This is a genomic window from Acinetobacter sp. ANC_7504, from assembly GCF_056779995.1.
Window position 1 is genome coordinate 1 of the sequence record NZ_JBWYIZ010000015.1, and the last position, 57671, is coordinate 57671.

The 57671-nt window shown below is 38.2% G+C and carries 58 protein-coding genes and 1 rRNA gene (1 of these 59 running past the window's edge); 26 read left to right on the forward strand and 33 right to left on the reverse strand.

Annotated elements, in window-relative coordinates:
• Together rrf and AC1M9F_RS13060 are read left to right on the forward strand one after the other, a co-directional pair.
• Positions 1-75: ribosomal RNA gene (gene rrf / locus AC1M9F_RS13055) — 5S ribosomal RNA — on the forward strand; the annotation flags it as partial.
• A 552-nt stretch (positions 76-627) separates the two neighbouring features.
• Entirely contained in the window at positions 628-1980 is a 1353-nt protein-coding gene (locus tag AC1M9F_RS13060; protein WP_481597979.1) for an MFS transporter, read from the forward strand.
• 25 nt (positions 1981-2005) lie between these two features.
• On the opposite strand, the gene AC1M9F_RS13065 is transcribed toward AC1M9F_RS13060, so the two are convergent.
• Complete coding sequence (locus AC1M9F_RS13065) at positions 2006-2491, reverse strand: lytic transglycosylase domain-containing protein (RefSeq protein ID WP_481597980.1); 486 nt, start codon at positions 2489-2491, stop codon at positions 2006-2008.
• Positions 2492-2761: 270 nt separating this feature from the next.
• Here AC1M9F_RS13065 and ybaK point away from each other — a divergent pair, with 270 nt between their 5' ends.
• Positions 2762-3232, forward strand: coding sequence for a Cys-tRNA(Pro) deacylase (gene ybaK, locus AC1M9F_RS13070; RefSeq protein ID WP_481598007.1), 471 nt, complete (start codon positions 2762-2764; stop codon positions 3230-3232).
• Between the two features lie 10 nt (positions 3233-3242).
• On the opposite strand, the gene ppk1 is transcribed toward ybaK, so the two are convergent.
• The 6 genes from ppk1 to AC1M9F_RS13100 all read right to left on the reverse strand — a co-directional run bounded on the left by ppk1 (position 3243) and on the right by AC1M9F_RS13100 (position 9584).
• Positions 3243-5309 carry a polyphosphate kinase 1 gene (gene ppk1, locus AC1M9F_RS13075; protein ID WP_481597981.1) on the reverse strand — a complete coding sequence of 689 codons (2067 nt, stop codon included), beginning with the start codon at positions 5307-5309 and terminating at the stop codon, positions 3243-3245.
• 181 nt (positions 5310-5490) lie between these two features.
• A complete protein-coding gene (locus tag AC1M9F_RS13080; RefSeq protein ID WP_481597982.1) occupies positions 5491-6603 on the reverse strand; it encodes a porin in 1113 nt (370 codons plus the stop codon).
• Between the two features lie 218 nt (positions 6604-6821).
• Positions 6822-7235, reverse strand: a complete 414-nt coding sequence (locus AC1M9F_RS13085) for an HIT family protein (protein WP_092768455.1) — start codon at positions 7233-7235, stop codon at positions 6822-6824.
• A gap of 29 nt (positions 7236-7264) precedes the next feature.
• A complete protein-coding gene (locus tag AC1M9F_RS13090; protein ID WP_035266544.1) occupies positions 7265-7531 on the reverse strand; it encodes a YARHG domain-containing protein in 267 nt (88 codons plus the stop codon).
• Between the two features lie 83 nt (positions 7532-7614).
• Positions 7615-8484, reverse strand: a complete 870-nt coding sequence (locus AC1M9F_RS13095) for an NAD(P)-dependent oxidoreductase (protein WP_481597983.1) — start codon at positions 8482-8484, stop codon at positions 7615-7617.
• 5 nt (positions 8485-8489) lie between these two features.
• Positions 8490-9584 (reverse strand): alpha/beta fold hydrolase, encoded by a 1095-nt coding sequence (locus AC1M9F_RS13100; protein ID WP_092768451.1) that lies wholly within the window; start codon positions 9582-9584, stop codon positions 8490-8492.
• A gap of 141 nt (positions 9585-9725) precedes the next feature.
• On the opposite strand from AC1M9F_RS13100, the gene AC1M9F_RS13105 reads away from it, so the two are divergent.
• The 9 genes from AC1M9F_RS13105 (at position 9726) to trpB (ending at position 17390) form a co-directional block, all read left to right on the forward strand.
• Positions 9726-10913, forward strand: a complete 1188-nt coding sequence (locus AC1M9F_RS13105) for an O-succinylhomoserine sulfhydrylase (protein ID WP_481597984.1) — start codon at positions 9726-9728, stop codon at positions 10911-10913.
• A 24-nt stretch (positions 10914-10937) separates the two neighbouring features.
• On the forward strand, positions 10938-11267 hold the full coding sequence (locus tag AC1M9F_RS13110) for a YbaB/EbfC family nucleoid-associated protein (protein WP_035266548.1): 330 nt from the start codon (positions 10938-10940) through the stop codon (positions 11265-11267).
• 12 nt (positions 11268-11279) lie between these two features.
• On the forward strand, positions 11280-11876 hold the full coding sequence (recR, locus tag AC1M9F_RS13115; RefSeq protein WP_481597985.1) for a recombination mediator RecR: 597 nt from the start codon (positions 11280-11282) through the stop codon (positions 11874-11876).
• A gap of 209 nt (positions 11877-12085) precedes the next feature.
• Positions 12086-13228 carry a ribonuclease D gene (locus tag AC1M9F_RS13120; RefSeq protein WP_481598008.1) on the forward strand — a complete coding sequence of 381 codons (1143 nt, stop codon included), beginning with the start codon at positions 12086-12088 and terminating at the stop codon, positions 13226-13228.
• Between the two features lie 129 nt (positions 13229-13357).
• Positions 13358-13663: a YcgL domain-containing protein gene (locus AC1M9F_RS13125; RefSeq protein WP_035266558.1), complete on the forward strand. Its 306-nt coding sequence runs from the start codon at positions 13358-13360 to the stop codon at positions 13661-13663.
• A 34-nt stretch (positions 13664-13697) separates the two neighbouring features.
• The gene (locus AC1M9F_RS13130; RefSeq protein ID WP_092768473.1) at positions 13698-14069 is read left to right on the forward strand and encodes a hypothetical protein; all 372 of its coding nucleotides are present in this window, start codon (positions 13698-13700) and stop codon (positions 14067-14069) included.
• Positions 14070-14098: 29 nt separating this feature from the next.
• Positions 14099-14950 carry an AAA family ATPase gene (locus tag AC1M9F_RS13135; protein WP_092768445.1) on the forward strand — a complete coding sequence of 284 codons (852 nt, stop codon included), beginning with the start codon at positions 14099-14101 and terminating at the stop codon, positions 14948-14950.
• Between the two features lie 8 nt (positions 14951-14958).
• Positions 14959-16146 (forward strand): vWA domain-containing protein, encoded by a 1188-nt coding sequence (locus AC1M9F_RS13140; protein ID WP_481597986.1) that lies wholly within the window; start codon positions 14959-14961, stop codon positions 16144-16146.
• 35 nt (positions 16147-16181) lie between these two features.
• Positions 16182-17390: a tryptophan synthase subunit beta gene (gene trpB, locus AC1M9F_RS13145; protein WP_481597987.1), complete on the forward strand. Its 1209-nt coding sequence runs from the start codon at positions 16182-16184 to the stop codon at positions 17388-17390.
• Between the two features lie 35 nt (positions 17391-17425).
• On the opposite strand, the gene AC1M9F_RS13150 is transcribed toward trpB, so the two are convergent.
• The 4 genes from AC1M9F_RS13150 to AC1M9F_RS13165 all read right to left on the reverse strand — a co-directional run bounded on the left by AC1M9F_RS13150 (position 17426) and on the right by AC1M9F_RS13165 (position 19768).
• Positions 17426-18316 carry a hypothetical protein gene (locus tag AC1M9F_RS13150; RefSeq protein ID WP_481597988.1) on the reverse strand — a complete coding sequence of 297 codons (891 nt, stop codon included), beginning with the start codon at positions 18314-18316 and terminating at the stop codon, positions 17426-17428.
• 175 nt (positions 18317-18491) lie between these two features.
• The gene (locus AC1M9F_RS13155; RefSeq protein WP_035266567.1) at positions 18492-18923 is read right to left on the reverse strand and encodes a CBS domain-containing protein; all 432 of its coding nucleotides are present in this window, start codon (positions 18921-18923) and stop codon (positions 18492-18494) included.
• An 87-nt stretch (positions 18924-19010) separates the two neighbouring features.
• Positions 19011-19394: a DUF2750 domain-containing protein gene (locus AC1M9F_RS13160; protein ID WP_481597989.1), complete on the reverse strand. Its 384-nt coding sequence runs from the start codon at positions 19392-19394 to the stop codon at positions 19011-19013.
• 140 nt (positions 19395-19534) lie between these two features.
• Positions 19535-19768 (reverse strand): SEL1-like repeat protein, encoded by a 234-nt coding sequence (locus AC1M9F_RS13165; RefSeq protein ID WP_035266572.1) that lies wholly within the window; start codon positions 19766-19768, stop codon positions 19535-19537.
• Between the two features lie 225 nt (positions 19769-19993).
• Here AC1M9F_RS13165 and AC1M9F_RS13170 point away from each other — a divergent pair, with 225 nt between their 5' ends.
• Together AC1M9F_RS13170 and AC1M9F_RS13175 are read left to right on the forward strand one after the other, a co-directional pair.
• Positions 19994-20353: a hypothetical protein gene (locus AC1M9F_RS13170; RefSeq protein WP_481587962.1), complete on the forward strand. Its 360-nt coding sequence runs from the start codon at positions 19994-19996 to the stop codon at positions 20351-20353.
• Between the two features lie 106 nt (positions 20354-20459).
• Positions 20460-20780, forward strand: a complete 321-nt coding sequence (locus AC1M9F_RS13175) for a hypothetical protein (protein WP_481593956.1) — start codon at positions 20460-20462, stop codon at positions 20778-20780.
• Here the strand turns inward: AC1M9F_RS13175 and AC1M9F_RS13180 are convergent.
• Both AC1M9F_RS13180 and AC1M9F_RS13185 read right to left on the reverse strand, forming a co-directional pair.
• Entirely contained in the window at positions 20777-22288 is a 1512-nt protein-coding gene (locus AC1M9F_RS13180) for a M16 family metallopeptidase (protein WP_481597990.1), read from the reverse strand. The two genes, AC1M9F_RS13175 and AC1M9F_RS13180, sit on opposite strands and share 4 nt — an antisense overlap.
• Positions 22289-22295: 7 nt before the next feature.
• The gene (locus tag AC1M9F_RS13185) at positions 22296-23603 is read right to left on the reverse strand and encodes a M16 family metallopeptidase (RefSeq protein ID WP_481598009.1); all 1308 of its coding nucleotides are present in this window, start codon (positions 23601-23603) and stop codon (positions 22296-22298) included.
• 252 nt (positions 23604-23855) lie between these two features.
• On the opposite strand from AC1M9F_RS13185, the gene ftsY reads away from it, so the two are divergent.
• The 3 genes from ftsY (at position 23856) to AC1M9F_RS13200 (ending at position 26515) form a co-directional block, all read left to right on the forward strand.
• Positions 23856-24935: a signal recognition particle-docking protein FtsY gene (gene ftsY / locus AC1M9F_RS13190; RefSeq protein ID WP_035266635.1), complete on the forward strand. Its 1080-nt coding sequence runs from the start codon at positions 23856-23858 to the stop codon at positions 24933-24935.
• A 237-nt stretch (positions 24936-25172) separates the two neighbouring features.
• A complete protein-coding gene (locus AC1M9F_RS13195) occupies positions 25173-25766 on the forward strand; it encodes a nitroreductase family protein (protein WP_481592290.1) in 594 nt (197 codons plus the stop codon).
• 113 nt (positions 25767-25879) lie between these two features.
• Positions 25880-26515 carry a DUF2057 family protein gene (locus tag AC1M9F_RS13200; RefSeq protein ID WP_481597991.1) on the forward strand — a complete coding sequence of 212 codons (636 nt, stop codon included), beginning with the start codon at positions 25880-25882 and terminating at the stop codon, positions 26513-26515.
• Positions 26516-26573: 58 nt separating this feature from the next.
• Here the strand turns inward: AC1M9F_RS13200 and AC1M9F_RS13205 are convergent, their stop codons facing one another.
• The 8 genes from AC1M9F_RS13205 to AC1M9F_RS13240 form a co-directional block, all read right to left on the reverse strand.
• On the reverse strand, positions 26574-26870 hold the full coding sequence (locus tag AC1M9F_RS13205; protein ID WP_481589510.1) for a cyd operon YbgE family protein: 297 nt from the start codon (positions 26868-26870) through the stop codon (positions 26574-26576).
• Position 26871: 1 nt separating this feature from the next.
• Positions 26872-26973: a cytochrome bd-I oxidase subunit CydX gene (gene cydX / locus AC1M9F_RS13210; RefSeq protein ID WP_035266590.1), complete on the reverse strand. Its 102-nt coding sequence runs from the start codon at positions 26971-26973 to the stop codon at positions 26872-26874.
• 26 nt (positions 26974-26999) lie between these two features.
• On the reverse strand, positions 27000-28145 hold the full coding sequence (cydB, locus tag AC1M9F_RS13215) for a cytochrome d ubiquinol oxidase subunit II (protein ID WP_481597992.1): 1146 nt from the start codon (positions 28143-28145) through the stop codon (positions 27000-27002).
• A 1-nt stretch (position 28146) separates the two neighbouring features.
• Positions 28147-29727 carry a cytochrome ubiquinol oxidase subunit I gene (locus AC1M9F_RS13220; RefSeq protein WP_035266593.1) on the reverse strand — a complete coding sequence of 527 codons (1581 nt, stop codon included), beginning with the start codon at positions 29725-29727 and terminating at the stop codon, positions 28147-28149.
• Positions 29727-29918 carry a cytochrome oxidase putative small subunit CydP gene (cydP, locus tag AC1M9F_RS13225; RefSeq protein ID WP_481597993.1) on the reverse strand — a complete coding sequence of 64 codons (192 nt, stop codon included), beginning with the start codon at positions 29916-29918 and terminating at the stop codon, positions 29727-29729. Before cydP ends, AC1M9F_RS13220 begins: the two co-directional genes overlap by 1 nt.
• 411 nt (positions 29919-30329) lie before the next feature.
• Complete coding sequence (locus AC1M9F_RS13230; RefSeq protein WP_035266601.1) at positions 30330-30944, reverse strand: OB-fold-containig protein; 615 nt, start codon at positions 30942-30944, stop codon at positions 30330-30332.
• A gap of 17 nt (positions 30945-30961) precedes the next feature.
• Positions 30962-31270 carry a Rieske (2Fe-2S) protein gene (locus AC1M9F_RS13235; protein ID WP_171076765.1) on the reverse strand — a complete coding sequence of 103 codons (309 nt, stop codon included), beginning with the start codon at positions 31268-31270 and terminating at the stop codon, positions 30962-30964.
• Between the two features lie 16 nt (positions 31271-31286).
• Positions 31287-32291, reverse strand: coding sequence for an adenosine kinase (locus AC1M9F_RS13240; protein ID WP_481593950.1), 1005 nt, complete (start codon positions 32289-32291; stop codon positions 31287-31289).
• A gap of 258 nt (positions 32292-32549) precedes the next feature.
• Between AC1M9F_RS13240 and AC1M9F_RS13245 the strand changes: the two genes are divergently transcribed.
• Positions 32550-35489: an insulinase family protein gene (locus tag AC1M9F_RS13245; RefSeq protein WP_481597994.1), complete on the forward strand. Its 2940-nt coding sequence runs from the start codon at positions 32550-32552 to the stop codon at positions 35487-35489.
• 73 nt (positions 35490-35562) lie between these two features.
• On the forward strand, positions 35563-36654 hold the full coding sequence (locus AC1M9F_RS13250) for a phospholipase A (protein WP_481597995.1): 1092 nt from the start codon (positions 35563-35565) through the stop codon (positions 36652-36654).
• 37 nt (positions 36655-36691) lie between these two features.
• On the opposite strand, the gene AC1M9F_RS13255 is transcribed toward AC1M9F_RS13250, so the two are convergent.
• The 7 genes from AC1M9F_RS13255 to AC1M9F_RS13285 form a co-directional block, all read right to left on the reverse strand.
• Positions 36692-37327 carry a CoA transferase subunit B gene (locus AC1M9F_RS13255; RefSeq protein WP_481597996.1) on the reverse strand — a complete coding sequence of 212 codons (636 nt, stop codon included), beginning with the start codon at positions 37325-37327 and terminating at the stop codon, positions 36692-36694.
• Positions 37328-37330: 3 nt separating this feature from the next.
• Positions 37331-38035 (reverse strand): CoA transferase subunit A, encoded by a 705-nt coding sequence (locus AC1M9F_RS13260; protein ID WP_092768413.1) that lies wholly within the window; start codon positions 38033-38035, stop codon positions 37331-37333.
• 78 nt (positions 38036-38113) lie between these two features.
• Complete coding sequence (locus tag AC1M9F_RS13265) at positions 38114-39046, reverse strand: hydroxymethylglutaryl-CoA lyase (RefSeq protein WP_481598010.1); 933 nt, start codon at positions 39044-39046, stop codon at positions 38114-38116.
• Complete coding sequence (locus AC1M9F_RS13270) at positions 39046-41040, reverse strand: acetyl/propionyl/methylcrotonyl-CoA carboxylase subunit alpha (protein ID WP_481597997.1); 1995 nt, start codon at positions 41038-41040, stop codon at positions 39046-39048. Before AC1M9F_RS13270 ends, AC1M9F_RS13265 begins: the two co-directional genes overlap by 1 nt.
• A 13-nt stretch (positions 41041-41053) precedes the next feature.
• Positions 41054-41854, reverse strand: coding sequence for an enoyl-CoA hydratase/isomerase family protein (locus AC1M9F_RS13275; protein ID WP_481597998.1), 801 nt, complete (start codon positions 41852-41854; stop codon positions 41054-41056).
• 12 nt (positions 41855-41866) lie between these two features.
• Positions 41867-43468, reverse strand: a complete 1602-nt coding sequence (locus AC1M9F_RS13280) for a carboxyl transferase domain-containing protein (protein WP_481597999.1) — start codon at positions 43466-43468, stop codon at positions 41867-41869.
• Positions 43469-43494: 26 nt separating this feature from the next.
• The gene (locus AC1M9F_RS13285; RefSeq protein WP_092768404.1) at positions 43495-44667 is read right to left on the reverse strand and encodes an isovaleryl-CoA dehydrogenase; all 1173 of its coding nucleotides are present in this window, start codon (positions 44665-44667) and stop codon (positions 43495-43497) included.
• 145 nt (positions 44668-44812) lie between these two features.
• On the opposite strand from AC1M9F_RS13285, the gene AC1M9F_RS13290 reads away from it, so the two are divergent.
• From AC1M9F_RS13290 to AC1M9F_RS13310, 5 genes are all read left to right on the forward strand, one after another.
• Positions 44813-45439 (forward strand): TetR/AcrR family transcriptional regulator, encoded by a 627-nt coding sequence (locus tag AC1M9F_RS13290; protein ID WP_092768402.1) that lies wholly within the window; start codon positions 44813-44815, stop codon positions 45437-45439.
• Positions 45440-45541: 102 nt separating this feature from the next.
• Positions 45542-47233, forward strand: coding sequence for an AMP-binding protein (locus AC1M9F_RS13295; protein WP_481598000.1), 1692 nt, complete (start codon positions 45542-45544; stop codon positions 47231-47233).
• A gap of 101 nt (positions 47234-47334) precedes the next feature.
• Positions 47335-48009, forward strand: a complete 675-nt coding sequence (locus AC1M9F_RS13300) for a class I SAM-dependent methyltransferase (RefSeq protein WP_481589518.1) — start codon at positions 47335-47337, stop codon at positions 48007-48009.
• 122 nt (positions 48010-48131) lie between these two features.
• The gene (gene cysK, locus AC1M9F_RS13305; protein WP_092768396.1) at positions 48132-49130 is read left to right on the forward strand and encodes a cysteine synthase A; all 999 of its coding nucleotides are present in this window, start codon (positions 48132-48134) and stop codon (positions 49128-49130) included.
• 182 nt (positions 49131-49312) lie between these two features.
• The gene (locus tag AC1M9F_RS13310) at positions 49313-50629 is read left to right on the forward strand and encodes a flavin monoamine oxidase family protein (RefSeq protein WP_481598001.1); all 1317 of its coding nucleotides are present in this window, start codon (positions 49313-49315) and stop codon (positions 50627-50629) included.
• A 60-nt stretch (positions 50630-50689) separates the two neighbouring features.
• Here the strand turns inward: AC1M9F_RS13310 and AC1M9F_RS13315 are convergent, their stop codons facing one another.
• On the reverse strand, positions 50690-52312 hold the full coding sequence (locus tag AC1M9F_RS13315) for a long-chain-fatty-acid--CoA ligase (RefSeq protein ID WP_481598002.1): 1623 nt from the start codon (positions 52310-52312) through the stop codon (positions 50690-50692).
• 113 nt (positions 52313-52425) lie between these two features.
• Complete coding sequence (locus tag AC1M9F_RS13320; protein ID WP_481598003.1) at positions 52426-53781, reverse strand: flavin-containing monooxygenase; 1356 nt, start codon at positions 53779-53781, stop codon at positions 52426-52428.
• A 104-nt stretch (positions 53782-53885) separates the two neighbouring features.
• Here AC1M9F_RS13320 and AC1M9F_RS13325 point away from each other — a divergent pair, with 104 nt between their 5' ends.
• Positions 53886-54503: a TetR/AcrR family transcriptional regulator gene (locus tag AC1M9F_RS13325; protein WP_035270045.1), complete on the forward strand. Its 618-nt coding sequence runs from the start codon at positions 53886-53888 to the stop codon at positions 54501-54503.
• 4 nt (positions 54504-54507) lie between these two features.
• On the opposite strand, the gene AC1M9F_RS13330 is transcribed toward AC1M9F_RS13325, so the two are convergent.
• Positions 54508-55380, reverse strand: coding sequence for an alpha/beta hydrolase (locus AC1M9F_RS13330; protein WP_481598004.1), 873 nt, complete (start codon positions 55378-55380; stop codon positions 54508-54510).
• Between the two features lie 242 nt (positions 55381-55622).
• On the opposite strand from AC1M9F_RS13330, the gene AC1M9F_RS13335 reads away from it, so the two are divergent.
• Positions 55623-56201 (forward strand): phosphatase PAP2 family protein, encoded by a 579-nt coding sequence (locus AC1M9F_RS13335; RefSeq protein WP_481598005.1) that lies wholly within the window; start codon positions 55623-55625, stop codon positions 56199-56201.
• 4 nt (positions 56202-56205) lie between these two features.
• Here the strand turns inward: AC1M9F_RS13335 and AC1M9F_RS13340 are convergent, their stop codons facing one another.
• Together AC1M9F_RS13340 and AC1M9F_RS13345 are read right to left on the reverse strand one after the other, a co-directional pair.
• The gene (locus AC1M9F_RS13340) at positions 56206-57519 is read right to left on the reverse strand and encodes an ATP-binding protein (RefSeq protein ID WP_092768383.1); all 1314 of its coding nucleotides are present in this window, start codon (positions 57517-57519) and stop codon (positions 56206-56208) included.
• Between the two features lie 15 nt (positions 57520-57534).
• A protein-coding gene (locus AC1M9F_RS13345; protein ID WP_092768381.1) for a response regulator transcription factor crosses the window boundary here: on the reverse strand, positions 57535-57671 show its final stretch. The gene runs 544 nt beyond the window's last position; 137 of the gene's 681 nt are visible here — the last part of the coding sequence; its start codon lies beyond the right edge, outside the window — the gene reads right to left on this strand; its stop codon occupies positions 57535-57537.

Consider the following 57671-nt stretch of genomic DNA (forward strand, 5'->3'; position numbering starts at 1 on the left):
CGAACTCAGAAGTGAAACCTCTTAGCGCTGATGGTAGTGTGGGGTTACCCATGTGAGAGTAAGTCATCGCCAGCTCATTATTCTAAACACCCCCTTCATTCGAAGGGGGTGTTTTTTTATATATATAAAATTGAATTTCAAAATAATTAAATCCTTGTAATTAAATAAGAAGCTCCATTCAGTTAATTTATGCTAAACAATAAATGCCTTAGTGATAAGGCTAATATCATAAAAACAACCCAACTAATTAGTTGAAAAGCTAAATAATAAACAATAATGAATGGTTCAAAAAATGAATGATTTACAATGAAATTTTTATTTACAAATAGCATCAAAGTTGACTATTAAATAAAATGCCAATCCTAATTTGCAGATTGAGTATTGAAAATCAAGATTTCAGTCGAAAGGTTATATAAGAATTTATTCTTAGTAACTAAGAATAAATATAAAACTCTTAAAACTTGAATTTTCATGATTTTTTATGCCAATTGAATTATTAATCAATCTATTAAATGAATAGTCCACTAGAAAGTTGTATAGACAAAAATCCTAATTTATTGCATTTATATAAAATATGAATCTAGGTTCATTATTTTAAAAATACTCACAATTGGAGGTGAGATAAAAATGACAGCGCAGACAATGAATGTGAATGCTGTAATTGATAATGCAAAATTTAAACCCTTTCATTTATCAATCGTATTATGGTGTTTATTTATCGTAATTTTTGACGGTTATGATTTAGCAATTAATGGTGTAACGTTGCCACTTCTTATGCAAGAGTGGGGGATGACTTCTGTCCAAGCTGGGTTATTAGCGAGCACAGCGCTAGCGGGGATGATGTTTGGTGCGATGCTTTTTGGCATGTTGGCAGATAAAATTGGTCGAAAAAAAGTTATTTTAATTTGTGTAACCTTGTTCAGTGGTTTTACTTTTTTAGGAGGATTCGCAACTAATCCAACAGAATTTGGAGTTTTAAGATTTATTGCTGGACTTGGTATCGGCGGTGTTTTGCCAAATTTAGTAACTTTAACTTCTGAATATGCACCACAAAAATTGAGAAGTACCTTAGTTACGATTATGTTTAGTGGCTATGCAGTTGGCGGAATTATGGCGGCTTTATTGGGTGTAAAATTTACACCTGAATTTGGTTGGCAGATTATGTTCTTTATTGCAGGAATTCCATTATTAGTATTACCGTTTATATGGAAGTATATGCCTGAATCACTAACATTTTTAGTGAAACAAAAAAATTATGAACCTGCCTCAGAAATTATTAATAAGATTAATGCAGATTTAAATGTTAATTCTTCAACTCATTTGGTTCTAAACGAAATTAAACTACCTGATGCATCGGTTAAATCTCTTTTTACTGATAATAGAGCGACAACGACGTTGTTATTTTGGTGCTGCTTTTTTATGTGTCTTTTAATGACATACGCATTAGGAAGTTGGTTACCAAAGTTAATGATGGCTGCAGGTTATTCTTTAGGAAGTAGTTTAACGTTTTTACTTTCATTAAATATTGGCGCTGTCATCGGTACTATTGGTGGTGGAATTCTAGCAGACAAATTTCATCTCAAACCTGTAGTGATTTCGATGTTTGTAATTGGAGCTTTTGCTTTATTTGGATTAAGTTTCAATTCGCCGCCAATGGTTATTTATCTACTTGTGGCATTGGCTGGTGCAGCATCAATTGGTACAAGTATTTTAATATATAGCTATGTAGCGCAATCTTATCCAATTGCTGTACGTTCAACTGGGATTGGTTGGGCTTCAGCAGTAGGGCGTATAGGTGCAATTGTCGGCCCCATTGTCATTGGTATTCTTTTAGGAATGGAATTGCCGCACAAATGGAATTTCATTGCCGTTGCTATACCAGCAGTAATTGGTGCAATAGCCGTATTCTGTATTAAAAGGACAAAAGTGATTGAAACAGTTCCTGAAAAAATAAAAATCGCATCTTCAATTACACAGTAGAATAAAAGCCTCATAAGAGGCTTTTTTATAAATGTGATTTTAAATTTTTTTGATGCTCTTTTACCTGTTTGGCATAACGTTTACCTTGTTTTTTCATTTTTCGATTTGTGTTGTATCCAGTAGGTCCAACGTTGTAATAGGCCAGTGCTTTTTTCCAGCTACCAGCAGATTGATTATATTTTGATAGGATAAAAGTCCCACAATGTATATTAATATTTTCTTGAAAAAGGTCACCTGGACAAGATTGTTGCCAATATCTAGGGATAATTTGAGTAAGACCTACAGCACCTGCTGGTGATACTGCATAATTTCGATAACTCGATTCTTGTCGAATAAGAGCGGCCATTAACAGGGGGTCGACATCAAATTGTTGCGCACTTTGCACAATTAGTGGTGAAACTCTATTTGCGGTGTCTGGGTGTACAGAGTATGCCTTTTGAATACCTGTTGAAAGTTTTGCGGCGCGTTTTTGTACTGAACCACCACCTAAAGATGAGCAACCAACAAACACGATACACGATGATAGAACTAAACTATATTTAAGGAAAGTAAAGGATGGGGGAGGTGATTGTAAACGTTGTAAAAAAAGCAAAATAGTAACCGTGCAAATTCAATTTGCAAAAATCATAAGTAAGCTGGTGATTGGGGTCAAGCCCTAGATAAATTGGAGTGTTGTAGTTTTGCAATATATTGATGAGTAAGATAAATAGATCAGAAAAACTTTAAAATTGATTCAAAAATTTTCTTATAATAATGCCATTATTAAATGCCTGAAATCATCATGACGCCAGCTTGTAAATATTTGAAGAACAAAAAGATAGATTATTCTGTTCATGAATATGAGCATGATCCTAATGCTGAAAGTTTTGGTTTAGAAGCAGCTCAAAAATTGGGTTTATCTGTACATGAAGTTTTTAAGACTCTTCTAGTGACAGATGATGTCAATTATTTTGTGACAATTTTACCAGTGGACCATCAACTTAATTTAAAAAAGGCGGCGAATGCTTTCAGTTGTAAAAAACTTAAAATGGCTGATCCGAAAGTGGCTGAGCGTCTGACCGGTTACTTAGTGGGTGGGATTAGTCCAATTGCTCAAAAAAAGCGACTTAAGACAGTCATTCACCAATCGGCAAGTTCTCTTAAAAAGGTGTACGTGAGTGGTGGAAAACGAGGGCTAGATATCGGATTAGATCCTCAATCATTGGCCCAAGTATTAGATGCTCAATTTAAGGACATTGTGGATCACACTTAATGTTTGATCACTACATTTGACGTAGATTGGTTAGATATTCTTGAGCGATAAAAATTTCTTGATCATCAGTTGGGCATACCTTGTTCCATTGATGTTCTTGATCTAATTCCCAAGCACGTTGATTATCGTTCAGATAATTCAGTAGACCATCTTTAATAATCGTTTTCTTTAACTTTCTATCTTCAATCGGGAAACAAGTTTCTACTCTTGAAAATAAATTACGTCCCATCCAGTCTGCACTTGAACAATATAATTTTTCATTGCCCCGATCTAGAAAATAGTAGACCCGTGTGTGTTCTAAAAAACGTCCTACAATGGATCTGACGCGGATATTTTCTGATAACTGTGGTACTTGAGGTCTTAATGAACAGATGGAACGAATGATCAGATCGATTTGAACACCTGCATTTGACGCTTGATAAAGTGCCGCGATTAATTGTGGTTCAGTTAAAGCGTTAACTTTGATAATAATATGCGCTTTATGACCAGACTTAGCATGGTGGATTTCATTGGCAATGAGTTTTAAAAGCTGTTCATGCAAGGTAAAAGGTGCATGGAACAGCTTTTTAGGCTTTGCCATTTTTCCCATACCTGTCAATTCTTGAAAGATTTTATGGACATCTTCACAAATGTCATCATCAGTGGTCAGAAGACCGTAATCGGTATACATTTTTGCATTACCAGCATGATAATTGCCAGTTCCCAAATGAACATACCGTTTCAGATGATCTGCTTCTCTACGAACAACCAGAATCATTTTAGCGTGAGTTTTATAGCCCACGATGCCATACACAACAACAGCTCCAGCTTCTTGTAGGAGGTTGGCGACCAGGATATTGGATTCTTCATCGAATCTAGCACGTAATTCAATAATCGCAGTAACTTCTTTACCATTTCGTGCTGCTTCTGCTAAGACCTGAACGATCTCTGAATCTGGTCCGCTGCGATAAAGAGTTTGCTTAATTGCCAAGACATTAGGGTCTTTTGCAGCCTCTTTTAACAGGTTGATGACGGGTGAAAATGAGTCAAAAGGATGATGTAAAAGGACATCACGTTGTTTTAATACATCAAATATACTTTTTGATTGTCTCAATATCTTCGGTATCACGGGTTGATAGGGTTTAAACTTCAAATCTGGACAATCAAAATCTGAAAATAATCGAGCTAAATTTACAGGACCTTGAACACGATAGAGTTGTGAAGGTTCTAAAGAAAATTGTTCAAGTAGATATTGGTTAATCGTTTCTGGGCAATTGTGATCAATTTCAAGTCGAACTTCACGTCCAAATCTTCGCGAAGAAAGTTCATCTTTAAGAGCAACTGCAAGATCGTCTACATCGTCAGCTAAATTTAAGTCAGCGTTGCGTGTAACACGGAATTGGTAGCATCCTGTCGCCTTCATTCCTGGAAATAAGTCATTGATATGTTGTTGCAGAATAGCCGACAACAGGATGTAATGTTGCTTACCTTCGCATAAGTCATCAGGAATTTTGACCGCCCTTGGCAAAGTTCTCGGTGCAGGTACGATCGCGAGCTCAATCTGACGACCAAAAGCATCTTTACCTTCAAGTGTGACAATAAAATTAAGGCTCTTATTGACTAAACGGGGAAAAGGATGGGCAGGGTCTAAACTGATGGGCGTGATTACTGGTTGAATAAATTTACTGAAGTAGTTTTGAATCCATTCAGTATATTTATCTAAAATTCCATGATATTGAATAAATTCGATACCATAAGATTTAAGTTGAGGAATGAGCTCGTTATTAAGTATTTGATATTGTTCTTGAACCGCATGATGCGTTGTTTTAGATATTTGTTCTAAAATAATTTCATTGGGAATAGCATCAGGCGCAGTTGTTATCTGATTTAATTCGATCTGTTTTAAAAGTCCAGCAACGCGTATTTCAAAAAACTCATCTAAATTCCGAGAAAAGATGATTAAAAAATTTAGTCGCTCTAATAAGGGGTGGTGAGGGTCTTTAGCTTGAGCTAAAACACGTTTATGGAATTCTAATAATGAAAGTTCGCGATTTATGTAAGTATCTGAATTGTGTTGAAAGTTTTCAAAAGATTGCATAGTACCAATTATTGCTTTATAAGCCGTCAGGAAAGACCTTGCAGCGATGGTACGTTTGATGTGTGACAGTAATATTACATATTGTTGATGGGAATAAATAAACTTAAATAGATAGATTTGTTTAAGTTTTTAAAGAATAAAGCACACTGATGAGTGTGCTTTAAACATTGGATAAAAGATTTTAGAAGTCGTAACGCATGCCTACTGAGAGACCTAAAGCATCTTCACCTTGAAAAGCAGGTGCTTTGTTAGAGCGTCCTTCTGCCCAAGGATTAATGTTTGTATTTTTATCATTAAGTGCTGTTGCGATATTGCCATAAACACGTACAGCTTTATCTAGACGATGTTCAAGACCAAGTGCAATGAGTGTTGCATTTGCATCTGTCGTGTCTACATCACGATGCATAATTTGCCCACGGATATATGTTTTAGGAGCAAATTTATAATCGGCTGCAACACCAAAAACATGAGTATCTTGTTTAGAAATTACTTTATTAAGGTCAGAAATGCTAGCTTCTCCTGCAATAACTTCATCTGCAACTGCTGATACATATCCTGGGTTATCATAGGTCGTGTATTGGTAAAATGCACCAAGATTTAACTCAGGTGTGACTTTATAAGCACCTGCTAAACGGAAACCATCACGCTCACCACGACCAGCATCTTCTTGATAATGTTCATATGCAGCTGCGAAATCAATAGCACCTTCCTTAAAAGTTAAAGCAAGATCATAAGCTTTATCTTTGTTATCTTTTGCATCAGGTACTGTACCTTCGTGGAGAGAAAGTGCTGCTAATACATTGAAACCATTTCCAAGTTTTGGAGACTTATATTCAATTGTATTTGCATTACGTTCGTCAAAACGTTGATCAGCGACGCGAGTAACATTACGAATATCACCTAATTGATCGCCAAAGAAATTAACTGGGCCACGGGCAACTTTAAATGGACTATCAAAACGACCGACACGAGCTTGACCGAAATCGCCTTTTAAACCTACAAAAGTATCACGAGTAGCAAAATCAACACCGCTGCTATCAGATGAGCCACTTGCAAAGTTGATTTCTTGTTCAATTTGACCAAAAACGGTCATATCATTTTCTAGTTTTTGTTCAACTTTAAAGCCTAGACGAGATGAGTTAGATGATAGACCTACTTCATTATAATCTTTACCATCATCAAGGTAATCTAATGAAACATGTGCGCGACCATAAATTTTAACGTCAGCTGCCATTGCGATTGCTGGTGTAATAAGTGTTGCCCCAACTGCTAATGCGCAAAGTGTTTTTTTCATTTCTAGCTCCAGTAAAGACTGATTTTTTGTCCTAATAATCATGATCAGTAGTTTTTTTGTAACTACTGCTCTCTATTGGTGCTAAGTATTCATTACAAATAAGTCAGTAATATTAAGAATTTATTTCATTATCATTAAAATGGGTAGAAACAATTTATAGTAATCAAAAGGCATAAAACAAAAAAAAGGAGCCAAAGCTCCTTTTTTATGAGGATCTGTTATAAAGCAGCTTTAATCTTCTCAGCCAAAGCCTTGATACGCTCTTGATCACCCATTTGTGCTGCGTGTTTACCCAGTTCATGAATTGAACTTGGAATAAGATGGAAGTGAACGTGAGGCACGGTTTGCCCAGCTGCAGCACCAGATAACTGCATCAACACTATACCTTTTGCATCTAGTGCTGTTTCAATCGCTTTTGCAATTTTTTGAACGATTTGAATCGTGTACGCTGCAGTGTTTGGATCTAAGTCGAGTAAAGTTACGGCAGGTGATTTAGGGATGACTAAAGTATGACCATCTGCCTGAGGCATAATGTCCATAAATGCAAGAACTTGCTCATCCTCATACACTTTAATTGCAGGAAGTTCACCACGTAGAATTCTTGCAAAAATATTTTGATCATCGTAAGCCATAACTATTCCCAGAATGTAATTAGATTGAATTATTTACAGTTCAATTCTTTCTGACGTTGCTTAATGGAGTCAAGCTTTTGTTGCTCTTTTTCTGAGAACTTAGGTTTAGTTGTATTGCAATTTTCATTGCCGAACTTTGCCTTAGTATCTGGATCTTTAAAACAGAAGCCTTTTGATGCATAGATGATGTTGTAATCATCTTTAAGTTTTTCACACTCTTTTGTAGTATCGGCAAAAGCATTAACCCCAGCTGAAACAGATACAGCAGTAATTAAACCTAATAAAAACTTATTCATGAGTATCCTCATTTAGAAATGGACATTTGATATTGTCACATTTCAATTATATGGGCTTTATATGTGAATTCAATGGCGAAAATTTATTCTAAGGTAATTTTGCTCCATGATTCGTACATTTTAACTGCTGTCGAAAAATCACTATTAGGTTCAGCTATTGCATTAGCAGCACCAATTAGACTTTGAGTAAGCGTAATGACCGGTGCGGATAATTTTGCTTGATGAATGAGGTCTACTGCGATACCAGTGTCTTTGCTCAGTAACGGTAAGGCAAAAGTATTTGGAAAACTTCGATTTAATACCCGTTGAGGCAATACATTTTCAGTCACACCACTTTTACCACTTGAAGCATTGATGCACTCTAATGCTTCATTTAAATCCACACCATGTGCTTTAAGTGCAGTAAAACCTTCAGCAGCGGCACATAAGTGGACAGCCAAGAGCATGTTGTTCACTGCTTTCACAGCAAAACCAGATCCTGAGTCTCCTACATGCTTAATGAGTTTACCCATGGCTTGCATTGCTGGTAATGCTGCTTCAAAAGCAGCTTTTTCACCACCTACCATGAAGGTTAAAGTCGCATTTTCAGCACCGATAGTTTGTCCGCTAACCGGTGCGTCTAGAAAAAATACACCTTTTGATTTTAAAAAAGCTTGTTGTGCTTTAGCTGCATCAGGCACGCCACTGGTGCAGTCTACCCAAATTGATCCAGGTTTAATGTCGACTTGATGAATGATCTCATTGACTTGCTGACTCGTTGGTAAGCAACTAAAAATGATATCAGCGTGGGCAGCTTCTTGAAGTGATACAGCTTGTGTTTGATATTCAGTTGCATGTTGTTTGGCTTTCTCGAAATTTCGATTCCATACCAAAACTGATTCATAGTGTTTGGGTAAATGAGCTGCCATACGGTAACCCATTGCGCCTAATCCAATAAATGCAACTGTCGTCATTTTCTTTACTCTATTTGTGTTGAACGCTCTGCTAACCAGTGAGCAAGTTCAGGCCAAAATTGATCGGCACTTTTTTGACTCGACATTAAACCTAAATGCCCACCAGGAATAAGAGTAAACGTGACATCACGACTATTTGTCAATTCAGTCAATGGTCTAACAGCATCAGCTGTGACCATTTGATCGCTTGAACCCGCGCCAATCATAAGAGAGCAGTCTATATTTTTTAATTCGATTTTCTTATCTTGAAGTTCGATATAACCATTTTTTAGCGGATTTCTTAACCAGACATTGAATAACATATCTTGGTTTACCCCAGCAGGATAATCAATCATATGATTGAGGAAATAACCTAAAGTGGCATGTTCATGCAAAAGTTTTTTATCATCAAGATTCAGTAATAATTGTTTATGGCCTTCATACCAACCTTTTGGATCTAAAATTTTAAATCCAATTGCATTTAAAATACCTGGGGAGTGAATGAGGCGCTTAGGAATACGACCGTTATAAACTTTATGTTTGAGTAGACGAGTTCTTTCAAGATAGCGATTCATCTTAGCATATAGCTTTCCGATACTACCTGAAGCAAAGCTATCAATTGGACTACCTAAAACGATTAGATTTTTTACATGGTTCGGCTGTCTGAGCGCTGTGTACAACAGAACAAATATTCCCGCCATACTCCAGCCATGTAAAGAAATTTGATCAGATTTAGCGTGTGTGCGTATTTGATCGATACAATTCGGGATTGCATCATCAATAAAACCTAAAAAGTTGAGATCGCGATCTTTATAGCTAAAGTGTCCCCAATCCAATAAATACACATCAAAACCTTGCTCTGTATAATATTTGATAAGAGAACGGTATGGATAAAGATCATAAATATCCATCTTGATCGCTAAAGGCGCGACAAAGACCAATGGCTCAACATATTTTTTATTTTCAGATGCGTAATATCGAATTTTACTCGATTTATGAGTACCTATCACTTCATACGGCGTTGCTTGAGATAAAACCAAAGATTTACCGTAAAAAATGCGTGTCCCTAAATTTTTTAACTTGCTTTGTTTAGAACGCCAGTTAGTTTTTAAATGTTCCATGAAGGTTGAAGATCTCATAAGCATGTGATTTGAACGAAGTCTAAGCGATATTTATATATTTTACCTTGACCTTAAATGCTTTGGGCGCTCAAAATGTTGGCAATTATTCACAAAGGCAGTTTTTAGGACTGATTTAGAGCAATGAGCCAGCAAGACGACATTGAATACCAACTTGATACATTAGCACTTCGTACAGGTCATACGCGCAGTTTTGAAGGTGAGCATGCTGAACCGATGTTTCTAACTTCTTCATTTGTGTATGCAAATGCAGCAGAAGCAGCAGCTAAATTCTCTGGGAAAGAGCCCGGTAATATTTATTCTCGCTTTACAAACCCAACAGTCGCAATGTTTGAAAAAAGATTGGCTGCAATGGAAGGTGCTGAACGTGCAGTGGCAACAAGTACGGGTATGGCTGCGATCATGGCGGTGGCGATGTCATTCTTAAAGGCTGGTGATCATGTTGTATGTTCTCGAGCAGTATTTGGTTCAACCGTGGCCTTATTTGAAAAATACATTTCTAAGTTTGGTGTGACTGTCAATTTCGTTGATTTAACAGATTTAGATGCTTGGAAAGCTGCGATCAAACCAGAAACTAAACTACTATTTGTAGAATCTCCGTCAAATCCATTATCGGAAATTGCTGATATTAGCGCATTAGCAGATATCGCGCATGAAAATGATGCCTTACTCGCAATTGATAATAGTTTCTGTACGCCAGTGCTACAACAACCATTAAAACTGGGTGCGGATCTTGTCGTGTATTCAGCAACAAAATATTTAGATGGTCAAGGTCGTGCGTTGGGTGGTGCTGTCGTAGGTAGTCATCAATTACTTGAAGAAGTTTTTGGCTACGTTCGTACAACTGGGCCTTCTATGAGTCCGTTCAATGCTTGGGTTTTCCTAAAAGGTTTGGAAACGCTTCGTCTACGTATGAAGGCTCATTCTGAAAGTGCACAAAAGATTGCTGAGTGGCTTCATCAGCACGATAAAATCGAGAAAGTATTCTTTGCTGGCTTAGCGGATCATGTAGGTCATGATTTGGCTAAAAAGCAACAAAAAGGTTTTGGTGGTATAGTTTCATTCGTGGTAAAAGGTGGGCGAGAAGCTGCTTGGAAAGTAATTGATCACACTCAATTTATTTCTATTACTGGAAATCTTGGGGATGCAAAATCAACGATTACTCATCCTGCAACGACTACTCATGGTAAATTGTCTGATGAAGCGAAGGCTGCAGCTGGCATTGCAGAAGGTTTAATTCGTCTTTCAGTAGGTTTGGAAGACGTTGATGATATTATTGCAGACATTCAACGTGGTCTTGATTTAGTCTAATTTAAATTTGTTCGGAGTATACAAATGAACATTAACATGCTTATGCAACAAGCACAGCGCATGCAAAAGGAAGTAGAGTCCAACATCAAGAAAGCGAAAGAAGAGCTTGCACAGAAAGAAGTGCATGCTGAAGCTGGTGGTGGTTTGGTAAAAGTGACAATGACTTGCCGTAATGTGGTAAAACGCATTGAAATCAATCCAGAATTACTTCAAGACGATCCAGATATGATTGAGGATTTGATTGCAGCTGCTATGAATGACGCTGCACGCCAAGCCGAAGCGATTTCAGAAGAAACAATGAAGTCTGCAAATAGTGGTATGGGATTACCTCCTGGCTTGTCAGGTTTATTTTAAGGATATTGCCAAGTGTTCAGCGAACGGTTTGACCAACTCGTCCAAGCACTGCGAATTTTACCAAGCGTTGGGCCTAAGTCGGCTCAGCGCATGGCGTTGCATTTGATCATGAAGAATAAGCAAGGTGCTTTGGCATTATCTGAAGCACTTAGCGATGCCGCTGATCATATCCATGAATGTTCTATTTGCCACTCATTGACTGAGAATAAGGTGTGTGACATTTGTCTGTCGCAAGACCGAGATGATGCCTTGCTCTGTGTGGTTGAATCTCCTGCAGACGTGATGGCAATTGAGCAAAGTGGAAGTTTCAGAGGCAAATATCATGTATTGGGGGGGCATTTATCTCCTTTAGATGGTATAGGGCCTGAAGAGGTTGGCATACCTGCATTAGTTCAACGCTTAGCTGAAGGTCAGGTAGCAGAGGTTATTCTCGCTACCAATGCAACGGTTGAAGGACAGGCTACGGCACATTATTTGGTAGAAGCTACACGTCATTTGAATATCAAAATGACACGTATTGCTCAAGGTGTACCACAAGGGGGTGAGCTTGAGTATGTCGATAGTCACACCTTAAGCCAAGCAGTTCATAATCGTATGCAAATGAAATAAGCACAAATTGTGCTTATTTTTTTGATTAGAGAAATATCACTTTTCTGAATAGTTTTTTAGTCAAAAAAAATATTAAATTTTTCATGTTTTATAACTATTTACAGTGTATACATAGATTTGCTTGACGCTTTAATTGAAAATTTATATTTAAAATTGATAATTTAAGCTAAAATACATCTCGATACCAATCTAGCACATTGTTTTTTATGATGTTTCAATTTATCCAAGAGCAAAAAGAACTCGAGCATGTTTTGACACTAATGAGTCAACAAGATGTTTATGGTTTAGATACTGAATTTATCAAAGTTGATACACTATGGCCAAAATTGGGTGTCTTGCAAATCAATGTCGCAGATCAGGTGTTTTTATTAGACGGTACACGTCTAGATTTTTCGAGTTTCTGGCCTAAAGTTTTTGCTGCAAAGCAAAATATTTTCCATGCTTGTGGTGAAGATATTGATCTGATTTACCATTATTCAAAAGGCAATCATCTTAATAATGTATTTGATACTCAGGTGGCTTTGTCTTTTCTCGGACACGGATTACAGGTCAGTTATCAAAATGCGCTTAAAGAAATTTTAAATATAGAAATTGATAAAGATCAAACACGTTCAGATTGGCTGGCACGTCCTTTAACTGAAGAGCAAAAAGCATACGCAGCGAATGATGTCTTATATATTATGAATTTAGCCGATGCGCTAAAAAATGAATTAGAGAAAAAAGGGCATTATCAGTATGTACTAGAGGACTGTAAGAGCCTTACGCTTGAGATTGCGACAGAAACGCCGAAAGAGAAACTATACGAAGATGTCGGAAATTATAGACACTCTCGAAAGCAGTTAATGCAGCTACAATTGCTCAGTGTTTGGCGTGAAGAAATGGTGAAGGCTTTAAATCAGCCTCGAAGTTTTATTCTGAAAAATGCCACTATGATTGATTTGGTGGAAAAAAATCCAAAAAATACATTTCAATTATCCCAAGTTAAAAATATTCGTCCGAATGTGGTTCGTGAGCACGGTAAAACGATTTTGGATATTATTGCGTTGCTGCCCCCAATGGAAGAATGGCCATTACGAATTGCTCGACCAATTAAACATTCATCTAAAGATATTACACATGATGTTGATAACATGATTGGTAATCTTGCAGAAGAGTTGGTGATCCCCAAAGAAGTGTTAATGCGAAAAAAATGGCTCGGGGCTTTGTATCAGCATGTGGTTTTTCATGGCGATGAACAAGATTTACCTCAATATTTACTCGGTTGGCGTTATGATTTAATGACGAAGCCATTAATTGAGTTGCTTCATAAAGATGCACAATATTTGAGTATGCAAATGAAAGTCAATGAATGACTTCTCTCAAAATTTGATTAAAGAATTACCAGTCATCCTAAACTAGACTGATGCGTTAACAAACGCTAATGTTTCGCCGTTTTTTTTGATGTATGCTTTGCTTTGAGTTTAAAAGGTGTTGTTTGAATCATGTGGTGTGAAATCTACAAATCAAGTAAGAAAGACGAAATGTATATTTACGTTGCGCGTCCTGAACAAGCGGAAAACCAAGAAGCTGTTGATCCGTTATCAGTATTATCTGATGCAATGAAAAATGCATTTGGCCGAGCGACATTTGTGATGTCACTGGAATTACATGCAGAACGCAAATTGGCGCGTGCAAATGTTTTACATGTGATGGATTCAATTCAGACGAAAGGATTCTTTTTACAATTGCCGCCTGAAGGATTGATCAATCCTAATGCGGTAGAGCCAGAGGGACTACGCGGTGCGTGATAATCAAGTTGGAGGATGGGATCAGTTTGTTTCAATGTTGGATTCAATTCCAGAATATAACATTGCAATTACCGTCTATATTCTCGGAACTTTGATTATTCTGTGGTGTTGGTACGGCATAGCGAAACGCCTACCTTCACCTTTAGGTGGAGTGACTTGGATTTTTGTGTTTGCTATTTTGGCAACACCAACGATTTCTGAAGGTCCTAATTCCGCCTTAGCACCTGCAACTTTTGGTTTGATCTTTGGGGTATTAACAAAAGATTCACCTTTGATCTGGTCTAATTTCTCATTGATTGCCTTTGTTATTGCTTTAGGGTTATTGGCAGGTTATTTCTGGACTAAGTACGCTTCTAAACAAAAGAATCCGAGACACACATCGTCAGTGAAGACACCACCACTTTAATTATCCAAATAAAAAAATAAGGTTTCATTATGTCTGTTGATGCACATCAATTTACGGGTACAGATCAATATATCGCCACAGATAGTCTCAAGCTTGCTGTGAAGGCCGCTCGAGCGTTACAAAAGCCTCTTTTAGTGAAGGGTGAGCCAGGTACAGGTAAAACATTATTGGCTGAACAAGTTGCTGATAGCCTGGGTTTAAAACTGATTACTTGGCATATCAAATCAACGACGAAGGCTCAACAAGGTCTTTATGAATACGATGCCGTTTCAAGATTACGCGATAGTCAATTGGGTGATGAGCGTGTTTATGATATTAAAAACTATATTAAACCAGGTAAATTGTGGGAAGCATTTACCTCTGAAGAACGTTGCGTTTTATTAATTGATGAGATTGATAAAGCAGATATCGAGTTCCCAAATGATTTGCTTCATGAACTAGACAAAATGTCATTCTTTGTTTATGAAACTGGTGAAACAATTACTGCAACACAGCGTCCAATTGTGATCATCACTTCAAATAATGAAAAAGAACTTCCTGATGCTTTTTTACGCCGTTGTTTCTTTCATTATATTGAATTCCCAGATGAACAGACCATGCGTGAAATTATTGCAGTTCATTTTCCAAGAATTTCAACGACATTGGTCAGTGAGGCACTTCAGGTCTTCTTTAAGCTTCGCCAAATACCTGGTCTTAAGAAGCCACCTTCAACTTCTGAATTAATTGATTGGTTAAGCTTATTGATGGCTGATGATATGCCTGAAGATATTTTAAGAAACCATGATAAGTCAAAAGCAATTCCACCGCTGTATGGTGCGCTCATCAAAAATGAGCAAGATGTGCAGCTACTTGAGCGCCTCGCATTTATGACTCGTCGATAGGTGATACTATGTTCGTAAGACTGTTTTACACCTTGCGAAAATACGGAATCCCCGTAACGACGCGCGAGCTGATTGATTTAAATCAAGCAATTAGTCTAGGTTTGGTTTTTGCAGATCAAGATGATTTTTATCAGCTTGTGAAGACAGTCATGGTCAAGGATGAGCGTTACTTCGATAAGTATGATCGTGCTATGAAGGATTATTTTCAGGGCATTCAAACCTTTGATGTAGATGATTTACTCAGTAAAGTTAATCAACTTCCTAAAGAATGGTTTGATTTAGAACTCCTTGAAAAACACTTAACGCCAGAGCAACGTGAAGCACTACAAAGAGCAGGTTCTTTAGAAGAGCTCATGAAAATGCTGGAAGAGCGTTTGCGTGAGCAACATAAAAAACACCAAGGTGGTAATCGTATGATTGGCACAGGTGGCACTTCACCGTTTGGAGCTTTTGGTGATCACCCAGAGGGGGTGAGAATTGGAGGGCCGGGACGTAAAAAATCTGCGGTGAAAGTATGGGAACAACGTAAATACCAAAATCTTGATGATGATCAAATTTTGGGAACACGCCATATGCAAATGGCGTTGCGTCGTCTGAGAAAATTTGCGCGTCAAGGTGCTGAAGAAGAGCTTGATATAGATCAAACGATTCGCGAAACGGCTAAGCAGGGAATTCTTGATGTACAGATGGTGCCAGAGCGTCGTAATCGAATTAAAGTTTTGATGTTGTTCGATGTAGGCGGTTCTATGGATGCCTATATTGCACAATGTGAAAAACTGTTTAGTGCAGCCAAAACAGAATTTAAGACTTTAGAATATTTCTATTTCCATAACTGTCTTTATGATTACGTTTGGAAAGACAATCATCGCCGTACTTCGACAAAAATGAATACCTTAGATTTATTGAATACCTATGGTAAAGATTATCGAGTGATTGTTGTTGGTGATGCAAGTATGGCGCCATACGAATTAAAATCTGCTGGTGGTTCTGTCGAATACATGAATGAAGAGTCGGGTGAAATTTGGTTGCGTCGTTTGCGCCAGCATTATGAAAAGACGGCTTGGTTGAATCCTGAAACTGAGAATTACTGGCATTACACTCAAACGATAGGAATGATCAAAGAAATATTTGAAGATCATATGTATCCAATGACTTTAAAAGGCATTGAAGATATGACTAAATTCCTCTCGCGCTAACTTTTTTAAATTATATTCATCTAAAGGATCTTGATATGAGCTATCAAATCAATGGTGTGGCATTGCCAAATGAAGAAGGTTTTTTTGGTGAATATGGTGGTCAATTCATTCCACCTCATTTAAAAGCAGCAATGGATGAAATCAATGTTGCTTATGAAGAAATTAGTAAAACACCTGAATTTCAAAATGAGCTTTCAGAGCTGTTTGCGCATTATGTAGGTCGTCCAAGTCCTTTATTTCATGCCAAACGACTTTCAGAACAATTGGGCGGTGCTCAAATTTATCTGAAGCGTGAAGATTTGAACCATACAGGTGCACATAAAATTAACCATTGTTTGGGTGAAGCTTTACTTGCTAAATACATGGGCAAGAAAAAAGTCATTGCTGAAACTGGGGCAGGTCAACATGGTGTCGCATTAGCCACCGCTTGTGCCTTGGTTGGTATCCCATGTGAAATTCATATGGGTCAAGTTGATATTGAAAAAGAACATCCAAATGTCGTGAAAATGAAAATTTTGGGTGCGAATCTAATCTCAGTCACGCGTGGAACAGCAACATTAAAAGATGCTGTTGATAGTGCTTTCGAAGAGTATTTGAAAGACCCTGATAGCTTTATTTATGCCATCGGATCAGTCGTTGGTCCACATCCATTTCCTAAAATGGTGCGTGATTTCCAAGTAATTATCGGTGATGAAATTAAAGTTCAATCACAAGACAGATTTAACAAATATCCTGATTATATTGTTGCTTGTGTTGGCGGTGGCTCAAATGCAATGGGAGCATTCAGTGCATTCCTTAATGATGGTAGTGTGAAATTGATTGGTGTTGAACCAGCAGGACATGGTTTAGATACTGATCAACATTCGGCAACACTAACTTTAGGTAAACCAAGTCAACTTCATGGTATGGCGTGTTATGTACTGGAAGATGAAAATGGCGAGCCATTACCTGTGCATTCAATTGCTTCTGGATTAGATTATCCTGGTGTGGGGCCTCAACACAGTTTCTTAAAAGATATTGGTCGTGTTGAGTACTCAACAGCAACTGATGAAGAATGTCTGAATGCATTCATGACTCTATCTCGAGTTGAAGGGATTGTGCCTGCATTAGAAAGTTCACATGCTGTTGCTTGGGCGATACGCGAAGCTCCACAATTGTCCAAAGATACCATTGTTGTGGTGAATTTATCAGGTCGAGGTGATAAAGACTCGGACTATGTGGCAGAAAAATTAGGTTTAAATTAACACATAAAAAAACCAGCTTAGGCTGGTTTTTTTAATTACATTTCTGGTGGTTCTTCATTCAAAGGCGTAAGAATATTTTCAAAGGATGAAATTTCAATTGGAATGAGCGGAGTTTCAATTGAAAGATCTTGAGCAAGTGTTTCAGTCGCTTGTTGAGCTTGTTGAGCTTGTTGAGCTTGTTGAGCTTGTTGAGCTTGAACCATGGTTTTCATAATTTCATCAGCTGGTGCACTTAGTTCGTGTGCTTTTTTGCTGTCATATTTGGTGGCAAGTTCTTTTAAAATTGCGTAAGACAAATAACTCGTAAATGCTGGATTCTCAGATTTAACCTTGGATGGAAGTAGAGAAACGCAAGCGGCATGAAATAAACCATGTTGTACGTATGTTGCATTGAATGCAGGATCTTTAGCTTTATCAGGATCACCTAAATAACCAATTTTGAAGCCAATTTCAGATGCAGCACAGGCATTGGTTACTTCAGAAGAGGGATTGCGATAGTCAGCATTTTTTTTGAAATATAGCACTTCTGCGATCGACATCATTTCATCTTGAATTTCTTTGAGTCGGCCATCTAAGTTTGGGACTGCAAAATAATTTTTTAACTTAAATAGCGTTACAGTGCCTTCGAGCCATTTTTGGGGTTGTTCTGTATAATTCAAATTTGTATAACAGGCAGAAGTTTGCAGGGCGGCTTCAACAAATTCTTTGTTTTTTCTTGGATTTTTCATATCTTGATCAGCCCCTAAATATCCCATTTTGTAGGCTTTTTCATAGGTATTACATGCAGGCGTGATGAGCGTCTTTTTTTGATATGTTTTTGCTTTTTTTAGCAGCTCTATTTGATTCTTTATCGTTGGTTCAAGTTCAGATGCATAAGTGGAAGCAGTTACAAATAAAGCGGTGTAACACAATAACTTTTTATACATCATTAGTCCTTAGGCAAAAAAATTCCATAATGTGACGACTTTACTAATGCTGTTTAAATAGTTCAATGACTCAATAAAAGAAAATAATTGTAAAAGATGACCAATTTCAATCTATTGTTCAAAATTGAGATCATGATTGAATTATCAAAAAAGCCCCCGAGATGGGAGCTTAGCTTTATCCTGAAATATACTGTTGAAGTTGTTCAATCAACACTTTTTGGTCTTCCATCGCGGCTTTAACTAAGTCACCAATAGATACAATTCCGACGAGTCTATCGTCTTCTAATACTGGCAGATGGCGAATATGACGTTCTGTCATTAAATCTAAACACTCATCTACGGTGTTGCTTTTGCTTACAGATAAAACCGTACCAGTCATAATTTCTGAGACTGTAGTTAAGTCGGATGTACGTTGCATAAGTGCAATTTTACGCGTGTAATCCCGTTCAGATAAAATTCCAACAAGTCTTTCATCTTGTACGACAACAACGGCACCAATACCTTTTGTTGCCATTAATGTGATTGCTTCTAAAACCGTAGCATCAGGTGTGATGGTAGAGATTTCTGAATTGTTTTTATTTTGTAGGACTTGAGCTACTGTTGTCATAAAGGTTCCTCTTGTTGGTTATTCGTCCATGTATAAGTTAATAACTGAAATCTTAAATATTTACAATTGTTTTAGTGGAATTTTCTGCTAAATAGATGGGCTCAAATGATTTTGAAAAAATAGCATCTGCATGTGTGGAATAGTGAGCTTAAAGTGGCGATCTCGATGATTGCACAGGGCAGGTGTGACTTTTAGTCGCGTTAGGGTTGGGAGTAGTGAATTTTTAAAATCATCAGACGTTATTTTTCGAGGCTGATAGTGCGGCCAGTGAATTTTTGCATAATGTAAAGCCTGGACTGAGTTGAGCCAGAAGGGGAATATGTATTCTTGATTGATTGATCGAATGGCCCAACCTTGATGTTCTGGATTGTACAGTCCCCACAGTACTCCACAATACATCATGGTTTTAAGGATATTAACTTTGAGTAAAAAATGCTTTGAATTTGGTTGCAACTGTACAAAGGTGTTCATGATCGTTCGATGATTCATTACCAATGATGATAAGTTCAGTCTAATGATTTTTTCTTAAAGTTTAGTTGCATTAATTTAAAGTTTGGTAAGCAAATATGTAAATAAAAGAGCTAAAAAAACGCCACTAATGTGACGTTTATTTATGCTTGCATTGTGGCCATGTTTTGCCAATACTGTGCTTTCAAAGAATCACGTTCTACACGGAAACCTTGAAGATAGAGTTCAGCTAGAAACATCGCTGCTTTACCATGACCCGCACGTGCTGCATTCTCAAGTTCTGAAACTGCGTCTGTAAAATTCATTTCAAATTGAATGGTATTTACAGCATTTGAATACATATGTTCGAGGTCTTGTTGAGAGAATTGTTTAATCATATAAAACTCCTTATTCTAATTATGATTAGTACTACAGTTATAAAGACCTAAATTAGGTCAAAATGGAATATAACAAAGTAATATTAAACTAATATTACAATTTGCGTTAATTGTCAAATAAATTTTCAAGATAAATCTTTTAAAGAATACTTACATGATTAAACTTTAATCATTTTATATTGGGTTTATGATAAAACTGTAAATAACTATAAAGGAGAATGACTTATGACTAATACCATTGATGGTTTCACATTTGGCAATCCACCAGAGCCATCCGATATTATTGCGCTTGCACATCATCATAAAAAACAACTTGATGAAGCAATTTTTCATCAAGAAATCCATTTAGGTCACTACTGTTTAGAGCAGCGTAAACGTGTGCATGATTACACGCAGACGCTTGATCCTGCAGCGAAAGCTGAATTTTATCGCTACTATGACGGCGAATTAAAACGTATCGCCGTCATTGACGAAGAACACCCTGATGATGCTGAAGGTGGTTTGAGTGTTTTCACTATTTTTATCGTACTCGCGGTGATCGCTGCTATCTTATATTTTGGTGTTGTGCAGAATGTAGTCTCTTAAAGGTGAATAAGCGCCATTTTTTGCATAATGGTTCTTCTTTAAATCAACGTTAACACTATATTTTTAAAGCATCTCGGATTACACTTAAGCTAATCCGAGGTTGTACATGCTCCATTTAAAAAAAATTTCGTCTGATCTTTTCTCACAATTAAATATTGAGCAGATTCAAAATGCTTTCATCATAGGCATTGTACTTTTTATTCTTATTGTCTCTAGTATTGCACTGAATCGTCCAATTAATTCAGCCCACTTTGAACAAGTTCAAGCGCTCGCGGCTCAAAATCGTTTAGAGCGAACGCATGAAATGGCAAATTTGTTACTTGCAAAACCTAAGATTAAAAATATTGAATTTTATCGTTTGCTGAATGCTTATCATATCGAGAATGCTCATATAAAAATTTATCCAGCGATTGAAAAGTTGGATTAGTTTTCAATCTTATTCAGATTGAGCCCAAGATTTTGATTCAGTATTTCTTTGATCTCCTTGGCAGTGACACGGTCAGAGACAGCAATAACAGTCATTTGATCGGGGTGTAAATGTTTTTGTATTGCATTTTGAATATCTTGGCGAGTTATTTTTCGAATCTGCTCCTGATACTCATTTAGATAATTGGAATTAAGTCCATAAAAACCAATTGATGCGATTTGGGCATTAATATTTGCATTGCTATTTAAGGTCATTGGAAAAGACCGAAGAATACTTTCTTTATTTTCTTTAAGCAAAGAGTCAGTAATTGGCTGTTTTTTGAAGTCAATGAATACTCGATGTGCGAGCTTTAAGCTTTCGAGCAATTGGTCTTGTTGTGTCGCATATCCAAAACTAAAAACGCCAGGTACCTGTGGTGTAGTCAGCGTACTCGATGCGCTATAGGTGAGTCCTCGTTTAACTCGTAACTCTTTTGATAAGATTGAATTAAAACTCCCACCACCAAACATTCTGTTGGCAACTTCCAAAGCGGCACGATCTGGATGTGCTCGTTCTAAAGATAAATGACCCAATAATGCATGTGCTTGTAGGCTTTCGCGTTTTAGTATTGAAATTTTAAAACCTGATTCACTAACGGGAGTTGGAAGGTCAGGTTGTCTTTGCCCTTGCGGTAAATTGATACTGATCAGTTCCGAGATCTGTTGAGCTTGATCTTGAGTGAGTTGTCCTGTAATTGCTATATTGGAATTTTGAGCGACAAGCAATCGATCTCTAAATTCTTTGAGTAATTCGGGCGTAATTTTTTTTAAACTACCGACTGTCCCAGCTGTTGGTTGAGCATATGGATGATCTCCATACAGCATACGGTACAGTTGTATTGACATTAGTCTAGATGGATTCTCTTGAAGTTGTTTTTGCCCAATTTGAGTATTACTGAGCGCGAGATTAATGCCTGATTGTTTGAAGGTGGCATGTTTGATTAAATGCAGTAGTAAGTTCAATGCAGGGTCAAATTTTTCAGGATCATTTAACACTCTTAGTCGAACAACAAACATATCGCGATAGGCATTGAAAGAATATTTGGCGCCTAATCCCTCAAATGTGGTGGTAATCTGTTTGGCACTGAGCTGATCTGTTCCTTCAAGCATAAGGCGAGCTGTCATATTGGATATACCGTAAAGTCCTTTACCTATGACTTCATCTCGTGCAGATCCAGCATTAAATGTAATTTGAATGTCGACCATTGGCAGATCATTCGTTTCGACAAATAAGGTTCGTACATTTAAAGAGTTTTTAAGTTCTTGAACAAAAGGCGCTTGATAATTGTGCGAATTTTTTTTGATCTCTTTTAAGCTTAACAAGTTTTTGATTGAGCTTAGACCACTGGAATCTTCTTCGATGATTTGTTCAATTGGTTCAGCTTCTATAAGTTCCTCAGCATGCGACATTGAACTCAAGATGGCACCACACAATACACTCGTTAAAAATAGAGAAGACAAATAATTCATAAAACGCCTAGTTGTTGTTTTTCTGTTCAGGATAAAGATGTAAAATGCTCAAATTGTCACGATTAAAATAAATATTGGCAATGCGTTGTAAATCATGCGGTGTGACTTTATCGAAGTAATCAGGGAGTTGATCAATCATGCGATAGTCTAGATCATTGATGCTGAGCAAACCAATGAGTCGAGCTTGCCCAATAATATCATCTTGGCTATACACTAAATTGGAAACGAAATTCGCCTTGACCCGATTGAGTTCTTTTTCATTGACCAATTCTGATTTGAAAAAATCTAGTTCCTGCTGTATGCGTTTTTGCGCTTGCTCAAGACTGATACCCTCAGCAGGTATGGCAGAGATTAAAAATAGGCTATCCCCACGATTATATGGATCATAACTCACATTAATTGAGGTCAGAATTCGCTTATCTCGGATCAGTCTATCTTGTAGACGTGCTGAAATTCCGCCGTCCAATAGATTTTGAATAATGGTTAAAGCGTAGGCGTCTTGAGGGTTCTTTGCTGTTTTAATGGAATTGACATTCCAAGCCATAAACAAGTTGGGCACATGTACACCCTGATATTGCTCCATAAAGCGATATCCAATTCTTGAAAATTCAAGCACATCATTTCGCTCAGGAACTGATTTTTTTGGAATCTTATTAAAATATTTTTTGACTTCTCTAATGGTTTGTTCAGGATCTACATCCCCAATAATGACTAATGTTGCATTATTCGGTGCGTACCAAGTTTGGTACCATTTTTTTAAATCATTTAATTGAATGTTATTCAGATTTTTCATTAAGCCAATCACTGGTTGGCGATAGTGACTGGTCGGGTATGCAATCCATTTAAATCTTTCAAAAGCAAGGTTGCGAGGATTGTCCTCTGTTCGTTGCCGTCGTTCAGCCATTACAACTTTAATTTCGGGTTCGAAATCTTCTTGGCGCAGAACTAAATTTTGCATTCGATCTGCTTCTAACTCTAATGCCAGTGGAAGATATTTTTTAGGATAGAATTGATAGTAATTGGTGTAATTTGTGGATGTGAATGCATTGACACTACCACCATAAATTCGACTAAGGCGTGTGAATTCATCATTCGGTACTTTTTTAGTGCCTTTGAACATCATATGTTCTAGAACGTGTGAAATGCCGAGTAAATTCCCTGACTCGTCACTACTGCCGACGGCATACCAAATTTGGCTAATTACTACAGGTGCGCGGTGATCTTCTCTAATAATGACTCTTAAACCATTATCCAGTGTTGTTTCGACGGTGTTTCGAGAGAGTTGAGCAGTTTGCTGATTTGCAAATGTCATCATCGGTGCTGATGTAATCGCAGCAATGATGATTGTCTGTTTGAAAATGAGTTGCAGAGAGAATTTGAGCCGGCTGAGAGACACAATTAATCCGAATAATGACTTTAAAATTATTCTTGATGATGTCGTATATTTATTCAAGATTGAACTGTTGCAATTTGGTTGATCGTTTTAAAAGTAATTGCAGATCGTGAATTTAAAGCAATCTATGCTAAACTCCATTCTTTTAATCGCAATGCTTTTCAAGGAATCGGCATGCAAGAACAGCAAAATAAATTCTTGATTGATGCGGATATTGGTGATGACGATGTCACCTTACCGAGCCTCCCGGCCGTTAATGTGCCTATTATCGAAAACAATGAAGTAGAAAAGCTGGAAACGGTGCCGGCCGTTGAAGAAACAAAACCGAAAGGTGGTTTCTTCAGTCGTATGAAAGAAGGCTTATCAAAATCTCGTAAAAATTTAGCTGATGGAATGATGAATATTCTAGTCGGTGGTAAAGAGATTGATGATGAGCTGCTCGAAGAAGTTGAAGAGCAATTATTGGTCGCAGATATTGGGGTAGAGGCGACGAAAACAATTATTGCCAATTTGACTGAAAGAACTGCGCGTGGCGATTTGATCTACTCTCATTCTCTCTATAAAGCTCTTCAAGAAGAATTAGTTGCTTTATTAGCACCACGTGTCAAACCGTTACATATCGATCCGAATAAAAATCCCTATGTGATTTTGGTTGTGGGTGTAAATGGTGTAGGTAAGACAACCACGATTGGTAAACTCGCAAAACGATTGCAAGGTGAAGGAAAAAAAGTCATGCTCGCGGCAGGCGATACTTTCCGTGCTGCGGCGACTGAACAGCTACAAATTTGGGGTGAACGTAACGATATTCATGTCGTTGCACAAGGTCATGGTGCAGACAGTGCTTCTGTAATTTTTGATGCTTTTGAAAGTGCACGAGCGAAAGGGATCGATGTATTGATTGCAGATACCGCAGGGCGTTTGCATAACAAAGGTCACTTGATGGAAGAGCTCAAAAAAGTAAAACGTGTTATGCAGAAAATTGATGCGACTGCACCGCACGAAGTGATGCTTGTTGTGGATGCTGGCACAGGGCAGAACGCGATTAACCAAGTTGAAATGTTTGATGAAGCTGTAGGTTTAACGGGTCTTACTATTACCAAATTGGATGGTACTGCAAAGGGCGGTGTGCTATTTAACATTGCGAGCCGTACACATGTGCCAATCCGATTTATTGGTGTAGGTGAAAAGATTGATGATTTGAGACCGTTCTCAGCAAAATCATTTGTCGCTGCATTATTCGATAACGAAAAATAATTATTCTTGGGTTAATTTAAAAAGCTCCTTATACGGAGCTTTTTTTATAAATACTTAAAATTCATAAAGTTAATCAAATATGAGAAAGCCGAATCTTTTGACTCAATACATTAAATACGCAATTTGTTCCAAAAATAGAACACTTTGTTATAAAGATAAGGCTGAAAAGGTTTCGTAATATGAATAAGATAGCATCATCGTTAGCACACAATGAATGTTAAAAATAAGGAATAAGTTATGTCTTTTCTAAATCAAATTAAAAATCGCCGTACCATCTATGCAATTGGTAAGAATGTTTCTTTAGACAATACTCAGATTGAAGAAACCATTAAAGAAGCGGTACGTCAAAGTCCATCGTCATTTAACTCACAGACATCACGTGTTGTAACACTTTTTGGTGAGTCACATGACAAATTCTGGAATATCGTTTTAGAAACGTTACGTAAAATTGTTCCTGCAGAAGCATTTGAGGGAACTCAAAATAAGATCAATAGCTTTAAAGCGGGTCATGCAACTGTATTGTTTTATGAAGATCAAGATACGGTGAAAGGTTTACAAGAGCAATTCCCACTTTATGCTGAGAACTTTCCAATCTGGTCTGAACATTCAACAGCTATTGCTCAATTTGCGGTTTGGACTGCATTGTCAGAAAAAAATATTGGAGCATCATTACAACATTACAATCCAATTGTGGATGAAGAAGTGGCTTCAACATTTGAAATTCCATCTTCTTGGAAACTTCGTGCTCAGCTTGTGCTCGGTTCAATCGAAGCGCCTGCAGGAGATAAAACGTTTATTGATGACGAAATTCGTTTTAAAACTTTTAATTAATCCAAATCATATAAAGGCACTTCGGTGCCTTTTTTTATGACGAGTTCTGTCATTAAATTGTCATCGCTTGGTAGCATAGTAGTCATATCTAACAATCTAATATTGAGTTATTTATGAAATTAAAAATTGCGTCTGCATTGATATTTACGGGTTTGAGCAGTCAAATTTTTGCAGCGGCGACCTTGGAGGTTCCAGAGGAACTGGTCGTAATTTCAGTGAATAATCAAGAGGTTAAATCAGGACTATTTAAATCAAAAAAACAATACCAAATTGATGCGAATCAACCTTTGGTGAATGTTCGATATAATCAATACTTTGAACTACCTTTAAATAATCATGAGATCGTAAAGTCGGATATTCTTACTTTGAAATTGCCAACCCTAGAGGATAATAGGTCATACAAATTGGATTTAATTCATCCACCACGAGATTTGGACCAAGCAAAAACATTCGCCAAAAATCCTCAATTGGCAATTTATAATCAAAATAATCAACTCATTTCAAATAATCTGATTGTTCAAATGACCTCGCAAAGTTTGCTAGGCGGTACGATCAATCAGATATTGCATAATGATCCAAAAGTTAGCCTAATGACCAAGTCAAGTTCACCATCAATAAATACTCAAACAGTGGAACAAGCTGACATTAAAAATACAAATACTCATGATGGTCAGACGTTGATTGAAGTATGGAAAAATTCTTCAAAGCAGGAACGTCAAAAATTTATGACTTGGCTTGCAACGCAATAAAACATTTAATATTTCAAAACAGATATAAAAAAGCCCTCATAGAGGGCTTTTTTATAAATTAAGTGAACAGCCAAGTATAGTAACCATAAATCATCAATGGCCATGCTACAAATGGACTAAATAAATACTTCCATATCCAATAACGTGGTATAAACCCTACGCCATGGATAAATCCACCAGATATTCCAATCATAATCAGCATCATGGCACGGTGACTGTAATGACCACTTGCATCCAACATTAGACTTGGGTGGATGAGTAATATGGTAGCGAGAGGCAATGCCATCAGAAATGAAATGATCATTGCAAATGAGTATTTACGTTTTTCAGAATTTGACATCGCAAGCTCACTCATTTCATTCACCATCTAAGTCTTGATGTTGTTCCATGTAAATGGCGGCAAGTACACTCGCGAAACATGCCATTAACACACCTAGTATCCATGCGAAGTACCACATAATTTTCTCCTAACAGTGATTCGGTTTTAATACAGACTATGCGTGTGGTCTTGAATATGTTTCTTGGTAATCACACCCCACATTTTGTAGTAACACCAAGTGGTGTATGCCAAGATCAGTGGAACAAAAATACATGCAGCAACAGTCATTACTGAAAGTGTCATTTGGCTAGATACTGCATCCCACATCGTCAAGCTAATGTTTGGATGAATACTAGATGGCATCAGGAATGGGAATAGGGCAAAACCAGCAGTGAGAATTGTGCCAATCACAGCGAACGATGTACCCAGAAAACTAAGTCCCGCTTTATTTTTAGACGATGCTAAAACCACAATTATTCCTCCGATAATTGCCATCACCGGTGCCAATATTGTGATTGGATAAATAGAATAATTGTTCATCCAACCATGATTGATATCAGTAAGTACTTCTTTAGCGAGTGGATTAGCTACACCATTCGTATCATAAGGGGTTACAAGTGTGTAGCCTTCGATATTGCCGAAATATAACCAAGCACCAGCACCGATAAAACAAATGAGAAAAAGAATACCCATATATCGTGTAGCTTGAGCAGAGCGTGTTCTTAATGCACCTTCAGTGCGTAGCATTAACCATGCACCACCATGAGCAGCAAGCATGGTCAAACTCACCAATCCACAGACCAAGGCAAATGGATTTAAAAGTGCAAACAAGCTTCCTGTGTAAGTTGAACGAACAGTTTCATCAAGTGTAAAGGGTACACCAAGGAACATATTGCCAAATGCAACGCCAAAAACGAGTGCTGGTACTGCTCCGCCAATACATAAGCCCCAATCCCAAGCATTACGCCATTTAGTATTTTCGAGCTTAGAGCGATAGTCAAAACCAACAGGTCTAAGGAATAAAGCAAATAATACGAGTAACAGCGCCCAGTACATACCCGAGAAAGCTGTTGCATATACCATTGGCCAAGCTGCGAAAAGTGCACCACCCGCCGTAATAAACCACACCTGGTTTCCATCCCAATGTGGTGCAATTGTGTTGATAGCAGCACGACGCTCTTCATCGTCTTTACCGACGAACGGCATCAGTGCCATAGAGCCCATATCAAATCCATCAGTCAAAGCAAACCCAATAAGGAGGACGCCGACCAATACCCACCAAATGATTTTGAGAAGTTCATATTCAATCATGTTAAATCTCCTCAGTTGACTTATTGGCTGCTGCTAGTTTTTCGAAATGATACTTTCCAGTATGTAAAGAGCTTGGTCCTAGTCTCGAGAATTTGATCATTAAATACATTTCTATGATGAGCAGCACTGTATAGAAAGCAGCGAGTGCTAAAATTGAACCCCATACATCCGCTGAACTAATACTTGATGCAGATAGGTGTGTTGGTAAAACTTCACCAATAGTCCATGGTTGACGACCAACTTCAGCAACGTACCAACCTGTTTGTGCTGCAATCCATGGAAGTGGAAGGGCGATCAGTGCAAACTTGAGCAACCAAGTTTTATTTTCAGCATTACGTTTCATGACGGCATACGTTGCAAGAATGAACAACAAGAGCATTAAGAAACCTGACGCCACCATCGCTCTAAATGCCCAAAATAAACTTGGAACATGAGGGATAGTATCTAAAGCTGCAGATTTAATTTGTTGTTCAGTAGCATCAACCACAGTTGGTGTGTATTTCTTCAACAATAGACCATAACCCAAATCTTTTTGAGTCTCGTCAAATGCAGCTTTGAGTTCTGGTGATTGATCTCCAGCACGAAGTTGTTCAAGCTGTGCATAAGCGACCATACCATTACGGATACGTTGCTCATGTTGTGCGATTAAATCTTTGATCCCTGTGACTTGTTCAGTTGTAGAGCGAGTCGCAATTAAACCCATGACATATGGAATTTTCACAGCATAGTCTGTTGTTTGCGTCTCGGGATTGGGGATACCAAATAATGTGAATGCAGCTGGTGCTGGATGTGTATCCCATTCTGCTTCAATTGCAGCGAGTTTGGTTTTCTGAACATCACCTAATTCATATCCTGATTCATCACCCAGTAAAATTACGGATAATGTCGAAGCAAGACCGAAAATAGCAGCAATGGCAAATGAACGACGGGCAAAGGCCAAATCACGTTTTTTAAGTAGGTAATAACTTGAAATTGCCAATACAAAAATTGCACCAGTCACATAACCCGCAGAAACAGTATGGACAAATTTAACTTGTGCCACTGGGTTAAATATTAGTGCGGCAAAATCTACCAGTTCCATACGCATGGTTTCATAGTTAAATGCGGCCCCGACAGGGTTTTGCATCCAACCATTTGCAACCAAGATCCAAAGTGCTGACATATTAGAGCCTAAAGCCACTAACCATGTCACACATAAATGTTGGACTTTAGAAAGACGTTCCCAGCCGAAAAAGAATAAACCAATAAAAGTAGATTCTAAAAAGAAGGCCATTAATCCTTCGATTGCTAATGGCGCTCCGAAAATGTCACCTACATAATGTGAGTAGTAAGCCCAGTTTGTACCAAACTGGAATTCCATCGTTAGTCCAGTGGTTACCCCTAAAGCAAAGTTGATCCCGAATAACTTACCCCAAAACTTGGTCATGTCTCGGTAAATCTCTTTGCCTGTAATGACATAGGTGGTTTCCATGATGGCAAGGATAAATGCCAATCCTAGAGTGAGGGGTACAAATATAAAGTGATACATTGCGGTCATTGCAAATTGAAACCGCGATAGATCGACCACGCTTTCAGAAATCATCAACGTGTCTCCTTCATTTTAAGTTCGCTGCCCGTAATTCGTTCAGCGACTTGATGGTCAAAGTTTTTGGGAATGGTAGGTGAATCAAACCAGATATTTTTAATCACGATAAGAATGATTACTTTGATAATAAGAATCAGAGTAATCTCTTTGATTAAATTTTTATTTAAACTTGAAGGTTTAATCATCATATTTAAATGCATTATTTGAATCTATTTTAATTATTATTATCTTTTTTTTATTTAAAATAAATACTTTGTAGTCATAAATATTTTTAATATAAAAAATATAATAAAAACAGTTATTTATATTTTTATTTTTAATAAAATTAAATCTGACTAAAATGGTTATATTAAAAAATAAAATAGACCAAAATACTTGGTATTAATATTTTAATTCCAACTAAAATAATAGGATTACTGTTTTGAAGTTTATTAAATTAGTTGGTTTTAAATCTGATTAAAATGGTTGGTTATAAGGATTTTATTAATTTTTATATAATCGTTGAGTGGGTTGGATTTAAATTTAATAGGCGTCACAAATACCTTGAATGAACTATTTTCAAATCAAATGCATATAATTGAAGTGGGGGTAATAGTTAATTAATGCTGATCAACATTGAAAAGTTGATTTGTTTTTGCAATTTTTTTAGCAATAAAATGAGATCTTTTTGCACGGATCAGGAGGATTTGAGATTGAAATTCAAGTTCCCCAAACTCTGGTTCAACTTGTACATAATGTAATTGACCGAATTCATCGCGAACGCGTGCTTGAGCAGAGAAACCAGGTCGTGCATTACCACTAGAAACAGTTGCTAGTCGACCAAGCAAATTTGAGTGCTCTGATTTGTATTTGGGTTTGATTACTTGATCCAAACAATGAATCATAAATACCGTAAAGAAGATTGCGATAATTAAAGCGGGTAATAAAACATAGTACCAAGCTAGAAAGGTTTTCTGGCTTGCAAATACAATGAGCTGAAGAAAATATCCAGCAAAACTAAAATTGATCAGAAAAAAAACAAGAATGAGAACTTTGGAAAATTTAACTTGAAGCAAAGGAAGGCGAATAAGCCAATAAGGTGTTAATTTTTTTATAAATTGACTAGGTCTTAAGCCAACAAAATAGCCTAAGGTTTCAGCCATGCTGAGCATTAGCAATGCAAACACGCACATATGAAATGGCATTAAATCAATTTCCATTAAAAATGCCAGCATGTCCTTCACCTCATGACTTAAGATTCTAAGTAAATTCCACCATCAGAATGAACTTTAATCTCGACTTTTTCTAAAGATTCACCTTGGCATGGGCCTGAAATGCACACACCAGTTTCTACATCAAATAAAGCACCATGAGTAGAGCATTCAATGAACTCTTGATCACGATCTAAGAATTGATTTTCAAGAAACTCGAGCTCAACTTGCAAATGTGGGCATACATTTTGATACGCATAGAAGCAACCATCTCGTTGCGTAATGAAAATGTTGTCACCATTTTCAGTTTCAAAAGATCGAGATTCTCTTTCAGGAATGTCTTCAGTCATGCAAATTTTATTCATTTTATGCGACTTCTATTTGAAATTCTTTAAGAAGTTTAGCGTAATCAGCTACGTCTAAACGTGGACCAAATTGAGCAACCACTTGGCTTGAGATTAAAATAGCCAATTCAGTCGCTGTTTGTAAATCTTTACCAGCATTTAATGCATATAAAAATGCACCAGAGAAAGCATCACCAGCACCGTTCGTGTCTAAAGCAACAACTTTACGTCCTTTCACTTGAAGTTCAGTTGATTCCGTTGCTACAAGAGCGCCGTCTGCTCCAAGCGTAATAATGACGGTAGAGCTTAATTTTTTAAGTGCAGCAAGAGCATTTTGTAAGTCATCAGTTTGTGTATACATCAATGCTTCTTGTTCATTACAGAATAGAACATCTACACCATCATCTAATAATTCGTCCAAGCCTGTACGCGCGTACTGCACCATAGCAGGATCAGAGAGCGTTAACGCAATTTTAACATTATTTGCTTTCGCAATTGCACGCGCTTGCTTGACGGCAGCTCGTGCCGTATCACTCGTAGAAAGGTAACCCTCTATATATAACCATTTAGCAGTTTTTAGCGCTTCAAAATCAATTTGTTCATTACTGAGTTCAGCTGTAATACCTAAGAAAGTATGCATGGTACGTTCTGAATCAGGACTGACCAAAACCATGCAAGTCCCAGTTACGCCTTCACTGATCGAACGTTCAGAGGTTTGTATTCCTGCATCATTTAGACCTTTTAAGTACAACGCTCCAAGATCATCATTGCCGACACGGCATCCATAAAACGCTTGACCACCTAAGGCACTAAAAGCCACTGTTGAGTTAGCTGCAGATCCCCCAGAGGCTTGACCTTTATATTCTTGAGAATTTTTTAAGTTTTGAAATAGACGGGCTTGAGTTTCCCCATCTGTAAGCTGCATAGTACCTTTTTGCAAATTTTGCTCTAAAAGAAATTCATCAGATACTTTGAATTCTTGGTCAATGAGGGCATTGCCAATCGCAAAAAGGTCAACTTTAGCCATGTCTAAATTCACATCACGAAAAAAGAAAACGATTTTACACCAATGCGATTGAATTCAGTAGCGTATTGCTTGATTTTCAAGCTTTAACCCGCATTTAATCGAAATGAATTATTTAATTCCGATATAGTTCTATTGATTTAGTTTTAATCTGACTATTTTACTCGGAAAATAGTTAGAGTTTGTTGTATAAATGATGAATTGTATTGAACTATCAGTATAATGATCTTTGTTAAAATTTATGTAAATTAAGGAGCACACATGACCGTAGATGTTACTGAAACCATTCAAAACACCGTTCATCCCGCGTTTCAGTTGGTACGTCAACATCATGTAGCCGCACTCGATATATTAGTTTCAGAATACCGTCATAAAGAAACTGACGCTGTGCATTTTCATCTAGCAACTGAACATGATGAAAATGTTTTTTTAGTTGCTTTCCGTACACAACCGATGGATTCAAAAGGCGAAGCACACATTCTTGAGCATACTGCATTATGTGGTTCTGAAAAATTTCCTGTACGTGATCCATTCTTTTTAATGATCCGTCGTTCTCTAAATACGTTTATGAACGCATTTACAGCTGCCGATTGGACAGCTTATCCATTTGCGACACAGAATAAAAAAGATTTCCAAAACTTACTTTCTGTCTATTTGGATGCAGCATTTGCAGCCAATTTAAACCCTTTGGATTTCGCTCAAGAAGGTATCCGAATTGAGTTGGAAAATGGTGAGCCTGTTTACAAGGGTGTGGTTTTTAATGAAATGAAAGGTGCAATGAGTTCACCTTCAGATCAGTTATATCACCAACTTGCTCATCATTTATTCCCTAAAACGACTTACCACTATAATTCAGGTGGTGATCCTAAGGATATTCCTGATTTAACTTACGAAGAGTTAGTCAGTTTCTATAAGTCACATTATCATCCAAGTAACGCTATTTTCATGACTTTTGGTAATCAATCTGCCTATGAGTTACAAGAGCAGTTTGAAACTTTAGCGTTATCTAAGTTTAAGAAAGGTCAAACCTTATATTCGACACCAGAACAGCGTCTAGAAGCACCTATTGAGGTGACAGAGACTTACGCGGTAGATGCTGAAGATTTGAAAGATAAAACCTACCATGTACTGGCATGGTTACTTCCTGAATCTAGTGATATTCAACTTCGTTTAGGCTTACGCTTGGCTGAAGGGATCTTATTGGAAGATTCTGCTTCACCATTACGTCACTATTTAGAAACGTGTGGTTATGCTCAATCTACAGGACCAATTTTAGGTCTTGATGATTCTAACTATGAAATGACTTTCTACTGTGGTATTCAAGGTTCAAATCCTGAACATGCAGAAACATTCAAAAACGGTGTGTTGAATGTGCTGAACGAGGTTGCCTCGAAGCCTGTAGATCAGTCATTGGTTGATGCGATTTTGCATCAAATTGAATTACACCAACGAGAAATTGGTGGAGATGGCACGCCTTATGGTCTAAGCCTCATCCTCAATGGTTTAAGCAGTGCAATTCATCATAATGATCCAATACATGTTTGGGATGTAGATTCGACCATTGAGCAAGTGAAAGAGCAGTTGAAAGACCCGATGTGGTTGCCTAATCTGATTAAGACCCATTTGATTGATAATCCGCATCGTGTACAGATGACGCTTGTACCAGATGCGAATAAATCGAAATTAGAGGCTGAAGCAGAAAAACAGCGTTTAGCTGATATAGGCGCACGCTTAACAGATGATGAAAAAGCGGAAATTGTACGCCAGACTGAGGCATTAAATGAAAGACAGGCAACTCCTGATAACTTAGATTTATTGCCGAAAGTTGGTTTAGAAGATATTCCTGCCGAACTTCCAGTCGTTCAAGGTCAATTGAGAGAAATCATTTCTAATAACTTAGATACACCCTTGAACTTATACCATGCTGGTACTAACGGAATTTATTATCAACAAGTGATTATTCAAATTCCTGACCAAGTCGTGAAATCACCTTACTTTAACTTACTCTCCGTGCTCATGGGCGAGGTCGGTGCAGGTCAATATAATTATTTAGAATTACAGCAATTACAAACAGCGGTAAGTGGTGGCCTTGGTATGGGGGCATCTCTACGTAGTAAAGTTGATGATAAAGGTAAAATTAGCGCATTTTTAACGCTGACAACCAAATCGCTTGCCCACAAACTAGATACGATTCAATTGTTAAAATTGGCATTTGAGAAACTGCGTTTTGATGAAAAGGACCGTATTATTGAACTTTTACAACAGCGTAAGACGCGTTGGGCATCCCGTTTGTCTGGTTCTGGACATAGCTATGCCATGCAGATTGCTTCTCGTAATATGAGTGCATTGGCATTACGTGATTATAATAATACCGGCTTAGGTGCGCTTAATTGGCTGAGCGAGCTTGTTCAAAGCATTGAAACAGATGAACAAGCATATGCGAACTTCATTCAAGAGTTGCAAAATATTCACCGTTTGTTGTTACTCGCGCCTAAACAGTTCCTACTGGTCTGTGAAGAGCAACAGTCTGAACGTTTAATTGAAGAAATTCAAAATGTTTGGGATAAACTTGAAGTGAAGCGTGAGCCAGTGCATCTTGCTGAAGTTAATTTTGAACAAACGCAAAATGACGAAGCATGGCTGATTCAATCCAATGTCCAATTCTGTGCTTCTGCTTATCCAGCAGTTGAAGTTTCTCATCCGGATGCAGCACCGTTAATGGTGCTTGCGGCTTATCTACGAAATGGTTTCCTGCACAGTGCAATCCGTGAAAAAGGAGGCGCTTATGGCGGTGGTGCAAGCTATGATGGAAATGCTTGTGCGTTTAGATTCTATAGTTATCGTGATCCACGTTTAGCAGAAACTTTCCAAGATTTTGAAGCAAGTATTGATTGGTTACTGAATACTGAACAAAAACCACACCAACTTGAAGAGGCGATTCTGGGTCTTGTATCGAGCATGGATAAGCCAGGTTCTCCAGCAGGTGAAGCAATTACTGCATGTTATGCATTATTGCATGGACGTACGCCTCAATTCAGAAAAACTTTACGAGAGCGTTTGCTCAATGTAACGTTAGATGATCTAAAGCGTGTAGCAGAAACGTATTTAGTGAATCAAAAACCAACGAAGGCTGTTGTAGCACCAATGGCTAAAAAAGAGCAACTTGCAGAACTTGGGTTTTCAATAAAACAAGTGAATTAAAATTAAAAATGGGGCTTAGCCAATGCGAAATAGAATAAAACGTTCACCAATATGGTTGGGTGTGTCGTCGTTTATGTGTTTGCCTATACAGACAGTTTGGGCAACAGATGTGGTACCAGCGAATCCAGCGTCACCACAAGCGTGCGTTGCACTTGATTCAAATGCAGAGCGTTTAGCCTGTTATGATGCATTGTTCAAAGCCCCTGAACTTGAGCAACCTGCGTATGTTTCTGAGCGTCAGGCTGCGCGTGAAATACCAGCACCGCAGGTTGAACCACAGGATTTAAAGTCTAAAATCGAACAAAAAGTTGAAAACTTGTTTTCAGTGGAAGGTCCTGTAATTACACCAAATTCATCGTTGCTTGATAAACGATGGGAATTGGCTGAAGACAGTAAATTAGGTACATGGAATATACGTGCACATCAACCTGTCTATTTACTTCCTGCATTTTGGACGTCTGATAAGAACGAATTTCCATCGAGTCCAAATCCTCAAAACACCGTAAAAGATGATCAAAATTTAAAGTCTTTAGAGTCTAAGTTTCAAATTTCACTCAAAACCAAAGCTGTTGAAAACTTAATCGGGAATAATGGCGATATTTGGTTAGGTTATACCCAGTCATCTCGTTGGCAGGTTTACAACTCTGAAGAATCACGACCATTTCGTGAAACGAATTATGAACCTGAAGCAAGTATTGTGTTTAGAACCAACTATGAATTTTTAGGTTTAAATGGTCGCTTACTCGGTTTAACGCTGAATCATCAATCAAATGGACGTTCGGATCCTTTATCACGTAGTTGGAACCGTGTGATGCTGAACTTAGGATTTGAGCGTGATAATTTCGCTATGATTATTCGACCTTGGTATCGAATTGAAGAAGATTTCAATGATGATAACAATCCTGACATTAAAAACTATATTGGTCGTGGTGATTTAACGACTTTTTACCGTTGGAATGATCATGATTTTAGCTTGATGTTAAGACATTCACTTAAGGGTGGGGATGATTCTCGAGGAGCTGTTCAATTTGATTGGGCATTTCCAATCAGTGGCAAACTTAGAGGTCATTTTCAATTATTCGATGGGTATGGTGAGAGTTTGATTGATTATAATCATCGTGCTACCTATGCGGGTATAGGCGTCTCTTTAATGAATGCTTTCTAAATAAAAAACCACGCTTAGCGTGGTTTTTTTTGCGATCTTATTTCGATTGAATTAGGGGAACTCCAGTCACTTTCTGTATCTCATCAAAGGTAACGTCATGAGCCAGTTCTATCAGTTTTACCCCTTGAGGCGTGATATCTAAAACCCCTAGATCTGTAATCACGCGATGAACGACTGCTTTACCTGTAAGGGGCAGTGAACATTTTGGAACAATTTTTGGGGTGCCATCTTTGGCACAATGTTCCATCAGCACCACGACTTTTTGTACGCCAGCCACCAAATCCATTGCTCCACCCATACCTTTGACTTTTTTCCCTGGAATCATCCAATTCGCAAGATCACCTTGCTCAGAGACTTCCATAGCGCCAAGTATCGCAATATTCACATGCCCACCACGGATCATGGCAAATGAATCAGCACTGGAAAAGAACGCGGCACCTGCTCGCGCCGTAACAGTTTGCTTACCCGCATTAATCAGGTCAGCATCTACGGTTTCTTTTGTTGGAAATTCGCCAATTCCCAACAAACCATTTTCAGATTGGAGCCAAACATTGATGTTTTCAGGAATGTAGTTCGCAACCAAAGTTGGCAATCCAATCCCTAAATTGACATAAAATCCATCTTCGAGTTCCAAGGCAGCTCGTTGTGCCATTTCATTACGCGTCCATGCCATAACTTATGCCTCCGCCTTTAAGGTCATTTGTTCGATTCTTTTTTCTGGTGTGGTGTTAAGAACGATACGATTTACATAAATGCCGGGCAAATGTATCGAATCGGGATCGAGCTCACCGATCTCTACAATTTCCTCAACTTCAGCGACTGTAATTTTCCCAGCCATCGCACAAACGGGATTAAAATTTTGAGCTGTTTTCCTAAAGATTAGGTTACCTGCCTTATCTGCTTTATACGCTTTGACCAAAGCGACATCTGCAGTTAATGAGGGTTCTAAAATATATTCTTTACCATTGAACTCACGTACTTCTTTACCTTCTGCAATCAACGTACCTACGCCTGTTTGGGTAAAAAATGCAGGAATCCCAGCTCCACCAGCACGTAGTTTTTCAGCCAAAGTGCCTTGAGGGGTTAGCTCGACTTCAAGTTCACCATTTAAGTATTGTCGCTCAAATTCTTTATTTTCTCCGACATAGGACGAGATCATTTTTTTAATTTGTTTTGTTTCGAGTAGTAATCCCAAACCAAAACCATCTACACCTGCATTGTTTGAAATACAAGTCAGCTCTTTAGCTCCTGTTTGTTTCAGGGCAGCAATCAAAGCCTCAGGAATACCACATAAGCCAAAACCACCAACAGCTAAGGTTTGACCATCTTGAATGATATCGTTCAGTGCACTTTCAGCACTTTCATACACTTTGTTCGTCATTGAACACCTCATTGTATTTTTATTTTGTTCATCCTGAATCAGCTTCTGATCTTTATCATTTCATAATGCTGATACGTACTAAGCACATTTTTTTTGCCAATACGCATTGGCATAGTTAGATGGATTGTTTCGTTGCAAAACTTGACTAATGTTACGACTCGCAAGCATCAGGGCATCTAGGTCAATGCCAGTCTCATAGCCCGTATTGGACAAGAGATAAAATAAGTCTTCAGTGGATACATTACCCGAAGCACCTTTGGCATAAGGACAACCGCCAAGTCCTGCAATCGATGAGTCAAATATGCGGATGCCTTGTGTCAGTGATTGATAGATATTGGCAATTGCCATGCCGTAGGTATTGTGAAAATGACCAGCTAAAAGTTGTGGTTCAATTCGTTCCAAACATGCATTCCAAACTTTGGAAACACGATCAGGTGTAGCTGTGCCGATGGTTTCACCCAAGGATACTTCGTAGCAACCTAGATCAATTAACTTTGCACTGACTTCAGCAACCTTAGATGGATCAATTGGACCTTCATAAGGGCAGTCGACGATACATGAAACATATCCGCGTACTTTAATATCATGTTGTTGAGCAAGCTGTAATACATCAGCAAACTTCTCAAAACTTTCCTCAATTGAACAATTTATATTCTTTTGAGTGAAGCTTTCAGAAGCAGCGGTGAAAACCGCAACTTCTTTACAGCCTACAGCTAAAGCTGACTCAAATCCCTTAAGGTTTGGTGTCAGTAAGCTGAACTGGATATCTTCATCATGTGGTAGGCTAGCATAGAGTTGATCACTTTCTGCCATTTGAGGTACCCACTTTGCAGATACACAAGAACCGACTTCGATATTCTTCAAACCAGTTTTCATCAAATCAAGAATAAGATTGCGTCTGTCTTCGAATGTTAAGGGTGTTTTTTCATTCTGAAGACCGTCACGAGGTCCAACTTCAACGATTTTCACAAAATTATCGTGATTTGGTGTGGTTTGATTGGTTGTTTTCATCATGCCGCATTCTCCTCAGCAGCTTGAAACTCAACCAGCTCATCACCAGCTTTCACTTGATCACCTTGTTGGAAATAAGCAGCGACTACGACACCATCAAATGGTGCACGTATAGCGTATTCCATTTTCATTGCTTCTAACGTTAATAACACTTCATCTTTTTTTACACGTTGATTTGCTGAAACAAATACTTGTGTCACTGCACCCGGCATTGGCGCTTTTAGATTTGAGTCAGATGAGGATTGATCATCTGTATTAAAATTAGGTTTGATGAGTTCAAATTTAAAAGTCTGCCCATTTTTAAAGAGGGTGACCGCATCATTGGTTTTTTTAAAACTGATTTTCTCTTGACCGAAAGAGGTATAGATCGCCATGAGATTTTCATTGAGCAACTGACCTGAGATAGCGTAGCTTTCGCCATCAAGCTGTGCTTCGAACCCTTGTGAAGTTGAGATAAATTCAACTTGATACGTTTGTCCACGATGTTCAAGTTTTATCGGTGTACGCGCATCAACATTATTTCTCCAAAGGGGTTTTGCTTTCCAAACTGGATGGCTTGTACGCTTGGATTCATTTAACTGAGAATGCAGTTCAATAAATGCTGCTGTGACAATTGTTTCAGACGAAGAAGGAGTCGTGGTTTTAAATAGGAACTCATCTTCACGCTGAATTAAATTGGTATCTAGATTGGCATTTTTGAAAGAGTCACATGCCACTAAGCGATCTAAAAATGCAATATTGTTGCCTAAGCCTTCGACATGAAAGTGGCTCAAAGCATGATGCATTTGGACGAGTGCTGCTTCACGATTTTCTCCCCATACGATGAGTTTAGCAATCATTGGATCATAGAACGTTGTGATCTCATCACCTTGCACAATGCCACTATCAACACGGACACATTCATTTTGAGTCGGATAATGAAGATAATTAATTTTTCCAATTGCTGGGAGAAATCCTTTCTCTGGCTCTTCTGCATAAACACGAGCTTCAAGTGCATGGCCATGAATTTTTAATTCAGACTGTTGTTTTGGCAAAGGTTCACCATAAGCAACACGTAATTGCCATTCAACCAAATCTTGTCCTGTGATCATTTCCGTCACAGGGTGTTCAACTTGAAGGCGAGTGTTCATTTCCATGAAGTAAGCTGTACCATCTTGCTCAACAATGAACTCAACCGTTCCAGCACCGACATAGTCTACTGCTCGGGCAGCATTAATCGCAGCTTCACGCATCGCTTCGAGTTTAACTTCGGCCATTTTAGGGGCTGGGGCTTCTTCTAGGACTTTTTGGTGACGGCGCTGCACAGAGCAATCACGTTCAAAGAGGTGAACATAATTGCCATGTTTGTCACCAAAAACTTGCACTTCAATATGACGAGGATTGACAACATAACGTTCAATTAGAACGTCATCATTGCCAAAGCTTGATTTCGCTTCACTTTTGCATGAGTTCAGTGCAGAAATAAAGTCTTCAGCACGCTCCACTAAGCGCATGCCTTTACCGCCACCACCTGCACTGGCTTTAATCAGCACAGGATAACCAATCTGATCAGCTTGTTGTTTAAGAAAATCTGTGTCTTGATTGCTGCCATGATAACCGGGTGTGAGTGGAACACCTGCTTTTTCCATCAATGCTTTAGACGTTGCTTTTAAACCCATGGCTAAGATGGCAGCCACTGGAGGCCCTATAAAGGTGATGTTGTTTTTTTCACAAGCTTCAGCAAATTGGTCATTTTCAGATAGGAAACCATAACCTGGATGGATGGCTTCAGCTCCTGTTTTAAGTGCAGCTTGAATAATACGATCTGCTTGTAAATAACTTTGTGCAGCAGGGGATTCACCAATATAAATGGCTTCATCCGCTAATTTGACATGCTGCGCTTGGGCATCTGCATCTGAATAGACTGCAACCGTTGCGATACCTAATTTTTGTGCACTACGAATCACACGACATGCAATTTCGCCACGGTTTGCAATGAGAATTTTTTTAAACATATTGAATTCCTTTTTATTGTTCTGCCGTTGCTTGAATCCATGCTGGGCTTTGTTTATTTAAAAAAGCAGTTAAGCCATTTTTGGCTTCATCACCTTGACGTACGTGTGCAATGTGTTGAGCGGTTTGAATGAGTAAATCTTTTGTGACTTCTTGATGATCAACTAAACGAATCAAAGACTTTGAAGCAGCTTGAGCTTCAGGGCCACCAAGCAAAATTGCATCAATGATTTCCGATACGGTGGCATCCAGCTGTTCTGGCTGACAAACTTCATGGACGAGACCAATATGCTTTGCTTGTTCTGCAGAAATACGTTCAGCCGTGAGAAAATATCGAGATGCTTGACGAGCACCGATGGCACGGATCACGTATGGACTAATCGTTGAAGGTGCTAAACCTAATCTCACTTCTGAAGTGGCAAACTTAGCATCAGTGGAAGCCACACAAATATCGCATGCTGAAGCAAGCCCCATGCCGCCGCCAAATGCAATACCATGGACACGTGCGATAGTCGGTTGTTTCAGCGTGGCTAAACTTTGTAACATTTTGGCAAGTTTCAATGCATCCTCTTCATTTTCCACTTTTGATGCTTGACCTGCTTGTTTCATCCAATTGAGGTCCGCACCTGCAGAAAAGCTTTTACCACGACCTGCCAAAACGACAACACGAACGTCATCATTAGCATTTAAAGTTGTGAAACAGTGATTCAGCTCTTCTATCACTTGTGTATTGAATGCATTGTGTAATTCAGCACGATTAATCCATACGGTCGCAACTTGGCGTTCAATTTCAAGCTGTAAAAATTCATAACTCATGTTATTTTCTCCTTACATGCGGAACACGCCGAACTGAGTTGGTTCAATTGGTGCATTCAATGCAGCAGCCAAACTCAGACCTAAGACATGACGTGATTCTGCTGGATCAATCACACCGTCATCCCACAACCGTGCAGATGCATAATAAGGGTGTCCTTGCTTTTCAAATTGATCACGATAAGGTTGTTTGAATTGATCTTCTTCTTCAGCTGACCAAGTTTCACCACGTTGCTCAATTTGATCACGCTTAATCGTGGAGAGAACACTAGCAGCTTGTTCACCGCCCATTACGGAAATACGTGAATTCGGCCAAGTCCATAAGAAGCGAGGAGAATATGCTCGACCGCACATTCCATAGTTGCCTGCACCAAAAGAACCACCGACCACCAAGGTGATTTTAGGAACATTTGCGGTCGCTACTGCCATGACCAATTTGGCTCCATTTTTGGCAATACCTTCATTTTCATATTGGCGACCGACCATGAAACCGGTGATATTTTGGATAAAGAGCAATGGAATATTGCGTTGCGTACACAGTTCAATGAAATGCGCACCTTTCTGAGCAGACTCTGAAAATAAAATTCCGTTATTGGCAATGATTCCGACCTTCATGCCGTAGATAGATGCAAAACCTGTAATTAAGGTTGTACCAAAACGAGCCTTAAATTCATCAAGTCTTGAACCATCTACGATACGTGCAATCACTTCACGGATGTCAAAGGGTTTGCGTGAGTCACTCGGAATGACACCATAGAGTTCTTCAGCACTATAAAGTGGTTCTTCAATTTCGGTCTTAAATGCTTTCGGTTCGATATTTAGGTTTTGAACAATATTGCGTGCAATTTGAATCGCATGTTCATCACTTTCTGCAAGATGATCTGCGACACCAGATAAACGGGTATGAACATCGCCACCACCAAGGTCTTCAGCAGTCACCACTTCACCTGTTGCAGCTTTTACCAAAGGTGGACCACCGAGGAAAATCGTGCCTTGATTGCGGACAATAATCGTTTCATCGGACATGGCAGGGACATATGCGCCACCCGCAGTACAACTCCCCATAACCACGGCTATTTGTGCAATACCTTTACTCGACATGCGTGCTTGGTTGTAAAAAATTCGTCCAAAATGATCGCGATCAGGGAATACTTCATCCTGCATTGGCAGAAATGCACCGCCTGAGTCGACCATATAAATACAAGGAAGATGATTTTGTTCAGCAATTTCTTGCGCACGTAAATGTTTTTTTACAGTTAAAGGATAATATGTACCTCCTTTAACTGTTGCATCATTGGCAACGATCATGCATGTCACACCATGCACTTGACCAATACCTGCAACCACACCTGCGGCTGGTACATCGTCAGCATAAACTTGATAAGCAGCGAGTTGACCAATTTCAAGAAAGGCAGTTCCTGCATCAATGAGTTGATCAATGCGCTCACGCGGTAATAGTTTTCCACGTGCTAAATGCTTCTGACGTGCTTTTTCTCCACCACCTAAGGCAATGGTTTGAGCTTGTTTTTTTAAGTCTGCGACCAATTCAACCATTGCAGCTTGATTGATTTTAAACTCTTCACTACGTGGATTGATTTTACTTTTAATTTCGTTCATCAATGACTTCCTTGTATTAACTTGAATTATTTGGTTTCGTTGAATAACTCACGACCAATTAACATGCGTCGAATTTCAGAAGTTCCTGCACCGATTTCATAGAGTTTGGCATCACGCCACAATCGACCTGTGCTGTAATCATTGATATAACCATTGCCCCCAAGGGTTTGAATTGCTTCACCAGCCATCCACGTTGCTTTTTCAGCTGAGTAGAGAATGGCACTTGCTGCATCTTTACGTAAACCACGATCATGATCAGCTTTATCACATGCTGCACCCACGGCATAAACCAAAGCCTTGCTTGCCAACCATGTAGAATACATATCCGCAATTTTGCCTTGCATGAGCTGGAATTCACCTAAACATTGACCGAATTGCTTACGTTCATGAATGTATGGGATGACCACATCTAAACATGCATCCATAATGCCTAGTGGTCCACCACTGAGAACTGCACGCTCGTAATCTAATCCACTCATGAGCACTTTTGTACCGTTACCCACACCACCCATGACGTTTTCTTTAGGCACTTTGACATTGTCAAAGAACAGGGGATAAGTATTTGAACCACGCATTCCGAGTTTGTCTAAGTGACTCCCATGACTAAAGCCTTCCATGCCTTTTTCAATAATGAAAGCAGTCATGCCTTTGGCACCAGCATTGATGTCAGTTTTGGCGTAAACCACCAGCACGTCAGCATCTCCACCATTGGTAATCCACATTTTTGAGCCATTAAGTACAAAGTGATCACCATGATCTTCAGCACGTAATTTCATACTAACGACATCTGAACCCGCATTCGGTTCAGACATTGCCAAAGCACCGACATATTCGCCAGAAATTAATTTAGGAAGATATTTTTGTTTTTGTTCTTCGCTACCATTACGGTTAATTTGATTCACACAAAGATTTGAATGTGCCCCGTATGAAAGTCCAATGGAAGCAGATGCTCGTGAAATTTCCTGCATGACAATGATATGAGCCAAATAACCCAGATTGACACCACCGTATTCTTCACTCACGGTAAGTCCAAGTAACCCCATATCACCAAATTTTTTCCATAAGTGAGCTGGAAATAAGTTGTCTTGATCAACTTGTTGAGCAATAGGTGCGATTTCCTTTGCACAGAATGCAGCTACAGAATCACGTAAAGCGATTAGTGTTTCGTCTAGTCCAAAGTCGATACTCTGTAAATTCATTTTCATTCATCCTAAAATTTAATTTTTATTTCCAGTGAAGCATTTTGTCCTTGCTTGAGAAATACAATACAGTTATTTTTTAAAAAAGTGAATATAGATTCAGAAAATGATTTATAATTCATTTTAGTTGATTGGGTGAACAATTATGAGTTATAAAAGATCCACTTTGATGCAAGAGCGTATGGAGCAAAATCGTCAATCGATACTGCAATCCGCGCGCGAACTTATTGCGGGTGGTGGTTTTAAAGATGCACAAGTGCAAGCGATTGCAGATAAATCTGGTGTCTCGAGTGGTTTGGTCTATCGCTATTTTGAGAACAAAAATCAGATTTTGATTGAAGTGCTTTCACAGGCCATCAAAGGTGAGGTCGATATTCTGAATCAGATTGCAAAAAATGATTGGACTTCGACTGAGAAGTTGACAAAGGCCGTCACTGCTTTCGTAAAACGTGCTCTGAATAGCCCTCAACTTGCATATTCACTCATGTTTGAGCCCGTAGACCCAACGATTGAGCATGAACGTTTTAGAAGTAAGCAACTGATAAAACAATCCATTAAGGAGATTCTTGCCGAAGGAAAGGTCAATGGTGAGTTCGAATTTGAAGATTTAAATACAGCTGCATTATGCGTGGTTGGTGCGATGACATTCGTTGTGATTGAACCTTTAAATCCATCGCGTAATGTGATGTTTGATGACGGTTATAAAGGTTATTTCGTTAAGCAAATTGCAGACTTTTGTGTCAATGCAGTTAAGGCAAAGGAGGAAAATTAATTTAATTCACACAAAAGGATGTCATGTTTAAACGAGTAATCGCGTAATTAATAACGAAATATTGGATTGATATAAGAAAATAGAATCAAGGAGTATGATTCAATGACGCAATTACGACTCAGTTATGCCTATGGCACCAGTGAGCAACCCTTATTGGGTATGACCATAGGCCATAAATTTGATCAAGCATGCCTACAATATGCCGATCAGGATGCTGTGGTCAGTGTGCATCAAAATGTACGTTTGACCTATCAGCAGTTACAAGAGAAAGTAAATGCTTTTGCATGTAGTTTATTAAAAATCGGTTTAGAAAAGGGAGATCGTCTAGCGATTTGGTCCCCTAATTGTGTGGAATGGACGATCGCACAATTTGCAGCCTTCAAGGCTGGAATTATTTTGGTCAACTTAAATCCTGCGTATAAAAGCTACGAGCTAGAATACGTACTCAATCGAGTATCTTGCAAAGGATTGATCATTGCATCGACCTTTAAGACGACCAATTATCAAGAAATTTTGACGCAAATTGCACCAGAAATTTTGCATACGACCAATGGCGTTTTAAATGCTGAAAAATTGCCGCATTTAAAGTATTTGATCAAAATAGATGATCAACAACATACTGGGTTTTATCGCTTTAGTGATTTATTGGCTGAACCGACTTCAGAGCAGTTAGATCAACTTAATGAGATAGCATCTGGTCTTCAATTCGATGAAACCATCAATATCCAGTTTACCTCCGGAACGACAGGTAGCCCCAAAGGGACCATGCTGACACACAATAATATTCTGAATAACGGGTATTTTGTGGGAGAGGCAATCAAACTGACTTCTCAAGATCGAGTTTGTATTTCTGTACCGTTATTTCATTGCTTTGGTATGGTGATGGGTAATCTCGCCTGTATTACACATGGATCAACCATGATCTATCCATCTGCTGTATTTAATCCTCTTGATAGTCTTAAAGCGATTGAACAAGAGAAATGTAACGCGGCATATGGTGTGCCTACCATGTTTATTGCCATGCTTGATCATGAGCAATTTGACGAATTTGATTTGACTACATTGCGTACTGGCATTATGGCTGGCAGTCCATGTCCAAAAGAAATCATGAAGCGCGTCATTGAGCGTATGCATATGCGAGATATCACGATTTGTTATGGCATGACTGAAACAGCGCCAGTAAGTGCACAAAGTTCGATCAAAGATTCGCTAGAACAACGAGTGAGCACTGTTGGTCGAGTTCATCCACATATCGAAATTAAAATAGTCGATGAACACGGTAAAGTAGTGCCTCGTGGCAAACTCGGAGAGTTGTGTGTACGAGGATACTCAGTCATGCTGGGCTATTGGGATGAAGAAGAAAAAACACGAGAAGTCGTAGATGTCGCAAAATGGATGCATACCGGTGATATCGCTGAAATGGATGATGAAGGCTTTATCAAAATCAAAGGTCGCATTAAAGATGTTGTGATTCGGGGAGGTGAGAATTTATTCCCTAAAGAGATTGAAGACTTCTTATATAAACATCCGGCTGTTAGCGATGTTCAAGTCATTGGGCTTCCTGACCCGAAATATGGCGAAGAGTTATGTGCTTGTATTATTTTGCATGAAGGACATGAATGTTCTGAACAAGTGATCAAAGATTACTGCAAAGCCAATATCTCACATAATAAAGTGCCACGATATGTACATTTTCTTAAAGAGTTCCCAATGACTGCTTCTGGTAAGGCTCAGAAGTTTAAACTCCAAGAATATATGCGTGAGCAACTCAATATTTTTGATGAGAGTGCTTAATCGTCATTGAGTGATATTTTTAACTTCAAGCTAGAAAAACAACAAAGCCGAACTTAGTTCACTAAGTTCGGCTTAATTTTAAAAAATAGTAGAAGAGCGATATGGCAAAGAATTTTGATCACCCAAAAATCGTAGAAAACTATGATGAACATATCAGGCAGCTCATACCAGGATATGAACTGATGCATCTACATATACTGGCGTTGCTTGAAACTCATCTCAAAGAAGAGGCTAAAATTGCCATTGTCGGGTGCGGAACTGGATTTGAACTGAATTATTTATTAGATCATTTTCCAAAGGCGGAGTTTGTTGTGTTTGATCCATCGGCAGCGATGCTTGAAAAAACAAAACAGATCGTTCAGTTTAAGCAGCAAATGCACCGAGTCATAATTCTGCAAGGTGACACGACGGTGCTCCAGAAATATTCTGAAAATTTTGATGCAGTATTGAGTATTTTGGTTTTTCATTTTGTTTCACATGCATACAAAAAGAGTTTTTTAGGTGATATTTACCATGCTTTGAAACAAGATGGCGTGGTTCTGAGTTTCGATCTGATGCAATTCGAAGAACCAAATGATCAGTTAGTATTAAAAAATTTGGTGACAAAAATAGGATTAAGTGAAAAACAAAGTCAGGTCATGTTGGAAAGAATACATGATGACTTTAATTTAATGACAGTGAAAGAGATGAAGAATCTATACCTTCAGGCTGGTTATCAAAATTTAAGAACTTTCTGTCAAATGTCTAATTTTTATGGATTAAAAGCAGTAAAGTGATAATTTCATATTTAGAATAACCTATTCATTTTATCTTATATGAAAATCGTACAAATGGTTATATATCTAAAATGAAAAAGGATTATGATAAAAGTATTGTTTTATGAATATAAGGATTGTTCATGACCACAGAGACTCAATTTCCACAAACTTCTAATCGTGGAATCGCGGTATACAGTAATAACGCTGAAGCGATTGGTAATACACCGCTCATTCGCATTAATCGTGTAATACAGGGTGGGGCTACAGTTCTTGCCAAAGTCGAAGCACGTAACCCAGCATTTTCAGTAAAATGCCGTGTTGGTGCTGCTTTGATTGCAGATGCAGAACAACGTGGTGTGCTTAAAGCAGGCATGCATATTGTTGAACCGACGAGTGGTAATACAGGGATTGCGCTAGCTTTTGTTGCTGCTGCTAAAGGTTATGACATCACACTGACTATGCCTGCAAGTATGAGTATCGAGCGCCGTAAAGTACTCAAAGCATTGGGTGCTCATTTAGTATTAACCGATCCAGCTAAAGGGATGAATGGTGCTGTTCAAGAAGCAGAACGTTTAGTTGCTGAGAACCCAGAGCTTTATTATTTACCTCAGCAATTTGAAAACCCAGCAAATCCTGCCATTCATGAAACTACAACTGGACCTGAAATTTTTGAAGCAACGGGTGGTAAGGTTGATATTTTAGTGGCTGGTGTAGGTACGGGAGGTACGATCTCTGGTATTTCGCGTTATTTTGAGAAAGTTAAAAATCAAGCCCTTTACTCAGTTGCAGTTGAACCAGCAGACTCGCCAATTATTGGACAAGCGAAGCGTGGCGAAACACTCACTCCGGGACCACATAAAATCCAAGGCATTGGTGCAAACTTTATTCCTAAAAACCTAGATTTAGATTTGGTGGATGAAGTCATCGCGGTTGAAAATCAAACAGCAATTGATTTTGCTCGTCAATCTGCAATCAAAGAAGGGATTTTTGTGGGTATTTCAAGTGGTGCAGCATTAGCGGCCGCTCATGAACTTGCTCAACGACCTGAAAATGCAGGTAAAACCATAGTGGTGATTTTACCTGATGCTGGAGAGCGCTATTTATCTTCAGTTTTATTCGAAGATATCTCAGCAGATTAATGAGAAAGTCAAAGCATTCTAAAAAAACGGTCTTCATGGCCGTTTTTTTGTGATTTATTCGATTCAAACAATTTTAAACTCTTCTTAAGTTACCAATCATTTTAAATTTATTACATCACACGACTATTTTCACAGTTTTGAACGCGATATCTTTAAGCGAATTTTTTCTAATAAAAAAATGAATGAACGACTTTAATCATCCTATTTATATTATCGGCGCTGGTGTTGCAGGATTAAGTTGTGCTCAGCATTTAAAATCAGCAGGATTTAATGTTGTTGTTTTAGAAGCACGTGATCGTATAGGTGGGAGAATACATACACAAAACATTGATGGTCATTGTTTTGACCTTGGTGCATCATGGATACATGGTATTGATAATAATCCGATATGGAAAATTGCAGAGTCCAATCGGATAAGTACTCAAGTTTTTAATTATGATCAAGTGGATTATTTTCATGCCAATGGTCAGCCATTTACCGAACAAGAGAGCTTAGAATTTGAAAAATGCCTTCGTGATGTTCAGAAGGTTTTTCAAAATACATCAATAGAGCAGGATATCTCCGCTTTTGAGCAACTTGAGAATGTTTTAGGAACGATACGTTTTCAACTTCATTATTTTGATCGAGACGTCATCACACAAAAAATTAAGCAGTATTACTCAAGGCTTGCCCATGATCCTTTTGCGACTGATTTAGAGCAATTAGCCCATAATTTTATGGATTTTGAAGGCTACTTCTCAGGCGATGAAGTGATATTTCCAAAAGGTTATGAACAGATTGTTAAAGTTCTGGCTGCTGATTTAGAGATTCATACGAATGCAGATATTGTTGAAATCGTTCATGACTCTCATCAAGTCCAGATAAAAACAGCATGTGCACAGCTTTACATAGGTTCTCAAGTTGTGGTGACTGTTCCGCTCGGAATCTTAAAGCAAGATAAAATTAAGTTTGAGCCGCCTTTGCCTAGTGGATTAGTCCAATCGATTCAAAAGCTGGGTTTTGGATCTTTCAATAAAATATTTATACAATTTTCAAAAGCTCTAGAATTTAATGGGAATGCACTTAAACACAATACGGCATTTTTTTGGGATGAGCGTGAGCTGTATAGTATTTTAGATTTTAGTCGTTTATATAATAAACCGACTTATCTCCTTCTCGTGGGAGGTACAAAGTCAGAATGGGTTGATCAAGCAACGGAGCAACAGGTGCATGAATATATCAAGAAAATATTGAAGATTTGCATGCACTCCAATGAAATTCAGAACATCATAATTACCCGCTGGGGGAGTGATCCGTTTAGTTTAGGTTCATTTAGTTTTCCAAAAGTTGAACATACTAAAGATGATGTAGAGATCTTTAAAAAAGAGCATCCAGCGCAAGTATATTTTGCAGGTGAACATTGTCATACCGATTATGCAGGCACTGTGCATGGTGCATATCTGTCAGGTCGTGAAACTGCTAATTTAATTATTCGTAATGGCTCAAATATAAAGCTGTAACTGATGTACAGTTACAGCTTTATTTAGTTAGTATGAGTGAGTTGAGAAATTAACCTGAACTCACATTAATACATGTCCATATTCTTCGCGAAGTTTTCTTTTTAGCATTTTTCCAGTGCCGCTAAGCGGTATGGCATCGACAAAAATCACTTTATCTGGAGTTTGCCATCTAGCAATTTTATCAGCATAGTAATCAATGAGTTGTTGTTCAGTGATTTGGCTATCAGGATGTTTAACAGCGATTAAGACAGGTCTTTCATCCCACTTTGGATGTTGTGCTGCGATGACCGCAGCCATCGCAATTTCTGGGTGACCCATTGCGATATTTTCAAGCTCTACAGAAGAGATCCATTCTCCACCAGATTTAATCAAGTCTTTGGCACGATCACTAATATGCAGATAACCATCAGCATCTATAGACGCAATATCTCCAGTATCAAACCATCCATCGCTGGTCAATGGTGAGTCGGACTGACAAAAGTATTTGTCAACAATCCAATGTCCTTTGATTTGTAAATTACCAATAGTCTCACCATCATGTGGAACAAGATCGGTTCCTCTTTCTTCAGACACTAAACGAATCTTGACTCCAAACGGCGGGCGACCTTGGGAAAGACGTAGTTTTGCTTGTTGATCCTGAGAAAGTTGGTGATGTTTAGCTTTGAATTGATTGGCAGTGCCAAGTGGACTAGCTTCAGTCATCCCCCATGCATGAATGGTTTCACAATCATATACATCACGGAATGTCGCTAACATGCTTGGTGGGCAAGCCGAGCCACCAATGACATTACGTTTTAAGGAGGTCAGTGAACTGTTCATTGCTTTTGCAGCGACCAACAAGCTTTGCCAAATGGTAGGAACACCAAGTGCAACAGTCACTTCATATTGATCAATGAGTTTAACTAGACTCTCACCATCAAGACCCGGCCCTGGTAATATAATTGAAGCACCTACCATCGCTGCGGCATAAGGTGTTCCCCATGCATGAACGTGAAACATCGGAACTACAGGTAAAATAATGTCTTTGGCTGACAGATTGAGTGAGTCAGGTAAGCTGGCCGCTAAACTGTGAAGAACAGTTGAGCGATGAGAATAGAGAGCACCTTTAGGATTGCCTGTTGTTCCAGAGGTATAACATAGTGAACTAGCAGTGGTTTCATCAAATTCAGGCCATGTATATTCTGCAGTTTGACCCGCAATTAAATCATCGTAGAACAAGACTTCGGGTAAGGCTTGACGAATCTTTTCATCAGGTGCATCTAAGCAGATGAAATGTTGCACCAGTGGAATATGTGCTTTTATTCCTGTAATCAAAGGTAGGAATGTTTTATCAAAAATAATCGCTTTATCTTGTGCATCATTAATAATGAAAATCAGTTGTTCTGGAAATAATCTTGGGTTAATGGTGTGACAGATTAAACCACTACCAGAAATAGCATACCAAGCCTCTAAATGACGATGATTGTTCCAAGCTAATGTTGCAATACAATCGCCGTGAATGAGTTTAAGTTCATTTAATGCCTTTGCACCACGTTTAGCATTATCCGATACATCGCCCCAATTGGTTTCGTAAAGTGTGCCATCGGTGTTTTTTGAAACGATCAGGGTGTCTTTATGAAATTCAGCAGCATGTTCTAGTAAACTGCTGATTAATAAAGGTTGAAACATCATACGTCCGTGCATGCAAAGCTCCTGCTATTGATCATTTAAGTTTTTATTTTGAGTTGATTATATTTATGTAAGGTGAGTGCTCACGATTAACGTAACACTCACTGATGACCTAGAAATACACTAAATTATGCAGTCAGTAAAGAACCAACTAATTTACGGATTGAAACCAAAGGTTTACGCTCTGGAATGATGACACCAGCAGTTTTAAGGTCTGACACGAGTTCAGCGCGGAAGTCATTATAGTCAACCTCTGCTGCATGACGTTGACCGCCTTCAAAGTTGTAATGTGGATGATCTAACTCATGCTGAATCGCTTTTTTCATATCAGAAGGACGTTTATATTTTCCTAAGATTTCCTGACATGCCAAATTGGCTTGATGATCTGAAATTGGCCAAATACAACCTAGTGGCTGGAATAAACCAATGAAATAAAGATTGTCATGTTCTGCATGCATCATTTTACGGTAAAGCGGTAATTTTTCAGCATGTTGGAAATCTATAAAATCCTTATCGAAGAAAGGGAAGACGGTCCAGAAACCAGTACAACAACAAATAATATCAAACTCTTGTTGAGTACCATCGACGAATTCTACAATTTTACCATTGAGATGCTTGATCGCTGGTTTTGGTTTGATTTTACCGTGACGCACATAGTCAATGAAGTCAGAGTTCGCCGTTGGATGTTGTGTCAGCATCGGCTTGTCATTTACAGGCAAGCCAAAATCTGCGTAATTTCCACTGAATGCTTTTACCAATTTGGTCAGAATTTTTTGGCGCATTTTGGGCGGAAGTTTTTCCATTGACTTGACGAGTATGTCTGCGGGATGTCCAAACATAAATTTTGGAACAAACCATTGTGGACTGCGCATCGATATATACACATCTTTTGAGACACGTGCTGATTCTACGGCAACATCACAGCCTGAATTACCTGCACCAATGACTAAAATTTTCTTTCCACGCCAGTCGTCATTCACACCTTTAAAATCATGTGAATGCATCCACTTGCCAGTAAATTCACCTTCATACTCAGGGTATTTCGGTTTCCAGTGATGACCATTTGCAACCATTAAATAGTCATATATTTTCTGTTGTTCTTTACCTTGATCATCGGTGTAATCCACCACCCATTTTTTATTTTCATTTTTATGAATATGGTGAATCGTGTGATGAAATTTAATCTTGTCATATACACCAAAATGTTTGGCATAATTTTCAAAATACTGCTGCAAATGATCATGTCGTGGATAATCAGGGTAACTGTCTGGCATTGGATAATCTTCATATTCAGACATTGTACGCGAGCTAATAATGTGTGTATTCTCATAGACTGAAGAATGACCAGTTTTAGAATTAAACACCCAATTCCCACCGACTTTGTCATTCTTCTCGAAGATATCGTATGCAATACCATTTTGTTGACAATTTTTAGCAGCCGTAATTCCTGACGGACCTGCACCAATGATACAGACTGTGTTCATATTCATATCCTTGAATGATGTTCTTTTTATTCATAACCAACTATAGTTGGTTTTATGACTATAATCGATTTATTTTTAAACAGCAAGACAGGGGATTTGTTTAAATGCTTTTTGATGAAATTAAGCTTCCTGTACAAAAAAGAAGTAAAGCAAGGTTAGAACTTGTATTAGAAACAACGAAGAAAATATTAGAAGAACAAGGCATCAATCACTGTACTATTCCCGAAATTGCAGCACAGTCCGATCTTCCTAAGATTACGATTTATCAATACTTTCCAACAGTTAATCATTTGTTCAGCATATTGGTGAAACGTTATTTAGATGAACTGCAGGCCTATGTTTTGTTTAAAAATGAGTGCTATCAAACTTGGTCAACACGTGATATTTGTTTTGATCTAATTTCTAAGGTGGCTGAGTTCTACAATTCAAATCCTGCTGCAAGTATTTTGATTCTGGGTGGGCCAGTACATGTTGATGGTTTTAATTTACAGGAAATCGTCATTGAGAAGATTGCTCATGATTTACAAGCGGTATTTGAGCAGAAAGTTCATCCGCTGAAATTGAATAGAAAAGAGGAAGCGGTGTATTTGGTTGAAATGGTTTTTGCATTAATGAAACACAGCTACTATCAGCATCAACAAGTCACTGATGACATTCTAAAAGAATGCCATTTCATCAGTGAATTTTACTTAAGCAGTAAGGGATATAACTACCAACTTTAAAAGTTTATTTTAGTTTTTCCAAAAAAAGTTGATGCGCTGCGATGAGTTGATCAAAAACGGGCGAATGAAATAGATCGAAGTGACCGCAGACGAACTCACGATATTCACCTTGTTTTAGTTTTTGTGCGAGTTTACGTGTTGCTTTGACAGGAATAAGTGAATCTAGTTCCGCACCTGACACAAAAACAGGGCATTGAATTTTATGAACGATCATTGTTGGTCGGTATAAACCAATGGTTGCAACGATTCGAGCTGGTACAGCATTTTTCCAATGCATCCCGTCTGGAATCAGTCGATAATAGGCATCATAGCAATCTTCACCCGCCAAAATGGCAAACCGATCTTTTGCAACTACAGGCATGGTTTTGAGTCTACCTATTTTTGCTAGGGCTAAATCTTGTAATGCAATCATGGTTGCAGGCAATAAATATTTTTTCGGATACAGTGTCAAGCTCGCTAAACCATCAACGTGTGGAAAATTAGAGATCACTGCTTTAAAGGTGTGTTCACTTGCTAATGTTAGAACATGCGCACCACTGAACGAATACCCCCATAAAATGATATTTTTTTTCGGGATGTAGAATCGGGTTTGAATATAGTCGATAACGACTTTCCAATCCTGAAGTTGACTATTTTTATCAACAAGATGCTGAACAGGACCACTGCTTAATCCAAAACCAGAATGATCAAATACGCATACGTTATATCCCAATTCTGCATAAGCTTCAGCGAAAGAGTTTAAGCCACAGCTTTTTTCTCCACCTAAGCCATGAGCCATAATGATGATACTAGAATCTTTTGTGATCGGCACTGGCATATAAAAATCCGCTTGGATTTGATAGTTGCCATTCGGAATAAGTAATTCTTGAGTTTGCATCGTGGTTATCCTTAACACTTTTTTATTTTTAAAACCCAACTCAGGTTGGTTTAAGCATATCGTTATGCAGTATAAAAGTCTATTTGATGTCAAATCGTTCAGAAAATTTTAAGCCTGATTGATTTAAATACATTTTTATTCGATGTATTCGTATGAGTTTTTTCTATCGCAAGCAATGTTTCGCCTTAATCTTGAGCTATTTCATTTTGGTCAATCTATTTCCAGTACATGGTGCAGTCGACATGAAATTGATTCAATTAGGCTTAAATTCAAAAGGAGTGTTCTATTTAAAAGATGCATTTTGGCCAAGTGTGGTCGGGCATGAATGGGTTAAATATGTGCTAATCGCGATGTACTGCAGTATGCTGATATCTGCAGTCATGGTTGCTCATCCCAAATCGAGAAATCAACGTTTGGAAACCTCTAAAAATTACATCACAATTTTTGCAGTTGCTTTAATTTCAATTATTTTAATAGCGTTGTTCAAATCACAGTCGAACTTGATGTGTCCATGGGATGCAGCTCAACCTCAGGGAATGACAGTTGTCTGGAGTCTCAGTAGTAAAGTTGGGCATTGTTTTCCTGGAGGTCATGCTTCTGCAGGTTTTGCATTATTGAGTGGGTATTTTGTGTTCAGGAGCAAAAAAAGCAAATTAGCTCAATTTTACTTATTGAGTGCAATTCTCTTGGGAATGCTTATGGGATGGACGCAAATGCTTAGAGGTGCACATTTTTTCAGTCATAATCTTTGGACAGGTTGGTTGATTTGGATGTTCAATGTCGTAATATTTAGTCTAAAAGATAAGGTTAAATTAGCCTAAGCAATTAATGTAGTTTAATTTCCACTCTCACCAATAAACCACCTAATTGAGGGCTGCGATCAAAGATAAGATTACCCCCCATACGTTCTACAGCTTTTTCAACAATTGATAAACCTAAGCCACTACCAATTTCTTGATGTTGCTCAACTCGATAAAATCTTTTTTTAATACGTTCATAGAGATCTGCTGAAATTCCTGGGCCACTATCTTCCACTTGAATGATAGCTATATCATTCTCTTGAAATGTCGAAACATTAATGATGCCATTGGGAGGCGTGTATTTAATCGCATTCTCTATTAAGTTGGTTAATATTGAATCTATAGCAGATGAATAATTTATAATTTGAACGTGTTCATAACGTTCCATACCTAAATCGATTTCTTTGGCTAAAGCTAAATGAATCAATTGTTCAATAGATTGATAAGCACGTTCATCTAACCGAATACTCATTTTTTTCTCGTTACTGGCATTCAATGAATCTTGTTGAGCGAGATTTAAAAGCTGTCCGACCAAATGCTGAGTTCGGTGTAAACCATTATTCATTTTGATTAACGATTCGTGATGGGGGAGCTCTTTGAGTAAAATTTTAGTTTGAAGATTTAATGCTGTAATTGGTGTTCTTAATTCGTGAGCGGCGTCTGCAATAAATTGTTTTTGTTCTTGTTGGGCATCAGAGATCCTTTGAAATAATTGATTGATCGCTTGAATGCTGGGTACTAGCTCAATAGGGTACTGTTGAGGGTCGATTACGGTCAGCTCATTTGGTTTACGTGTACTTAATTCGGATTTAAATTGCTCAAATGGAGCAAAATTTCTTCTAATTATAAAACCTAAGCCATAAATCGCGAAGGGCATAATGATTAAATAAGGTAAAAACATGTTGATTGCGAGCTCTATGGCTAAAGCTTGTCGAACAGAGTCTTGTTGGCTCACTTGAACTTGAACAGTTTTCAATGGAATCACATAGGTATGCCATTTACCATAATGATTAGTGTGATGATAAAAACCTGACTTAGCGACTGGCTCAACCAACTGTTTAAACTTTTCATGTAAATGTGATTGTTGGTCATAGGCCCAAACATCTACAAATAAATCTTCTTCATGGTACTGTTTTAAATGTGAAAATTTACTCTTTACAGGATCTGGATTAAATTTTGCAACGCGCTCTGCCAGATTTTTCAGCTGAGCATCAAGTATTTCATTTGTTTCCTCTAAAGCTGTTCTATAGGCTGAAAAAACTAATATGCATCCCATCACCACACTAAAAATTGAGGTAAATACAACAAGTTGCTTTTGTAAAGAGTAGGGTTGCGTCATGTATCAATTCTTGTTTTATGGTGTAGGCTGACCTAGCCGATAACCTAATCCTCGCACATTACGTATAAAATTTTTACCTAATTTTGAGCGTATGCGATGAATATAGACTTCAATGGTATTACTGCTGATTTCATTTTCAATATCATACAGTT

Bases quoted from the DNA above. Each gene is read 5' to 3' on its own strand.
- AC1M9F_RS13060 (WP_481597979.1), top strand. From the start codon at position 628: ATGACAGCGCAGACAATGAATGTGAATGCTGTAATTGATAATGCAAAA.
- ybaK (WP_481598007.1), top strand. From the start codon at position 2,762: ATGACGCCAGCTTGTAAATATTTGAAGAACAAAAAGATAGATTATTCT.
- ppk1 (WP_481597981.1), bottom strand. From the start codon at position 5,309: ATGCAATCTTTTGAAAACTTTCAACACAATTCAGATACTTACATAAAT.
- AC1M9F_RS13080 (WP_481597982.1), bottom strand. From the start codon at position 6,603: ATGAAAAAAACACTTTGCGCATTAGCAGTTGGGGCAACACTTATTACA.
- AC1M9F_RS13085 (WP_092768455.1), bottom strand. From the start codon at position 7,235: ATGGCTTACGATGATCAAAATATTTTTGCAAGAATTCTACGTGGTGAA.
- AC1M9F_RS13090 (WP_035266544.1), bottom strand. From the start codon at position 7,531: ATGAATAAGTTTTTATTAGGTTTAATTACTGCTGTATCTGTTTCAGCT.
- AC1M9F_RS13095 (WP_481597983.1), bottom strand. From the start codon at position 8,484: ATGACGACAGTTGCATTTATTGGATTAGGCGCAATGGGTTACCGTATG.
- AC1M9F_RS13100 (WP_092768451.1), bottom strand. From the start codon at position 9,584: ATGGAACATTTAAAAACTAACTGGCGTTCTAAACAAAGCAAGTTAAAA.
- AC1M9F_RS13105 (WP_481597984.1), top strand. From the start codon at position 9,726: ATGAGCCAGCAAGACGACATTGAATACCAACTTGATACATTAGCACTT.
- AC1M9F_RS13110 (WP_035266548.1), top strand. From the start codon at position 10,938: ATGAACATTAACATGCTTATGCAACAAGCACAGCGCATGCAAAAGGAA.
- AC1M9F_RS13120 (WP_481598008.1), top strand. From the start codon at position 12,086: ATGTTTCAATTTATCCAAGAGCAAAAAGAACTCGAGCATGTTTTGACA.
- AC1M9F_RS13125 (WP_035266558.1), top strand. From the start codon at position 13,358: ATGTGGTGTGAAATCTACAAATCAAGTAAGAAAGACGAAATGTATATT.
- AC1M9F_RS13130 (WP_092768473.1), top strand. From the start codon at position 13,698: ATGTTGGATTCAATTCCAGAATATAACATTGCAATTACCGTCTATATT.
- AC1M9F_RS13135 (WP_092768445.1), top strand. From the start codon at position 14,099: ATGTCTGTTGATGCACATCAATTTACGGGTACAGATCAATATATCGCC.
- AC1M9F_RS13140 (WP_481597986.1), top strand. From the start codon at position 14,959: ATGTTCGTAAGACTGTTTTACACCTTGCGAAAATACGGAATCCCCGTA.
- trpB (WP_481597987.1), top strand. From the start codon at position 16,182: ATGAGCTATCAAATCAATGGTGTGGCATTGCCAAATGAAGAAGGTTTT.
- AC1M9F_RS13150 (WP_481597988.1), bottom strand. From the start codon at position 18,316: ATGTATAAAAAGTTATTGTGTTACACCGCTTTATTTGTAACTGCTTCC.
- AC1M9F_RS13155 (WP_035266567.1), bottom strand. From the start codon at position 18,923: ATGACAACAGTAGCTCAAGTCCTACAAAATAAAAACAATTCAGAAATC.
- AC1M9F_RS13160 (WP_481597989.1), bottom strand. From the start codon at position 19,394: ATGAACACCTTTGTACAGTTGCAACCAAATTCAAAGCATTTTTTACTC.
- AC1M9F_RS13165 (WP_035266572.1), bottom strand. From the start codon at position 19,768: ATGATTAAACAATTCTCTCAACAAGACCTCGAACATATGTATTCAAAT.
- AC1M9F_RS13170 (WP_481587962.1), top strand. From the start codon at position 19,994: ATGACTAATACCATTGATGGTTTCACATTTGGCAATCCACCAGAGCCA.
- AC1M9F_RS13175 (WP_481593956.1), top strand. From the start codon at position 20,460: ATGCTCCATTTAAAAAAAATTTCGTCTGATCTTTTCTCACAATTAAAT.
- AC1M9F_RS13180 (WP_481597990.1), bottom strand. From the start codon at position 22,288: ATGAATTATTTGTCTTCTCTATTTTTAACGAGTGTATTGTGTGGTGCC.
- AC1M9F_RS13185 (WP_481598009.1), bottom strand. From the start codon at position 23,603: ATGATGACATTTGCAAATCAGCAAACTGCTCAACTCTCTCGAAACACC.
- ftsY (WP_035266635.1), top strand. From the start codon at position 23,856: ATGCAAGAACAGCAAAATAAATTCTTGATTGATGCGGATATTGGTGAT.
- AC1M9F_RS13195 (WP_481592290.1), top strand. From the start codon at position 25,173: ATGTCTTTTCTAAATCAAATTAAAAATCGCCGTACCATCTATGCAATT.
- AC1M9F_RS13200 (WP_481597991.1), top strand. From the start codon at position 25,880: ATGAAATTAAAAATTGCGTCTGCATTGATATTTACGGGTTTGAGCAGT.
- AC1M9F_RS13205 (WP_481589510.1), bottom strand. From the start codon at position 26,870: ATGAGTGAGCTTGCGATGTCAAATTCTGAAAAACGTAAATACTCATTT.
- cydX (WP_035266590.1), bottom strand. From the start codon at position 26,973: ATGTGGTACTTCGCATGGATACTAGGTGTGTTAATGGCATGTTTCGCG.
- cydB (WP_481597992.1), bottom strand. From the start codon at position 28,145: ATGATTGAATATGAACTTCTCAAAATCATTTGGTGGGTATTGGTCGGC.
- AC1M9F_RS13220 (WP_035266593.1), bottom strand. From the start codon at position 29,727: ATGATTTCTGAAAGCGTGGTCGATCTATCGCGGTTTCAATTTGCAATG.
- cydP (WP_481597993.1), bottom strand. From the start codon at position 29,918: ATGATGATTAAACCTTCAAGTTTAAATAAAAATTTAATCAAAGAGATT.
- AC1M9F_RS13230 (WP_035266601.1), bottom strand. From the start codon at position 30,944: ATGCTGGCATTTTTAATGGAAATTGATTTAATGCCATTTCATATGTGC.
- AC1M9F_RS13235 (WP_171076765.1), bottom strand. From the start codon at position 31,270: ATGACTGAAGACATTCCTGAAAGAGAATCTCGATCTTTTGAAACTGAA.
- AC1M9F_RS13240 (WP_481593950.1), bottom strand. From the start codon at position 32,291: ATGGCTAAAGTTGACCTTTTTGCGATTGGCAATGCCCTCATTGACCAA.
- AC1M9F_RS13245 (WP_481597994.1), top strand. From the start codon at position 32,550: ATGACCGTAGATGTTACTGAAACCATTCAAAACACCGTTCATCCCGCG.
- AC1M9F_RS13250 (WP_481597995.1), top strand. From the start codon at position 35,563: ATGTGTTTGCCTATACAGACAGTTTGGGCAACAGATGTGGTACCAGCG.
- AC1M9F_RS13255 (WP_481597996.1), bottom strand. From the start codon at position 37,327: ATGGCATGGACGCGTAATGAAATGGCACAACGAGCTGCCTTGGAACTC.
- AC1M9F_RS13260 (WP_092768413.1), bottom strand. From the start codon at position 38,035: ATGACGAACAAAGTGTATGAAAGTGCTGAAAGTGCACTGAACGATATC.
- AC1M9F_RS13265 (WP_481598010.1), bottom strand. From the start codon at position 39,046: ATGAAAACAACCAATCAAACCACACCAAATCACGATAATTTTGTGAAA.
- AC1M9F_RS13270 (WP_481597997.1), bottom strand. From the start codon at position 41,040: ATGTTTAAAAAAATTCTCATTGCAAACCGTGGCGAAATTGCATGTCGT.
- AC1M9F_RS13275 (WP_481597998.1), bottom strand. From the start codon at position 41,854: ATGAGTTATGAATTTTTACAGCTTGAAATTGAACGCCAAGTTGCGACC.
- AC1M9F_RS13280 (WP_481597999.1), bottom strand. From the start codon at position 43,468: ATGAACGAAATTAAAAGTAAAATCAATCCACGTAGTGAAGAGTTTAAA.
- AC1M9F_RS13285 (WP_092768404.1), bottom strand. From the start codon at position 44,667: ATGAATTTACAGAGTATCGACTTTGGACTAGACGAAACACTAATCGCT.
- AC1M9F_RS13290 (WP_092768402.1), top strand. From the start codon at position 44,813: ATGAGTTATAAAAGATCCACTTTGATGCAAGAGCGTATGGAGCAAAAT.
- AC1M9F_RS13295 (WP_481598000.1), top strand. From the start codon at position 45,542: ATGACGCAATTACGACTCAGTTATGCCTATGGCACCAGTGAGCAACCC.
- AC1M9F_RS13300 (WP_481589518.1), top strand. From the start codon at position 47,335: ATGGCAAAGAATTTTGATCACCCAAAAATCGTAGAAAACTATGATGAA.
- cysK (WP_092768396.1), top strand. From the start codon at position 48,132: ATGACCACAGAGACTCAATTTCCACAAACTTCTAATCGTGGAATCGCG.
- AC1M9F_RS13310 (WP_481598001.1), top strand. From the start codon at position 49,313: ATGAACGACTTTAATCATCCTATTTATATTATCGGCGCTGGTGTTGCA.
- AC1M9F_RS13315 (WP_481598002.1), bottom strand. From the start codon at position 52,312: ATGCACGGACGTATGATGTTTCAACCTTTATTAATCAGCAGTTTACTA.
- AC1M9F_RS13320 (WP_481598003.1), bottom strand. From the start codon at position 53,781: ATGAACACAGTCTGTATCATTGGTGCAGGTCCGTCAGGAATTACGGCT.
- AC1M9F_RS13325 (WP_035270045.1), top strand. From the start codon at position 53,886: ATGCTTTTTGATGAAATTAAGCTTCCTGTACAAAAAAGAAGTAAAGCA.
- AC1M9F_RS13330 (WP_481598004.1), bottom strand. From the start codon at position 55,380: ATGCAAACTCAAGAATTACTTATTCCGAATGGCAACTATCAAATCCAA.
- AC1M9F_RS13335 (WP_481598005.1), top strand. From the start codon at position 55,623: ATGAAATTGATTCAATTAGGCTTAAATTCAAAAGGAGTGTTCTATTTA.
- AC1M9F_RS13340 (WP_092768383.1), bottom strand. From the start codon at position 57,519: ATGACGCAACCCTACTCTTTACAAAAGCAACTTGTTGTATTTACCTCA.